This is a genomic window from Vibrio sp. TRT 17S01 (genome assembly GCF_050113695.1).
Lineage (GTDB): Bacteria > Pseudomonadota > Gammaproteobacteria > Enterobacterales > Vibrionaceae > Vibrio.
The window spans coordinates 57,672-115,342 of sequence record NZ_JBNJOG010000001.1; the positions used below are offsets into that span (position 1 = coordinate 57,672).

A 57,671-nucleotide genomic window follows, 5' to 3' on the forward strand; every position below is an offset into this window, starting at 1 on the left:
AACCTAAACCATTGTGCCTTAAACACTTAAGCTAACTTAAACTGAAATAGCTAAGCGTTGTGAATCCGCCTTGAACGCCTTGTTATATCACGCCTTAATTGGTACACCATTGCATTTCACAAGGCACCCCATCTCGATTTCCATCAATTTGTACATTTGGGCAGTTTGCTAAATAAAACTTCGCCTCATTGCAGGACGTCATTTGGCTACAATGAGTCTTACCCTGACACACAAATCCCATGTTTTCGTATTCTGGTGTAGTAAACAGTTTCTCGATAGCAAAGTAGCCGAAAACGCCGATAGCTAAACCAATGAAAACAACCGACACGATAGATGTCGATGATTTATCTTTGCGTAGTTTGACACCAACAAGCGAGACATTATAGGCATTGGTTTTTCCATTACTTACTTCAACTTGAAATTCAACCTCGTCACCCACTTGAGGGCGTCTATAGCCTTTTTTGAACTTCGATATATGGACAAAAACATCACCTTGGTAGTCATCAGAGTTGATGAAACCAAAACCACGATCATCAATCCATCTAACAATTTTACCCTTCATATTTATTGTTCCTTCGAAGTGATATTGCGCTTATTAGACCACAAATTGTCGTCTTTCATCTTTCGGTAATGCCATCATTTTCATATTGACTCAACTTGTAATCAATAAGTTATGGCACATGACGGGAAGTTAGGCTGCAAGATGTCGCCTAATGACGAGAATGAACAGTTATCAACTCAATCGAATAAGTTTTAGTAGGGTAAACGCACGTCCTCTCAATTGTGCAGAGTATTTAATCTAAATGTTTTTGGGGCAAAAACGAGTTTGCGAAAAGTGAGGGACGTCAGGCAAACTAGGCTTGCTATGAGAACATGTCCACCTGAAACTCAGCTTTTTTGTTATGAAGCCCACGGGCTTCCAACCAAGAGTAGAATCGACTTCGAGAAATAGATACACCACGTTCGTTTAGTTGCCTAAGAATTTCAGCTTTGGTGGTCTTAGTGTCGAGAAGGTTCAATATAAACGCTGTATGCTCATCAAGCCTTGATTTCACCTTCTGCCCCTTCTGACGGCCAGATGATAGCCCTTTGGCCTTTCGTTTAGCGTGGCCAGCTTTAGCTCGCTCAGAGCGATTCTGGGCTTCTACAGCGCTGGCAAAAGACTGCCCAATAACTGTAAAAATGATTTCGGCATTGTCAACGTTCTCTGAGTTTATGACGGTGTCGTTGTATGCTAAATGTAGCTCACCGTATGAGGCTATTTGACCAATGGCACCTATTAGCTCCATAACTTTATGGCGACCTAACCGAGTGATATCCGATACAATGATACTTTGTTGAGAGGTGATGAGAGAAAATAACTTCCGCTCACTCAACTTTGTCTTGGTGGCAGACTCGTGCTCTTCTATCCAATCCGTTATTTGTATGCCACGTTTAGCAGCGTACGCCTTGATAGCTTCTCTTTGTGATCCGCCATCGGCTCTTTGTGAATCTGATATTCGAATGTAGCCAATCATGCCTGCCCCCAAGTTAAGAGTTAATTGCTCATGGAAGCTTATTTGCTGTTTAGGTAGTCCAATACGACTTCATGGTGATCTTTGGTCTTGAACTTGTTAAATACATGCTCAAGGTTACCAGACTCATCAATCAGGAAGCTTGTTCGTACTACCCCCATATTTTCGCGGCCCATAAATTTCTTGAGTTGCCAAACATTGTACTTTTCACAAACTGTGTGGTCTTCATCGGCTAGCAAAGTGAAGTTAAGCTCTTGCTTGTTGATAAAGTTAGTTAATTTTTGCGGTGTGTCTGGACTGATACCAAGAACAACAACATTGTGGGCATCTAACTCAGCTTTAGTATCTCGTAACCCTTTAGCCTGAACTGTGCAGCCAGGTGTTGAAGCGCGTGGGTAGAAATAGAGCAGTACCTTTTTTCCCTGAAACTCAGATAGCGTCACTGGGTTATTGTCTTGGTTATTCAGGGTAAAATCTGGTGCGATTTGTCCAGCTTCGATTGCCATTGGTTTTGTCCTTACTTTCTCAATTAATGGTATTTGGCGTAGCGTTATTCGCTACGTCCTTTTTAGTGCATTTTTATTACGTTAGAGTGTACGTTTTTATCGTTAATTTAGTGTCCTGTCTAGTGTTCACACTAAACAGTACGTTTTTTAGTTGCAGCACTAAACGCTACTTTGGTTTTCTAAATTGGGGTGCAATAACATTGTCTAAACGAGACGATACGATTTTATCCATCGCTTTCTCTCGCTGACTTTCATGTAACATCTCCATTAGTTCTTGAACGACCTTAATATGAGTGGCTGCTTGAACAGCTAACGCCTCTTTATGGCCTTGAGCTTCGTCGTAATACTCTTTTTTCTTCTTATTTGCCTGTGCTCTTTCTCCTTTGATTGTCTTTATTTTTTTTTGAAGTACTTCAATAGGGGAGTCAGAGGTTTCATCCTGATCAACTTGTACTTCTAATGATTTATTTTCTATCATTAAAACGACGTCGTTATGCCTTCTGAGTGCGCCAGGGGAAAGACCCGCTTCTTTTTCAACATTGCTTTTGTTGATTTTGAGCTTGCCCTTTCGAGCTTTATTGCGCACCTCTCTCGATGTCAACTTCGCTACATCACCATCCAACAGTCTTTCCAATGCTTTGATTAGCTTATTTTTGGTTATCTGTGACATTATGAAATCACTCCGTATGGGATAAGTAAGTTCTTAACTTCATCAGGAAAAATGACAGGCTCATAGTCGATACCTAAATCACCCATAATGCGTTCAGCTGCTTGAACTTTTATGTAAGATTCAGAGGCGGTTTGAGGGGTGAGTTCGTTGTTTTCAATATCATAAAGCATGTGGATTTCGGCTTCTTTACGCTTTGCTTCAGCAAATACGGCATCAACGATGTAATCATTCTTGCAGTCTACACATTCCATTAGGTTAACGAGCGTTCTTAAACCACAGGTGGTCGAAGTACAGTATATCCCTGGCGCAACAGCATGAATGTGTCGGTTTTGCGTTCGAATTTGCTTTTTCCAATAGGTTAGAGATAACATCTCATTATCTACTTTATCCTTGAATAAATTTCGGTCTGTTTTCATCATGTTCTTAGCAAACTCTTTGCCTTTACCTCCGGCAACCCGCTCCTTGTTTGCCAGTTTCTGATAGATATTCAAGTAGATACGGGCTTTCTGGTCGATTCTTTCTTCATCAATGGCATTGGCAAGAGTCTTTTTCTTTTGTCTAATCTTTTGGAATTTACTGGCGTTCCTAGCGTAGTGCCGGGTCATTGCCATAGACACATGACTAAATTGCTGTTTCAGTTGCGGAAAGTTACAAAGCTCGTAACCAATTAAGTAGTAAGCAAAAGAGCGGCGAAGTTGATGTCCTGTAAATTTATAATCATCACCCACTTCAAACGATAAATTTGGGTCAGATGTTTTTAGGTCAATAATGTCTTCATTGGTTAGCGCAAGTTCTTCGCCCATAGCATTTTCAAACCAAGCTTGAGAATGTTTCCCTAGTTGAATCTTAGTTACTTCACTACAGTCCTCTTTTATTTTATGGAAAAAAGATTGTGAGTCAGGATGAAGTTTTCTTAGTGGTGCATGTAGCGCTTGAAGAACTTCATACGCTTTCATGCCGATTTCGGTAGTGACAAATTCATCTTGCTTTGATTGAGAGCCTTTAGTTGTCTTTGATAGGTTGGCATGGATAACGTGTATCTTCTGTCTTTTTATTATCTCAGTCGTGCAGCCCTGAACTGTGTTTAGGTCATACATCTCATCGGCTCTCATTCCTGTTCGAGCCATTAAACCCCATAGGCAGCCACCATTGAGCTTTGTAAAAAGCGATCGAGCTTCTGTAAGTCCCGTGATTGACCATTGCCCAATTGCTAGTTGGCGTTCGGTGTGGAACTTATCAATGTAGTCGTTCTTTATCTCTGGTTTATGAAGACGTATGAGAGTAAGTGTCTCTTCTTCATTTGGAGAATTAAGCGTTGCAAAGGCTTCTTGAAAAGCAAATGTGCGCTTTGTATTTATTTTGGACGATTTCCCTAAATACCATTGAATATTACCGTTTTTTAATCTGGCTTCATCACTGACAAGATACTTGGCATAACCCTCATAAGCCTTATCAAAGTAGGTGGCGATGTATTCTGCCAATTGCTCTAGCTCATCACGTAGGGCATAAGCTTCATTAATAAGGGCTTCTGACCTTTGAAGACCAAGATAGTAGAGCCTCTGAGGAATGACGGTAAATTGCTCAGCTTCTTTGATTACTAAACCAAAGTCAGAGGCGGTAAGCTTTTTGTTTAGGTTGACTTCAAACGGCAAACCTCTGGCTTCTTTGTAGAGGCGATTGAGTCCGGTGTAAATATCAGATCTTTCAAAGTCGATGCTGGTAAAACCCGTTAGCACCCAAGTTTCGAGTTGGTCAAAATTTAAAGCCGATAAGGTGTTATACCCTTCATTTAAAAGTGGGGTAATGACTTTCTTTAGGTCTACTAATGCTTCTTTAAGAGTCGAAAATGAATGGTTATGAGGTGATAGCCACATCATTTTTAGTAGGAGGGTCTTAAGCTGATTTTTTAGGTTACGTTCAATAACTTTACCATCGAGCGTAAAATCAATGGTTAAGGTTTGCTTTGCTCTTGGCTCAAAATAAGGCTGTAGGTTTCTCCAGGCTTCATCATCACCAATTTTACCTAATGATTTACCCTTAACAGTAAAACCAATCTCAAGGCTTTCGATCTCATCCCAATCACCACGCTCAATAGCTGGCTTTAAAACATCCATTAAATAATTTGCATGAGCACCAACATTTTCTTGTGCTTTAAGAAGCTTATTTTGATGCTCTAGGTCAGTGAGTTTTATCATTTTAGCCTCCGTCAGTATATGGATAAAAGAGCGTGATCGAGATAGACTCTTGGGTGACGACCTTGGGAATTAAATCGCTTCATAGCCTCGTCATACACATCGTCACTAGCCCCGTCTAGCGTATATTCAAACTGTTCAATTTTCTCATGAATATCACTTTTCGCATTAGGGTACATATCAAGTGTTTCTTTAAGAACATCTATGTATGAAATGAGCTTATAAACAGCTTCAACGTCATCTACCGCCTTGGCTGATTGGCACTTGTAACACATATCAAATTCAGCACAAGGTAAGCTTAGGCCTACAGCATAGTTTGTTTCTCGCTGCGTGTTTTTGCCATCACTAATGGCTTGTTGCCCATTACAAGTTAGACCATTGGGGTTGGTTTTAGCATTCCCTGCTGTGCGCTTTTTTTCCCACTCATCGTGTGACAACATCGGAATGCCACGCCTTTTCACCACAATATCTTTTGCTTGCTCTAAGCTCGTTTCATCATCGAGGTTTTCAATGACCTCTATACTCTGAGATAAGATGACTTTATTTAGTAATGGATGCCCGTTAAGGTAACTTCTCTCTAACGTTTTCTTCGCGTTTTGGAGTAAGCTTTGAGCGCCTTGAATTCCACCTTCGGCATAGGCTTGGTTACTGGTCATTTCTCGCCAGCGACTCGATTGAAGAGAGATATAATAATGGTTTGGCTCAACAGACCAAGTGCGCATTAAATGTGATGAAATAGGGCTGATACCTTCCCAGTCTTTAGGGGTATTACCAACATTTCGTGCTAAAAGCAGCCGTTCATATCTCTTTGGCTGCTTGTCTGCTCTCTCTTTAGAAGATTGCTCAATATCTTTGATTAAAGCTAAATCAGAAGCTGGTACTTTAAAGAAACCACCTATGCCATTTCTATAGTTAAAATAAACGGTGACATTGCCATCACTATCTCTTTCAGAGTACGTGAGTGGAAGTAAAATACCTTTGAGTGGCAAGTCTGTATAGCAAGACAAAATACAGTAGGCGCTATTGGTTGCCCCTTGCCCTGCCTTGGCTTTGTTAGTTGCTTGTGTTTCTTTATGAACAACAGTGCGACCCAGGTGATTATCGACTTTCTTTAACGTGATTGTTTGTTGGTTTCGGTAGGCGTAAAACAGCTCTTTAAACCAAGGTAGGTTGCCAGCCCGATACGGAGATAACAGTTGTAGTTGGTTAACGAGCTTTTTATTTATCTCTTTCAAATCAAAGGTATGATTCACATCAGCGTTGTTATTGAGGGTGAAAATTAACTCAGAGCCATCTTCACTATTGCCATACAGCTTAGATAGTCGTTCGAGTAATCGAATAAACTTCACACCATCACGCTTATCAACGTCAAATTGCTCACCTACCAATAGAGCATCGACCTCTTTGTCCGCTCTGGGCTTATAGCTTGAGATTTTCACAACTTGCAGGCTCTTATCTCGCTCTTCGGTATGAACTTTAATTGGGTGGGCAATATTTCGAATGTTGCTGTCGTTCAGTGAGGTGAAATAGCACATCAAATGATATGCAGCGCCCATCGTAAGATTAAAAGCTGCTCTAGCGTTAATGTTTGTACCATTTTCACTTGTTCCGCCCCATTTAGAATCCAATGATGTAGGGATTGAAACCACTTCTTCATGTTCGCCAAGGGCAATAATAATAGGAAGCGCTTCTGGCAAAGGTGTATTGTTTTCTTTGGCGGCAATAAGCTGTGGTGCGAGAGTGAAGAATAAATGACTCAAACGTGTCACAAGAAGCTCTTCTTCTTCCTCTGAATATCCCTTATGTGACGTTTTTTCTCCTGCAAACCCCCGATGATGCAAAGCCCATGAAGATGCTGGTAAGCCACACCAATCGAGCGCATTACGAAGGGATGAGAGTGTAGCCGGAGCTGAAGATTCTTTAATACCTAGCTCATCACCATGATTGTATTCCCATAGGTGTTTTGAAGGACTAAACATCTTGATACGATGCCTTAATTCACCATCATTGCCAGCAAACTTCAAATACCCACTTTCGGTAAATGGCTCAACATTTACCGCATCACAAAAAGCAAGATAGGAACGCAAGTTATCGTAGAATCTAGTGGCGGTTCTTGCTGATTTACCATTATCGACATGTTGGTTGGCTTTCTCGCAAAACCGCCTAATAAATACTGCTCGGCTGTTTATTTTCTCATTTTCTTTGTTACACCCTAAATGCAATAAGTGAGAAACATCGAACTGCTTTGGTTTACTTAACGTCGTATTTTTATAAGGAATCGTCAGATTCAAAGGCACAACATTTTGACTATTGCGCACACGTTTAACGGAATTGGTTTGTCTGGTAATTTTACTTTTCGCCATTACGCCCAGCCTCCGTTTATTTTACGGTTTTTCGCTTTAGCCATGTTGATTTGGTCGTCAAGTTTATTCATGAACTTAATGTATTTCTCAGTGGTTGCCGTGCTTGCGTGTCCCATTAATTCTGCTAGTTCATCCATCAGGAAGTCATAGCCAACGGCACGCTTTTGCGACTCCTGCCAAAGCCAATGAGTTGCAAAGGTAGAACGTAAATCATGAATACGGTAATACCAAGAAGAGTCTACTTCACGTATCTGTTTTCGAAGGTTTGAAAAGTGCGTTTCTAAAGTGTTGCCTGAGTAGGGAGTCCCTTTATTTGAAATAAAGAGGTATTCTACGGCATCTAACACCTCACCTGACTGAACAAGCTCATTGCGCTTGTTTAGGTTCGTAAGTCGTGCGTTACTTTCTTTATATATCTCAAGTTCTTCGTACAGTTCAATGGGAATTTCTACGGTACGTTCCTTACTACCTTTTGTGCGAGTAATTTTGACTGGTACTGCATCTAAATCACTGTAGTCAGCCTTTCCTATGTCGTGAGCGGGGAAGTGAATAGCTTCGTCAATTCTTAGCCCAGCCTCGACACATAGCCGAAAGATTAATCCTGTCGCCTTTGGGAGTGAAGTTACATGTTCATTAAATAAAGCCTTGTGCTCAGGGGGCATGGGCTTTAGCTTTTTATGGGCGGGAGTGTTTTGTTTTTTGGGAAACATCTTCATGAGATTAGACGTTTCATAAGTACGGTTAGAGCCTGACTTTGTATGAGCCAACATATCGTGCTGATTTAACTCTTGATGCACTGTTCCAGTTGTGTAGTGGGTAACAACATTCTTATCGTCATTTTTGATGTAGCCGTATTTTTGCATCCACTTATAGAATCCAATAACAGCACTCATATAACTTCTAGCGGTAGATAAACTAAAAGCTTCATCGCCATTTGCACCTTCAATATTATTGCAGTTAGCAAGTAGAAACTTTGCAAATCGCCAAGGTGCACCTTCTTCTTCATACTTCGATAGGGTTTTATAAGTTAGATATTCAGGTGGTATTTCATTACCATCTTCATCAACTTGAGAGTAGTGAGTGGAATCTAAATAACGAGTAAAAGCTAACAAGCCTTTTGCAATCGACCCAGTGTCTTTGACTTTCCCTTCACCACGTAATTTATACATGAGGTATAGGGCTTGTGGGTAAACAACCGTCCCATCAGGTGCAATGATGATATCTGTTTTCTTCAGGCTGAATTCCAGTTCGGAAGGGGAAAGGTTGGGAGAGTGTGTCACCTCTCCAGATTCAGTATCGATACTCGCTGAAATTTTTAGCTTTGCTAATGTATCTACCTCGATGGAAAGCAGTTGGTAGTCATCATAAATATCAGAATATTTGTCTTCATGCGTTTCTATCACGAAACAGCCCTCAATATGTTACCCACATATCAAAGATAGGTTTGTCATAAAAAATCATCAAGGTTTATTGTCATGAAAATTTTATAAGGGTAAATTTCTTCTCGCCCCACACACCGAACTGCTCAGCAACGGCATGGTCTTCATCAGACAGTAGAGTAAAGTTTAAGTTATCGCGCTCAATAAATTTACCTAAGCGTTTTACTGGGTCGATACTGACACCCAATACCACAACATTGTGCGCATCTAATTCAGCTTTCGTGTCACGCAGACCTTGAGCTTGCACAGTACAGCCGGGCGTCATTGCTTTAGGATAGAAGTAAAAAAGAACTTTTTTACCTGCAAAATCTGAAAGAGTGACGGTATTGCCGTCTTGATCAAGGAGTGAAAAAGCAGGTGCTTTTGCACCCGCAGTAAGCGTATTCATTCTTCTTCCTTTATTTTATTGGCTGCTTTGAAAAAAGTTTAAAGAACCATGCACACCAAGGGTGTGGCAAAGCTCATCAAATTCTTCTTGAAGTTGGACGAGATTGATCTCTGAATCGACAAACGCGGTAATTGCAATATGGAATTGGTCTTGTTGAGACTGAACTTTTTGTTTTTCGATGGTTTGAGCGCTGAGTGATGATAAGCCGATGTTTCTGTCAGCAAAAAACTGCGTGAATTTCTCGGTTAAACCGGGTTTGTCGTCAGACTCTACAAACACCTCAAGTGTATAAGCATTGTCGAGTGGTGCATGTTTCGCTGTACGCTTCATCATAGTGATCAAATCGTGTTCCTGCCCGAGCAGAGGCAGTGTCGTTTCAACACGAGTGATCGCGGCATTATTTCCTGAAAGTAGCATGAGCAGTGTGAACTCGTTACCGAATAGAGCAATTCGGCTATCCACAATGTTGCAACCCGATTGAGTTACAAGATGGACTACTTGGTTACATACACCCGGGCGGTCTGAACCTACCGCAGTGAGCACCAGATGCTGAATCATAATATCACTTTGGTCTTTGTTATCATTATTAATGCTAGCTTAGCATAGTTGGTGAAGATAAAAACAATCTATCGTGTCGCTTTCTAGAGTGAAAAACGCAATTTTGGCTAGTTTCCCAACGCATTTCCCATAATCCTCGTCAGCATCGTGGAAACCTTACTTCAACATGACAAATTTTGATGAAAAAGGCGTAATTTGCCGGATCTCTAACATCTGATAAATATTCACTCAATTAGGTGGTTTAAGCGGGTTTAATAGCTTGTCTTTTTCAATCGCCTTACAGTACCATGCAAAAAGAAACGAAATGAGGGAGAGAGACATGTTTTCAGGAAGTATAGTAGCGTTAATTACACCGTTTAATCACGATGGCGAAGTTGACTACGTAAGCCTTAAGAAGCTGGTTGAGTATCATGTCGCTGCGGGTACAGACGGTATTGTTGCCGTTGGTACGACTGGTGAATCATCTACGCTGACTGTAGAAGAGCATGTCAAGGTTGTCTTAAAAACGGTTGAATTTGCCGAAGGTCGTATTCCTGTGATCGCAGGAACTGGTGCAAATGCAACGCATGAGTCGGTCACCTTCAGCCGCTTATTAAACAACTCTGGCATTTCTGGTTGCCTGAGTGTGACACCGTACTACAACAAACCAACCCAAGAAGGTTTGTTCCAGCACTATAAAGCGATTGCAGAAGAGAGCGATGTGCCGCAAATTTTGTACAATGTACCAGGCCGTACAGCGGTAGACTTACAACCAGAGACGGTTGCTCGCCTTGCTGAGATCGACAGCATTGTTGCGCTGAAAGATGCAACTGGCGATCTAGAAAGAATTGCAATTCACCGTGAACTTTGTGGCGAAGATTTTATCTTACTAAGTGGCGATGATTCGACAGGCTTGGAATTTGTAAAACGTGGCGGCCAAGGTGTTATCTCGGTAACGAATAATATTGCGGCAGAAGATATGGCGAAAATGATGCATTTGGCATTGGAAGGTAAGTTTGAAGAAGCAGAAATCATTAATCAGAGATTAATGGCGCTGCACAAGAACTTATTCGTCGAATCAAGCCCAATTCCAGCTAAGTGGGCAGCCCATAAAATGGGATTAATTGCACATGGTGGCCTACGTCTGCCTCTTACTGAATTGTCTGAAGGCGCTCGACCACTTGTCGCTCAAGCGATGACAGAAGCTTGTATCTACTAAATTATATGGATTGCCGAGGCTAAGCTTCGGCATTTAATTGTCCGGGAGTATCAATGAAATATTCACACCAGCTAGTTTTGAGTTCACTAGCTGTTTTTGTTTTAACGGCTTGTTCTGGTGGTGCATCTCAGCGTCGTCAGGCGAAAGATGACTTTGAATACTTAGACACACCATCACTATCTGAGTGGCAGGTTCCTGCTGGCTCTAAGCGCCAGTACTACACCAACTATCAGATCCCTAAAGGGGATTTTGCTGGTGGCATCGGTAAAGAAGTCGATATTCGACCACCGCAGCAAGTTCTGGAGTTGATCCCGGGTGCTCGTGCTGAACACCGAGATGGTGAAGTGACACTTTGGCTGCTACGTGAAGATGAAGCACAAAAAGTGTGGCTAACGGCTGAGAAAATGCTCGCGGAGCAAAACATCGCGATTCGTTCCCAAACTGATAAACGCATTGAAACCGAATGGGTGAGTTGGCAGTCTGAAGATGAAGACATGGAAGTGGGTAGCCGTTATGAAATTACACGCGTTGAAGCGAATAATCGTCACGGGTTCAAAATTTCTCTGATTGACTGGCGTGAAGGCGGTAAGCAAATGCCTGTTTCTGCCACCAATAAAGAACGTTACAACGCGCTAATGACGAACTTAGTGACCGCTCGTTACGATCGTGATTTACGCGAAGAAGCGGCGCGTCGAGCACAGGAATTAGTGAAGCAAATTCCAATATCACTGGGTACCGACCGTAGTGGCTTCCCAGTTATTATTGCACGCACACCATACAACGTTTTATGGCAACGTGCGCCATCGTTACTGCCAGCAATGGGCTTTACATTGGAAGAGCGCAACCAATCTCAAGGAACCATCAAGGCTAAGTATGCTGAGCCGGATGATGCGTTTTGGCAAGAAGTTGGTCTGAAACCGATTGGTCTCAAGTCAGGTACGTACACATTCTTGTTGGGTGATTTGGGTAACCGAACCTCTATCAACGTGACAGACTCTGCTGGTAAGCCAGTGGAAGAAGCATTACTGAAAGATATGGTGCCAGTGCTATCAGCGGTTGCAGATAAGCAAGCGAAATAATTTCAGCGCTCGATATAAAATCCAACGCCCGATGAACATCATCGGGCGTTTTGCTTTTAATTCGGTTGGAATGGTAGAGCTAGACAGCAAGCTTCCTGTTATTGCTATCGGCTAGAAGGGAGAAAGAAAAAGAGCGCCATGTAGGCGCTCTTTTTGTATCCGTTAAGATCAAGCGGTTTGTTTTTGAAGTTCTTGCTCTTCAACTTCTTCATCGACCACTGCTTGTGGCTCGCACTTGTCGACAAACCAGCCCATGTACGACGTTAAGATTGTGACAATGATACAGACAAAGCTTAACCACATGAATGGCGCATAAGAGAGAGTAGCGACCCCTAAAATGCTCGCCATATAAATGCCGTTATCACTCCATGGCACCATACCGGAAGTCAGTGTGCCACCAAATTCCGCATTACGTGATAGGTTTTTGCGTTTATAGCCTAAACGGTCATAGTTCTTCGCGCAGATCTTCGGGGTAAGAATAAGAGAAACGTACATTGCAGAACCAAAGACGTTACCCATAAAGGCTGTTGCGATGGTGCTGGTTGCTAATGAACCAGAGCTATTAACGCGTTTTTCAAACAGTTTGGCGATAGTTTCTAATACGCCCACTTTATCTAATAAGCCACCAAAACCAAGGCCAAAGACAATCACAGCGACCGAACCGAGCATGGATGACATACCCCCACGGTTAAGGATTGAATCAATAAATGGCACGCCAGATTCGATATGGTATGGCGCCCAAGCCGTGTTGAAAGCTTGTAGGAAGTCGACATCTTGGATCATCACTGCCCAGACGATACCAAGCAAAGAACCAAAGCTGATCACTGGGAATGATGGCATACGCATAGCCAATAAACCCAGAACGATGAGGACTGGGACAAAAGAGTATGGGGTAATATAGAACTGCTGTTCCATGGCCTTGATGACAGACTGCACCTGAGACATGTCGACATTACCAGCGTAGTGGAAGCCAAATGCGGTAAACATAACGCCAGTGATGATGTAGCTAATGAGTGCGATTGGCAGCATGCCCTTGATGTGTTCCATGACTTCGACATTCGACATGGAAGATGCAAGGATCACCGAATCAGATAAAGGAGACATCTTATCGCCAAAATAACAGCCAGACAGGATTGCCCCTGCGGTCACTGGTGCTGGAACACCTAAGCCTTGTCCAATCCCCATCATTGCGATTCCGGCGGTACCTGCCGCACCCCAAGAGGTACCGGTTGCCAGTGCGGTTAATGAACAAATGATCATAGTGGCAAGAAGGAAGATAGAAGGGTGGATCGCTTTCAAGCCGTAATAAATAATCGTGGGTACAATGCCGCCTGAAATCCATGTTCCAACCAATGCCCCAACAGCTAATAGGATCAGCACAGCTCCTAGGCCATTTGAAATACCATTGAGCGCCGCTTTTTCCAATGCTTTGTACTTGTGGCCTAGGCGAACACCCAGCGCAATGATCACAAACCATCCAATATACAAAGCTAACTGAATCGGCAAGTTAAGCTTTGCTGTAAAAGAAAATGCTAACAGCAGGAAAAATCCTAGCGAAAGGGTTACCTGCAATAAGCTAGGTAAACGAGGAGAGTTCTGCGTCATTAAGAGCCTCTGTCTGATTAAAGAGCTAATAAATGGTTAACTCGTTTTTATAATGACGCGTACTTTACAATGAACGGAGTTATATTTCGAATTAATGTCGTATTGATGTGATATAAATCTGTGATGGTTAAATTGTATAGTTATAAATGCTAAAAATGGTTAATTTTAATGATCTGAAATGTTTTGTAATGTGAGATTGTTGTGTTACATCATGTAATCGTTATATGAAATCTGAATGCTTTTTGTTCATGTGTGGGAATTGGAGAATGAAAAGATGCCAAAATTCACTTTCCACAGAAAAATTTAGCCAAGTGAAAGAAAAGTTACGTAAAGAGGCATTTTTTTCTTGAGATTTTTATTCGAAAATTGAACTATTGAGACATCACCTTTTTAGATTTGATTACATGGAGAGTACATGATGAGAGTAGGTTTAGTTGGTTGGCGTGGCATGGTGGGTTCGGTATTAATGCAGCGCATGGTTGAAGAGAAGGATTTTGACCTTATTGAGCCCGTTTTTTACAGTACTTCTCAAGTGGGTATTCCTGCCCCTAACTTAGGTAAAGATGCAGGTATGCTTCAGGACGCTTTTGATATTGAAAGCCTAAAGCAGCTAGACGCTGTTATTACCTGTCAGGGTGGTAGTTACACAGAAAAAGTTTACCCAGCACTACGCCAAGCGGGTTGGAAAGGTTACTGGATTGATGCAGCCTCAACATTGCGTATGGCACAAGATTCAATCATCACACTGGATCCGGTGAACTTATCACAGATTCAGCAAGGCATTCATGGTGGTACCAACACGTTTGTTGGTGGTAACTGTACCGTTAGCCTTATGCTAATGGGTTTAGGTGGCCTATTTGAGAAAGGGCTAGTGGAGTGGACCAGTGCTATGACGTATCAAGCGGCATCTGGCGCAGGGGCGAAAAACATGCGCGAGTTGATTTCACAAATGGGTGTTATCAACGATGCAGTCAGCTCTGAGCTGGCAAACCCAGCAAGCTCTATTTTAGATATTGATAAGAAAGTTGCGGACACCATGCGTAGCGACTCATTCCCTACGGATCAGTTTGGCGTACCTCTGGCTGGTTCATTGATCCCTTGGATTGACGTTAAACGTGACAACGGCCAAAGCAAGGAAGAGTGGAAAGCGGGTGTTGAAGCAAACAAGATCTTAGGTTTCCAAGATGCACCAGTACCAATCGACGGTACCTGTGTACGGATCGGCGCAATGCGTTGTCACTCTCAGGCTCTAACAATCAAGCTTAAGCAGAATGTACCAATGGACGAGATTGAAGAGATGATCGCGACACACAATGATTGGGTGAAAGTGATTCCAAACGATCGTGACATAACGGCGCAAGAGCTAACACCAGCAAAAGTGACAGGCACATTATCGATTCCTGTTGGACGCCTGCGTAAGATGGCAATGGGAGACGACTTCCTGAACGCCTTTACTGTTGGTGATCAGCTGTTATGGGGTGCAGCAGAACCGCTACGTCGTACGCTGCGAATCATCCTTGCTGAAAAATAATAGAAAAACTGAACGAAAAAAGCGCCAATTGGCGCTTTTTTTATGTTTCCAGCGGCAGTGTCGTTAATTGTCTTGGTTGTCTTGACTGACAACGCGTTTATCTGGATCCGCGAGCTCGCTGCCACAGTGCTTACAGTGCATGGCATCTGAATCATGGCCGGAGCGATTGCAATTTGGGCACTTCACCAATTGTTTGTGCGCACTCATTTCATTACTGAGTTCAGCCGTGATGATCCCAGTCGGAACCGCGAGAATCGAGTAACCGAGTAACATTGTCAGCGATGCAATTGCTTTACCTAAGTGAGTTTGTGGCACCATATCACCGTAGCCGACGGTCGTGATGGTCACAATGGCCCAATAAATACTTTTTGGAATACTGGTAAAGCCATTGTGTGGGCCTTCAATGACAAAAATCAGTGCCCCAAAAATGGTGACAAGGATGCCTACTGTGCTGAAGAAAATGATGATCTTCCTACGAGCCATTAATAATGAGCGGAGCAAGATGTTGGAATCTTGCAGGTAACGGACGAGTTTAAGTATGCGGAAAATTCTCATGACCCGCAGCAAACGTACAACCCCCATAAACGAAGCGCCGGGGAAGAAAATAGCAAGATAGGTTGGCAAGATAGCTAACAGATCCACCACGCCATAAAAGCTAGTGGCGTAAGATTTCGGTTTTGGTGAACAGTAGAGCCGTAGCAGGTACTCAACTGTAAATAATGCCGTAAATGTGTACTCGATATAACGTAACTCTTGTGACCACTCAGTCATCACCGTTGGTAAGGACTCAAGGATGAGCACCAAGAGTGACGTGATAATCGCGATGATCAGCGCGATATCAAATGCACGGCCTGCCGGGGTGTGGGTCCCGAAAATGATAACGTAAAGGTGATGTTTGAGAGAGTGTCGAGGCATGATACTTAATGGCTTCCTGTGGTTAGCCATATCATACCTCTATTTATATAGTCAGGTAAGTTTTAGATAAACCTAGAGTATAGAAGAGCTCTTAGCCGTCGCTAGGCAAGGCCGGGGAACAGATTGCGTAATCCGTTTGCGATAAACTCGATCCCTAGTGCGCCAAGGATCAGGCCCATAATACGCGTAATAACGTTGATACCCGTTTGACCAAGGAAGCGGACAATCAAAGGCGCAGAGCGAAATAAAAGCCACGAACACAAGCAGAAAACAGCAACTGTAATACTGATCCCCACAGTGTCCAGAGCACTAGGGTAGCGGGCTCCGTAAACAATGGTCGAGCTGATAGCCCCCGGACCTGCCATTAAAGGCATTGCGAGTGGCACGACACCAATTTGCTCTCGGCTTACGTATTCTGATTTTTCTTGTTTGTTTTGTTTATCTTCACCCAGCTTACCGCTCATCATCGAAAAGGCGATGCTTAATAGCAATAGGCCACCAGCAACACGGAAAGAATCCAACGAGATGCTGAACATATCCAGCAGCATCTGACCTGCAAATAAAGAAACAATCAAAATAATGGCAACGGCAAAATTCGCGGTTGCCGCTGTTTTGTGCTTTTCCTCTAAGGTCATGTGGCCAGTTAAGGAAACAAAAACGGGCATAATGCCGACTGGGTTAACGGCTGCAACTAAACCAAGAAAAAACTGTAAAAAAATCGCTATCTCAAAAGTTTGCATAGAGACATCTCACACAAGGTCCCGAAGGAGAATAGAAAGGAATTATTATCTAACAGTGACGCACGAGGTAGATGAGAGAGTACAGGCGTGATTCGCGAGACTTCTTGCGTACACCTTAAAGGGTAACTGGCAGATATTGTTGAGTAATGTAAGCGAAAAAGCCCCATGGAGCGAATGAAAAAAACTAACGTGTAATCCTTTTCATAACTGAGAAATACTAATTTTTGAACAATAGGTGAAAACAAATAGCACAATTTGTTACATACAATATGGGCCTGAAGGCATAGAATTTTGTGCAACTGTTAACATTCGCACATTTTTAATAAAAAACTGTCCGAATGCTAGTGTGTATAACGAGCTCGGATATACTCCTAGTAGCACGTAAAAGCTCGTACACAAGTGCCTTTTTTGTCTAAAAATGAAACTTTTTTACAGGTTGATGTAGTTTTTTTATTTTTACTACTTCAATTGAAGTTTTTTTGAACATTGCTTGGGTTGAGGTTAAGTTGTTATTTATCAGTGTGTTATGGTTTGTTTTTGATGTTAATTACCACTAACGGGGTAATTAATTTTTCAGAACTGATCTGAGTCAATTTTTTTCACACACTGAAATATTATACTCAGACCTGAAAGCAATTTACTAAGAATGTTGTAAGTTAAGTCACTGAAGAAATGTGAGAACAAGCAGTCAGCAACCTTACTAAAAAGTTTTTAATATTTATTAATTTAGGAGATTCACTATGCCTGTTACTAATTTGGCTGAACTAGATGCAATGGTTGCACGCGTTAAGAAAGCGCAAGAAGAGTTTGCAACTTTCTCTCAAGAGAAAGTAGACGCAATCTTCCGTGCAGCATCTTTAGCGGCTAACCACGCTCGTATCCCGCTAGCACAACAAGCGGTTGAAGAGTCTGGTATGGGTATTGTTGAAGACAAAGTTATCAAAAACCACTTTGCTTCAGAATTCATCTACAACAAATACAAAGATGAAAAAACGTGTGGCATCCTTGAAGAGGATGACAACCTAGGCACGATGACTATCGCAGAACCTGTAGGTATCATCTGTGGTATCGTACCAACAACTAACCCTACTTCTACTGCAATCTTCAAATCTCTAATCTCTTTGAAGACTCGTAACGGTATCATCTTCTCGCCACACCCACGTGCGAAGAACTCTACTAACGACGCAGCGAAACTTGTTCTAGATGCAGCAGTAGCAGCGGGTGCTCCAAAAGACATCATCGGTTGGATCGACCAACCATCTGTAGAGCTTTCTAATGCTCTTATGAAGCACGAAGGCATCGCACTTATCCTTGCAACTGGTGGTCCAGGCATGGTTAAAGCAGCTTACTCTTCTGGTAAGCCAGCAATCGGTGTAGGTGCAGGTAACGTTCCTGTAGTTATCGATGAAACAGCTGACATCAAACGTGCTGTTGCTTCTATCCTAATGTCTAAAACTTTCGATAACGGCGTAGTATGTGCTTCTGAGCAGGCTGCAATCGTAGTTAGCGAAGTATACGACGAAGTAAAAGAGCGTTTCGCTTCTCACAAAGCTCACGTTCTATCTAAAGCTGACGCTGATAAAGTACGTAAAGTACTTCTTATCGACGGCGCGCTAAATGCGAAAATCGTAGGTCAACCTGCTCCAGCAATCGCTGAAATGGCTGGCGTTAAAGTTCCTGCTGACACTAAAGTTCTTGTAGGTGAAGGTCTAGGTAAAGTTTCTTACGATGATGAGTTCGCTCACGAGAAACTATCTCCAACTCTAGGTCTGTTCCGTGCTGACAACTTCGAAGACGCAGTTGCTCAAGCGGTAACAATGGTTGAAATCGGTGGTATCGGTCACACATCTGGTCTTTACACTAACCAAGACGTTAACGCAGACCGCATCCGTTACTTCGGTGACAAGATGAAGACTGCACGTATCCTTGTAAACATCCCAACTACTCACGGTGGTATCGGTGACCTTTACAACTTCAACGTAGCACCTTCTCTAACTCTAGGTTGTGGTTCATGGGGTGGTAACTCTATCTCTGAAAACGTTGGTCCTAAGCACCTTATCAACAAGAAAACTGTAGCTAAGCGAGCTGAAAACATGTTGTGGCACAAACTACCTAAGTCTATCTACTTCCGTCGTGGTAGCCTTCCAATCGCAATGAGCGACCTAGAAGGTAAGAAGCGCGCATTCCTAGTTACTGACCGTTTCCTATTCAACAACGGTTACGCTGATGAAGTAGTTAAACTGCTTAAAGAGCAAGGCATCGAAGTTCAAACATTCTTCGACGTAGAAGCGGATCCAACACTATCTGTTGTTGAGAAAGGTGCAGAAGCAATGAAGAGCTTCCAGCCTGACGTAATCCTAGCTCTAGGTGGTGGTTCTCCAATGGACGCTGCTAAGATCATGTGGGTAATGTACGAGCACCCAGAAACTCACTTCGAAGAACTAGCAATGCGCTTTATGGACATCCGTAAACGTATCTACAAGTTCCCTAAAATGGGTAAGAAAGCTGAGCTTGTATGTATCACTACAACTTCAGGTACGGGTTCAGAAGTTACGCCATTCGCTGTTGTTACAGATGACAAAACTGGTGCTAAGTACCCACTAGCTGACTACGAAATCACGCCAAACATGGCTATCGTTGATGCTAACCTAGTAATGAACATGCCTAAGTCTCTAACAGCATTCGGTGGTTACGATGCAGTAACTCACGCTCTAGAAGCTTACGTATCAGTTCTAGCGAACGAGTACTCAGACGGTCAAGCTCTACAAGCACTTAAGATGCTTAAAGAGTACCTACCATCAAGCTACGCGAACGGTGCAAACGACCCAATCGCTCGTGAGAAAGTACACAACGCAGCAACTATCGCTGGTGTAGCATTCGCGAACGCATTCCTAGGTGTTTGTCACTCTATGGCGCACAAGATTGGTGCTGAGTTCCACCTACCACACGGTCTGGCGAACGCACTACTAATCTCGAACGTTGTACGTTACAACGCGAACGACAACCCAACTAAACAAACTGCGTTCTCTCAATACGACCGTCCACAAGCACGTCGTCGTTACGCTGAAGTTGCTGACCACCTAGGCCTAAGCCAAGCTGGTGACCGCACTGCTCAGAAGATTGAACGTCTACTAGGTTGGTTGGAAGAGCTTAAACTGAACCTAGACATCCCAGCTTCTATCCAAGCTGCAGGTGTTGCTGAAGCAGACTTCACAGCGAAACTAGAAGAGCTAGCAGTTGAAGCGTTCGATGACCAATGTACTGGTGCGAACCCACGCTACCCTCTAATCAGCGAGCTAAAAGAAGTTCTACTAGCGTCTTACTACGGTAAAGCATTCGTTGAAGGTGAAACTTTCGAAGGCACAACTGTAATCAAGAAGAAAGCTGACCAAGAAGCACCAGCGGCTCCTAAAGCTAAGAAAGAAAAAGCTAAAGCTTAAGTAAGCATTTAGTTTTGAGAAAGGTTTTCGCTAGCACGAAACCTTAAATCGGGAAAAGGTTAAAGCCCCAGTCGAAAGACTGGGGCTTTTTTTATCTAATTCAAACTAAGATCCGTTTGTTGATGTGAAGAGCAGATTGAATGCCGTGAGCTGGTATTGCTTTGTGTGACTGAGAAGAAAACAGAAAGAGAAGAGGCTGGAGAGTGGATACAAAAAAGCCGATGAAGATGCATCGGCTTTTACTAGATTGCGAGTTCTATTTCTCTTCGTCTGGTAGCTTAACATTAAGTTCTAGCACTGAAATATCGTCGCCTTTGTGCTCTAAAGAAAGATCAACCATCGCTGGATCAATCGCAACGTATTTGCTGATGACTTTAAGAATGTCTTCTTTCAGTTGTGGCAAATAAGATGGCGCAGGATCATTTTGGCTGCGGCGTTCTGCAACAATGATTTGCAGGCGCTCTTTCGCCATACTGGCTGAGCTTTTTTTGCTTGGGCGGAAAAATTCTAGTAATGACATGCCAACGATCAGCCTCCGAATAGTCGTTTAAAGATTCCTTTCTTCTGCTCAGTTAGGAAGCGGAAGTCTACTTGCTGGCCAAGAAGGCGTTCAACAGTATCGTTGTAAGCCATACCAGCGTCAGTTTGTTCATCAAAAATGACTGGTACACCTTTGTTTGATGCATTCAGTACGGCTTGGCTTTCAGGGATAACACCCAGAAGTGAAATATGAAGAATATCTTCTACATCTTGAACACTTAGCATTTCGCCTTGTGCCACACGTGCTGGGTTATAACGTGTGAGTAGTAAATGTTGCTTCACTGGCTCTCGGCCCTCTTCAGAGCGGCGAGACTTAGAATCCAAAATTCCAAGGATACGGTCAGAGTCACGGACGGAAGATACTTCTGGGTTCGTTGTCACAATGGCCTCATCTGCAAAGTATAGCGCCATTAGCGCACCTTGCTCGATCCCAGCTGGTGAATCACAGATGATAAAGTCAAAACCCATCTCATCCATTTCATCAAGTACACGTCTAACACCTTCACGTGTTAGCGCGTCTTTGTCGCGAGTTTGTGAAGCAGGCAAAACGAAAAGGTTGTCTGTACGTTTGTCTTTGATAAGGGCTTGGTTTAGCGTTGCCTCACCGTTGATGACATTAACAAAATCGTAAACGACGCGGCGTTCACAGCCCATGATCAAATCTAGGTTACGTAGACCGATATCAAAATCGATTACTGCGGTTTTTTTGCCTTTAAGAGCAAGGCCAGATGCAATTGCTGCGCTAGATGTAGTTTTACCTACGCCGCCTTTACCTGACGTGACAACTATAATGCGTGCCATGACGTGTATTCCTTATTTTTTTAAATCGTGAGCAACTCAAGTTCAAGCGAGTCACTTTTTAAACTCATCATTACTTTTTGATCCCAGAGTGCTGGGTCGAATTGATCGGTTAACCAATAGTGTCCGGCAATTGACATCAACTCAGCGTTGAGTTTCTGACAAATAATGACAGCATCGGTGTTTCCGTTAGCCCCTGCAATGGCTTTGCCACGCAAAGTGCCATAAATGTGAATTGAGCCATCTGCGATGACTTCTGCCCCCTCGCTAACGTGATTGAGGATCACCAAATCGCCGTCTTTCGCGTAAATCTGCTGACCCGAACGTACAGGGGTACGAACCACTTTAGTCGGAACCATTTTTGCCGGCGCTTGAGAAGAAGAGCGACTGGCCGACATGATGGCAAACCCCGCTTCTGTTGCTAGCGATTGTGCGCGTTTATTTTTGCAGCCTGCGATACCAACAGGGATCAGCCCCGCGTCTAAAATGCCCTGTTTTAACTGGCCAAAGTCAATCTCGCTTTCAACCTTTGCTATGTTTATTACAACAGGTGCAGATGCAAAAAATGCACGGGCTTGTTTCACTCTTTCATTGAGGAAATGCATCGTTTTTTCGATATCATTGTCAGAAAGGTGTAAAACTGACAAAGTAAAACTACTACCTTTTAAATCTGGGGTACGTGACATCGTTTACTTTGGACCTCGATAACTCGTTGCCATTACTGAAATGGCGTTGCCTGAGACTAGGGGTGTCATGTTATATTCCCTGTTTAGGCACAGCAAGTTATCTTGCGCTCAATTATGCGTTTTGCTGATAATTTTAGCGAAACGTTGACGAAACTGAATTGAATTACCAAAAGGCTTTATATGCTTTGTGCGATATACAAAAGTTCCAAAAAGGAAGGAGCTTATCTTTATATTCAGAAGAAGGACGATTTTTCACAGGTTCCTGACACTCTGATGCAGATGTTTGGCAAACCTATCATGGTGATGATGGTGAACTTGGATGGTCGTCAACTTGCACAGGTTGATATTGAAAAAGTGAAACAATCTTTAAATGAAGATGGCTTTTTCTTGCAATTACCTCCGCCACCGAAGAATCTATTAGAAGAATATAAAGAACAAAAAGCTCGTCAAGCATCTGAGTGATCGGCTGTTAAAGAGCGGAAATTGCACAGGGGAAGCAATTTGAAAAAGTTATTGTCAGTATTGTTAGGATTAAGTCTTTCCGCTCCGGGGTTAGCGGCAGAAGTCAGCTTTGAACGCTATGTTGAAGGGCTCAAAGAAGAAGCGCGTGAAAATGGCATCTCTGAAACGATTATCGATCAGGCCTTTCAAAATGTAACGCACAAGCCACGAGCGGTAAAAGCCGATCGCAACCAACCAGAGAAAAAGCTCACTCTGGACGAATATATTCCACGTGCCGTCCCTGATTGGAAAGTGAAACAAGCTAGGCAACTATACAAAGAGCACTATACAGAGCTCAAACGTATCGGTGACGAGTTTGGCGTTCAGCCTCGCTTTATCGTTGCTTTGTGGGGAGTTGAAAGTAACTTCGGTAAGTTCACCGGTAATTACAGTGTGATCGATGCGCTTTCAACCATGGCTTACGACGGGCGTCGGGAAGCATTCTTCCGCAAAGAAACCATGGCTGCATTGAAGATCCTTGATGAAGGCCATATCACACCTGCAAACATGAAAGGTTCATGGGCAGGGGCGATGGGACAATGCCAATTTATGCCGAGCTCGTTTCTATCTTTCGCTGCGGATGGCGATGGTGATGGCAAAAAAGACATTTGGAATACCAAAGCAGATGTTTTTGCCTCCACAGCCAATTATCTTGGTCAATCTGGCTGGGATGACCAATACACTTGGGGACGTCAGGTAAAGCTACCTGAAGGTTTTGATACCAGTATTCAAGGGCGCGAAGAAAGTAAAGGTAAGTATTTGCAGCAATGGAGCAAGCTGGGCATCACCAAATATGATGGCAGTCCATTGCCTACGCTGGATAAAGATATTAAAGCGTGGTTGATTGCCCCAGATGACGAAAATGGTCGCATTTATCTGGTTTACAACAACTACAATGTATTGATGAAGTGGAACCGCTCTTATTACTTTGCTTTGGCTGTGAGCCATCTCGCTGATCGGATATAGTCTTCACGATATTAGTTTTAACGATAAGGGCTCTATTGAGCCCTTTATTTTTTCGAGGAAATTGTGCTTTCAGAACGCGCTGCTCAGATGGTGATTTTCACCACCTTAGTCAAACACCAAAACTTTACCAGCACCGCTAAGTCATTAGGTGTTTCGGTTTCTCATGTAAGTAAACAGTTGGCCCTACTTGAAGCTTCACTTGGCATTAAGTTAGTGCAGCGTACAACCCGTACTTTTACCCTGACAGAGGCGGGTGAACGTTTCAATCGGCATTGTGAAGAAGTGGTGCAGATCGTCTCCAATGCTCAATATGAGATGGAAAACCAGCGTGATGAAATTTCAGGGCTAGTCAAAATTGGCCTTTCTCAATCGTTTGGTACGCTGCATATTATTCCTGCGATTAACGAACTGCGTCAGCAGTATCCTCAGCTTCAAGTCGAAGTTCACTTGTTTGATTACAAAGTGGATATGTTATTAGAAGGGTTGGATGTTTGGATCACCAATAATGAACAACTTCCAGAAGGGTATATTGCACAGCGGTTGGCGGACTGTCAGTTTGTTGTCGTCGCCTCACCTGATTATTTACTCAGCCATGATACGCCGCGCCACCCTGATGATCTTAAGCAACATAATTGTCTAATTTATAGAAGTTGGGAGCGTGATTACCATACTTGGGCCTTTTGTCAGAAAGGAGATCAACTTGCCGTTAAAGTTTCTGGTAATTACTCCGTCGATCTGGCGGAAGCTGTGAGAGATGCGGCGATAGCAGGGTGGGGGATTGGTTACCTAGCGACTTACTTACTGGATGATGAATTTCGAAATGGCAAGCTCATTCAATTGTTACCCGAGTGGCGAGCGTGTCAAAAAATGCCGTTTTATGCTGTTTACCCAAGCCGAAAACACATGCCTAAAAAAGTGTCTGCGGTGATCGAGTTCATTCGCGATAAAATTGGTTCTCCATGTCACTGGGATCAAAAACTCGCACCATACATTTCAATGCCTGATTAGTTGTAAGATTAACGATTGATTATTTCCTGCCTCATAAACATCTTTTCTCAATAGAAATAGTAAAGTGAAGCAAACGTTTAAATGCATTAATTTCAATCAGTTAGTTTGGTGGTGAAACTTTAATCACTAGCAATGCTCACCCTGTTAACATTTGAAAGTTGCAACAATTTGTTGCGTCTATACAATCCGACGCCTTTCCTGTTTCCCCATTTTTTGGATTGTTTTTATGAACTCATTGTTAGGTGTTATCGCGATATTTGCTGTTGCGTGGCTGCTTTCTGCCAATAGAAAGAGCATTAACTATCGAACCGTTTCATTGGCCTTTGCTCTGCAAGTCTCTTTTGCATTGTTGGTTTTATATGTTCCTGCGGGCAAAGAAGCACTTAACAGTGTTACTGGCGCCGTATCGAATATGATCAACTACGGCCAAGAAGGGATCACTTTCTTATTTGGTGGCTTGGCGACAGGTGGCTTTACCTTTGCCATCAACGTACTAGGTATCATCATCTTTTTCTCTGCTCTGATTTCAGGTCTTTACCATATCGGACTGATGCCTAAAGTGATCAACTTGATTGGCGGCGCATTGCAACGTTTATTGGGTACTGGCCGCGCTGAGTCACTTTCGGCAACTGCGAATATCTTTGTCGGTATGATTGAAGCGCCTCTTGTGGTGAAACCTTACCTGAAACATATGAGCGACTCTCAGTTTTTCGCGGTCATGACTTGTGGTTTGGCTTCCGTTGCTGGTGGCACACTCGTTGGTTATGCATCACTAGGTGTGGACTTGAACTACTTGATCGCCGCTGCCTTTATGTCTGCGCCTGCCGGTTTATTAATGGCGAAAATTTTGATGCCAGAAATTGAGCCTGCGATTGAGCAGTCATCAATGGAAAATGTCGAGATCCCACGAGCAACCAACGTGGTTGAAGCGATGGCAGATGGTGCGATGTCTGGCCTTCGTATTGCAGTTGCCGTGGGCGCAACCTTACTGGCGTTTGTATCAGTGATTGCATTACTTAACGGCCTGTTAGGCTGGGTGGGAAGCTGGTTTGGTATTCAATTAAGCTTTGAGCTGATCTTAGGTTACTTGTTTGCACCAATCGCATGGTTACTCGGTATTCCATGGAATGAGGCCGTCACAGCTGGCTCTCTGATTGGTAACAAAATTGTGGTTAACGAGTTTGTTGCTTTCATTCAGCTGATGGACGTTAAATCGCAATTGAGTGCTCACTCTCAAGCGATTGTGACCTTTGCCCTTTGCGGTTTTGCGAACATTTCTACCATGGCGATGTTGATTGGTGGTCTAGGTAGTTTGGTGCCAGAAAAGCGTCCGTTCATCTCCAAATATGGCTTCAAAGCAATTTCAGCAGGTGTACTGGCGAACTTAATGAGTGCTTCAATTGCAGGTGTAATTTTAAGCCTGTAGCACGGTGTCATTCGTTAGAATTAAAAAAGGGTTGATGTTTCGCATCAACCCTTTTGTGTTTTTAAGGAATTACTTTTTGGTGTGGAATTGTTCACACGCCATCATGGTATTTTCAATTAGCGTTGCAACAGTCATTGGGCCGACACCACCAGGGACAGGGGTAATAAAGCTAGCGCGCTCTTTTGCATTGGCATAGTCAACATCACCAACAAGCTTGCCGCTTTCAAGGCGGTTAATGCCCACATCAACCACAATCGCGCCTTCTTTAATCCACTTTCCTGGAATGAAGTTGGGCTTACCAACGGCAACCACAACCACATCTGCTTGGCGCACATGGCTTTCGAGATCTTTAGTAAAGCGATGGCATGTCGTGGTTGTGCAACCTGCAAGTAGCAATTCTAATGTCATTGGACGACCAACGATATTGGATGCCCCAACAATCACCGCGTGTTTGCCTCTAAGCTCGATATTGTATCGATCAAGTAAAGTGATGATGCCTTTTGGTGTACATGAACGTAACTTAGGGATGCGTTGAGCTAAACGACCAACGTTGTATGGATGAAAGCCATCTACGTCTTTTTCAGGGATGATACGTTCAAGAACGTGTGTCGCGTCAATGCCTGCAGGCAGGGGAAGCTGAACCAGAATGCCATCAATTTCACTATCTTGGTTGAGCTCGTCAATCAGTGCCAACAATTCTTCTTCCGAAGTTGATGCAGGAAGATCAAAGGATTTAGAAACAAAGCCAACTTCATCACAAGCACGACGTTTACTACCAACGTAAACTTGAGAAGCCGGATCTTCACCGACTAAGACCACCGCAAGACCCGGTGCACGTAATCCTGCTTCGACGCGCGCTTTTACTCGCGCAGCAACTTCAGATCGAACAGTTTGAGAGATGAGAGTTCCATCAATGTTTTGAGCAGTCATGACTTTCCTTTGAAAAATAGAATAGCGGAATTTATTTGTCGCGCATTGTCGCAAAAAAATCAATGAACATCTATAAGCAAACGTTTGCTTTGAGTGTTTTTTGGACGCCTCAACGCTCCTTGCCCTTTTTTTAGGCATTCAGATCAGAATGTTAGATAAAGCGATTGATTTAACAAATTGAACTCGTATAATTCTGTCCCTGTAGCGCGCCCTTAGCTCAGCTGGATAGAGCACGTCCCTTCTAAGGATGTGGTCGTAGGTTCGAATCCTACAGGGCGTGCCATTTATTCTAAAGCCCCGATAGCTCAATGAGTCATCGGGGCTTTTACGTTTCTGGCGTTTAGCTCAGATTCAAAAAGAGCGCCTAAGTGGCGCTCTTTTCGTTTTGGTGTTTAGTTGGTCTGTGCTGCCGTTCTTCTCGCTGGGTGATTGATGAAAATCGCGACAATGGCGGCGATAGCCAGTGAGAAGCAATAGTAGGAGTTCGCTACGATCTCAATGGGTGATAGCTTGAATACGGAGCCGAGTAGCAATATTTGCGCACCGTAAGGTAACATTCCCTGCATCACACAAGAGAAGATATCCAACAAACTGGCGGAGCGTCTTGGCGTTACATTGTGTTCTTCAGCCAGTTGGCGCGCAACGCTGCCCGAAACGATAATCGCCACGGTATTATTTGCGGTGCATGCATTCACCATCGCAACCAAGCTCGCAATACCAACTTCACTCGCACGACCATTTGCTTTGGCAGAGTGTGTCGAACCAAAAACTCGGATCATGCGACCAACCAACTGAGTAAGAAAAGCCAGCCCACCTTGGCGACGCATCAGCTCACTTAAGCCACCAATCAACATTGAGAGCAAGAATATCTCTTGCATGCTGCCAAAGCCTTCATAGATGTCTTTACCAAAGTCAGTTAGCGCATAGCTTTCCGTGCTGATTAGGCTCACGCTACCTGCAAGCAGAATCCCGATGGTAAGCACGATAAACACATTGAGGCCAGAAACGGCGAGAATTAAAATCGTGATATACGGCAGCACTTTAAGCCACTCAATAGGCCCAGTTTCCGGTGTTTGGGTTGCCGTACTATTGAAGGCGAAGATAACCAGCGCAAACAGAGCAGCAGGAATGGCGATGCGGACATTCTCTTTAAACTTATCGCGCATTTCACAACCTTGGGAGCGGGTTGCTGCAATGGTGGTATCGGAAATAATGGAAAGATTATCACCAAACATTGCGCCACTTAACACCACTCCTGCTGTAAGAGGTAGGCTCATGCCTGCCGATTGAGCAATGCCTAAAGCGATAGGGGCAACAGCTGCGATGGTGCCCATTGAAGTGCCCATGGCGGTGGCAATAAAGGCTGAAATCAGGAAAATACCCGGTAGGATCATGGTCGCTGGAATAGCGGACAGACCAAGGTTAACCGTTGCATCAACACCGCCCGATGCTTTAGCTACAGCGGCAAAGGCGCCTGCCAACAGATAGATCATGCACATGGCGATGATGTCTGGGTGGCCAACGCCACGCATAAATTGTTCAATCGCGCGGTTAAGTGACTCTTTACTTAATACGATAGCCAGAATGATGGCGGGAAGTACGGCGATAGGTGCCGGTAACTGGTAGAAAGCAAATTCAACGCCCTGTAAAGATAGGTAGGTTCCAACGCCAATAAACAGTGCTAGGAACACCACTAAGGGCATGAGGGCTATCGCCGAGGGCGCAGCAGATTGAGTTGTGTTTTTTGAGCCAGACATTCAAATGCGCTAAATAAATGATAAGGGCGAGCAGACTAATCTGACTGGCGGATGTTGTCAACGTCTAGACGTCTAAATGTCTATATGCTTTTGGGTGAATACGAACGATCGATATCCGATTTGTCCGACATAAAACTTACGGCAGTTTGTGGCGATTTTTTATGCAGACTCTGCTAGTCTTATGCACATAATTCAATATAACGAAAATTAAACATGTATCTGAAATTATTACATGAATCAGATTGCGCATCGCTGCTGGATTTTGAAAGTGAAAACCGAAAATGGTTTGAGCAATTTATTCCGCCGAGAGAAGGGGGATTTTACTGTTTTGAAGGGGTGCGTAGCCATGTGCTCGACTTTCTTTCAGACTATCGACAACGTCAATGTTTACCCATGCTGGTGTGTGGTACTGAAGGTGAAGTGATAGGACGCGTGAATTTACACAGTTTGTGCATGGAAACGGCTTCTGCTTATTTAGGCTACCGTATCGGTGAGCAATACACGCGCCGTGGTGTGGCATCATTTGCGGTTAATGAAATTCTGCAACAAGCACGCCGAATTGGTCTTAAAAAAATCGTTGCTTTTGCGGCTACCGATAATATTGCCTCACAAAAAGTTCTCGCAAACAATCAATTCCTGAAAGGAGAGTGCGTAAAAAACTACGCGCGATTAAACGGGAAAGCGATTCATTGCTATAAATACACTCTCCAGTTATAAACGATTTATCTTGAATAAAAATGGAGTTTGGTGTGATGGAAACGGCACGTTTACGCTTGCGACAATGGAAAGCACAAGATCGCGAAGCTTTTCGTCTGATGGGCGCTGACCCACAGGTCATGCGTTATTTCCCAGCTTTGCTGAGTCATGATGAATCAGATGCGATGGTGCAGCGAATTTTTGACATTATTGATCAGAAAGGCTGGGGCTTTTGGGCCGTTGAACTGAAAGAAACGAGAGAGTTTATTGGCTTTGTCGGACTGCACCAACAAGCACAAGACAGCGGTATTCCCAACGCTCCTTTGGTTGAAATTGGTTGGCGCTTGGCTCAGCCTCATTGGGGAAAAGGTTACGCACCGGAAGCGGCTCAAGCAGCGCTCAAGTTTGCTTTCGAACAACTCAATCTTGATACCGTGTATGCTTTTACTGCGTTGCCTAATCAGCCTTCGCAACAGGTGATGATGAAACTGGGGGTGAAGAACCTACAACAAGATTTTAATCATCCTAAACTTCCGCAAGGCCATCCATTACAGCGACACTGTCTGTATGCCATCAAACGTAGCGATTGGCGTTAACCAGTAATCTACGATATAAAACGAGTCCAGAAAGGGCTCGTTTTTTTATGAGGTTTTCTTTTATAACAGGAGGTTAAAATGGACAAGGTTGTTGTGGTTACAGGAGCTAGCCGAGGGATCGGTGCGGCAACGGCGGTATTGTTGGCAAGTCAAGGTTACGCTGTTGTGGTGAATTATCTGCGTAATCAAAATGCTGCTGATGAGGTAGTGAAAAAGATACGCGCTCAAGGTGGACAGGCTATCTCGGTTCAAGCAGATGTGGCTGACGAACATCAAGTGACGGAGTTGTTTCAACAGGCAAATCAGGTGTTTGGTCCGGTGACCCATCTTGTCAATAATGCCGGAGTTTTATTTACCCAAGCGAAACTTACCGAGATCTCAGCAGAGCGCTTTCAAACCGTAATGAATACAAACGTTATGAGTTGTTTTCTGTGTTGTAAAGAAGCGCTGAAAACCATGTCGGCAGGCTCGGCTATTGTGAATGTTTCTTCAGCGGCATCACGAATCGGAGCGCCATTTGAATATGTCGATTATGCTGCTTCGAAAGGAGCAATGGACAGCTTAACCAAAGGTTTGTCGCTGGAAGTGGCCGAGCTTGGTATTCGGGTGAACGCGGTGCGCCCGGGGTGTATTTATACAGATATGCATGCCGATGGTGGTGAGCCGGATCGGGTGGATCGTCTTAGCGCTCACCTTCCATTAAAACGAGGAGGTACTCCTGAAGAAGTGGCCAACGCCATTGCGTGGTTGTTGTCTGATGAAGCTTCATACGCGACAGGCTCTTTTATTGATTTAGCGGGTGGAAGGTAAAAACTTTCAAAAAGGAATTTAGGATGATTCAGAAAGTAGGAAAGACCGAAATCAAACCGGAGCATAAAGCGAGTTGTCACTGCGGCGCTGTTGAACTGCTTTTGTCATTGCCCAACGGTCTTGAGAAGCCAAGGCGTTGCGATTGTTCCATTTGTCGCCGCAAAGGGGCGATAGTCGCTTCGGTTTCCCTAGATGGAATCGAGATAGTAAAGGGAAAAGATGCATTAAAGCTCTATCAGTTTAATACCAAAACGGCGAAGCATTATTTTTGTGTCCACTGTGGTATTTATACTCATCATCAACGGCGTTCCAACCCGAACGAATATGGCTTTAATGTCGGATGTTTAGAAGGGGTCAACCCTTATGAACTCGGAGAGGTAATTGTGAATGATGGTGTGAACCACCCAGCAGACCGCTAAGCCTGTTATCGATATTGCTCTGGGACCAGAAGATAGTAGCACACCAGTGTCGCAACAAACCCTAGAACGAGGGTCGCTGCTGTAGCAAGCCAATGTTGTCGCGTATTTAAAGCGGGTCGATTATAACTGTCTTTGTGGTAGTGACATAACGATAATGGGGCGGTATAGCGCCAGATCCAGACAAGGTAGCTGAGTAAAGGTAAGACGATGTAGTTATTTAAAGGATCGCCCCCTTTATTGCCCCCCGCATTGGGAACGCCAATGATATCTTCGTATAAGGTGATCAGAGACATGCCCCAAAGCGCAAACAAAATACCACTTAAAATGAAGAAAGTGCGCAGGGTTTGTGCCGGCGGTAAGCGCAGCGGAAAGGTTTTGCTCCATTTATCACCGTATTGCCAATAATCCTTATCTTTTTGTTCCATTGTTTTGATCTCTTAGGCCAGCACAGATGTGCTGGCCTATTAGTAAGTAGTAAACGTTACTCAGCCCCAAGTCGTCTTGGAATGCTCTTAGGTACCATAAATACGCTAGGAGCTGAAGGCTGTATCACTTTAAATGAGTATTGCTTAGGGGCAGATCCCGGAACTAAATCACTTCCTGATGTCGGTGCACCTGAAACATCGCTGACACCAGAAAACGAAATACTGTATGTGCCGATGCCATCCGGTGCATCAAGACCAGTTAAGGTCGCTGAATGTACCCCAGTTGGTAGCGTTATTGGGAAGGCAAAACAGTACTTGCTGTTACTGGTCGATGTTTGTCCCACACGTTGTCCATCTACATCCAGTGCAAAGTTATCATCTTTCAAACCGCCATTGTCACATACGGTAATAACAACATCCGCTTCAGCGATCTCTACTTCAAGTTCGTTAGACCATTTACTGTCATTGATGTCGAGACGTTTTGCTTTAATTGCATAGGTCCCTGGGTCAAGATCTTTTGGAATTCGGAAAGAGAGTTCCGTACTGCTTAGGCTTAAAATTGCGACCTGATATTGACCAAACATCACCATATTTTCTGAAGAGAACTTAGAAAATCCCGATCCTTTTACGGTGAGAATATCATTGGATGCAGCTTGAGTTTTGGATACGCTGCTGAGCACCAAATCAGCCTCTACGGTGATGGCTTCTTTTAACTCTTCTGCTGGCAGATCAAAAGCAGAGTGTTTCACTGATAGATCAAACACATCATCATCGGTATTAAACAAACTGGCACCTGCCATGATCCACATTTCTGTACCGTCATGGTTGATATAGTATGGCTTGTATTGGCGGGCTTCACCTGAAAGTGTGCTAGTGAGCGTGACCATTGGGTACTTTTTACTGCTCCAAAAATCAGGTTTGACAGGCTGGAAGCCACGTCCGCCAATGATGATTTGTTTTGGTTCTCCATCTGGCATGATCACCGCAGGTTCCACACTAGTGACTTCCAGTTCTACTTCCACTTGAAAATCTATCACAACGTCAACTGATGAAAGGTCAGTGAGTGTTTTGCCGATATCAACCCCCATTAAAGTGAAGTCTTTAACGATAAGCAGTTGTCCAATCACTGGGATGGCTTTTTTCACCGCTTTTGCTGCCAGTTTGGCTAAGGCTTCTGCGGTCAGGTTTTGCGCTGCGGCTTTAAAGATGGCTTGGGTAACTGGGCCATAACTTAAAAAGTCATTTTTTAGCTTAACTAAAACGTCGTATCGGAACTCTTCCAGTGATTGACCGCCTGTAGTGAATTCCATCACTTCAGTCATAAACCAAGGTGCTTCGGTTAAAAAGATGGTAGCAAGTTGGTTTTTATTGATGGTGAGCAGGCCAGCGTTGTCGAGGATGAACATTAGTTGAGGCAATACCACACCATCAATGATGGTTCTGCCGACAAGGTACTGGCGAACACTTTTTTCATGAGCGCTGATCTGCCCGGGCGTTAGCATCGCATCGTAGCTTGCGTCGGAACCCGCACTTAATACACGGACCGTTGAGTCTTGCACGACAGAACCACCACAAATCCCCGTTGAAGCGATATGCCACATGGTCTCTTGAGGGCCAACAAAATTGGAACTCCACATCCCAGAGCCATATTGGCAAATGCTCTTACCTTCACTACTCACCACTTGAAAAGCCAAATGCAATTTGGTGTCGTTTTCGATATTGAATTGATTGTCACCATCGATTTTTACGCCAATGTCGTCAATTTCCTGCTCGGGCGTGATCACGATAGGTGAGTTGGAGCGTCCTTGGCGTAGAGCATTGGGTTGAGCCACTAGACTGGCTTTGATGTCTGTTAGCGCTTGCTGGTACAACGGAGATAAATAGATTTCATCGGATAGCAAGTAATCAAGATCACTGGCTAACCCGTTGTAAATTAATTCACCCAGTTGCTGAACACTGTCTAAGGCGTAAATTGCTTGCAATTGTTGCTCTGCTGATGCGTTGCTCCAGTCGTTATTAATACTGTGCCACAAGTAACCAACTGCGGTGGTGGTGGCATTGATTTGTATTGAGCTTGAAGACGGCAGCACAGGAGCATAGCCTAGCGTGTGGATCTCCTCACCAATGTATTTTGATAGTGTCGCAATTTCAGGTTGTGAGACATCGATATCTAATGTGTTGCCATTAGGATTGAATGGCACTTCATTGTCTAGAGAGGTGGATAAATAAACATCTTCCGGTTGAATGCCTGTTGGCAGTTCAGCGGTAACATTGTGGCTAGTGGTTTGCTTATAGCTCACGTAGAAAGATTGAGTGCTGCCGTATGCATGATCCAGATAAATTTCACCAGAGACAAAGTTACTTGGCAAGGTGAACGTATAGCTTTGATCGGAATAGCGGTTGTCAACATCGAGGGTGCCTGCCGAATAATGCAGTACAAATGGCTGGTTTAAGTTAGTGCCGTGCAGAGTTAATTGATTACCGGATAAGGACACTTGGCTAAGTAGCAGCGCATTGTCTTGCAACACTTCAATCGGGTATTCCCCGGTGCGTGTTTCACCGTCAGTCACAAGCAGAAGATGATTCCCCATACCAAGTGTCTGACAATCAATTTGTAATGTGTCTTGCTCGACAGTATGTGGGATCACTGAACTTTCCCCTTGGCTGCGTACCACAGTTTTTAACCCTGAATAATGGTTAAAGTTCGATAGTGAAATGGATACGCTTTGGGAAAGTAAACATTGGAAGGTAATTTGGTTATGGCTGTCTGTCACTTGGGTGATTTCAAGTGGTTTGTTGTCGCGAGCAACCGAATTCAACATGGCAATATTTGGCTCAGAATCCAAGGTATCATCAACCATATCGTTATCGTTGTCGGCATCGACAAAGTCAAACAACTGGTCGCCATCAATGTTACTTGGCTCCATAAAGTTGAAACCCACCTCAACGCTATCCAATTGACCGTTATTGTCACTGTCTTCATCTTGGCTGTTGATTGCGCCGTCGTTATCGACATCTAAGGCGACATTGAGCATTTCTAATTGGTCTGCAATCAGGTCGTTATCGCTGTCGAGATCCCACCATGACGGTAGCCCGTCGCCATCCATATCAAGTGTTGGTGTCGCGCGACCATAGAATTCAATACCATCGCTAACACCATCAGCATCGCTATCTGCACTGAGAAAATTGCTGTCTAATGCTTGTTCCATTTCATCAGACAGACCATCTTGGTCAGAATCAAGATAAACCAAAGCTTGATAGTCTATGGTTTCGCTGATATTTGCTCCAAGCGCAAAGAAGTAGTTGCCGGAAGATGGGATCACCGCGCTGATAATCCGTTGTCCTGGTAATGTGTGTTCCATAAAGGCAACGGGGACACCTTGTGCATCAACTAAGGTGATAAAGCCAGCAAATGGCAGCGATGTCTTTAATTGGATAGAAACTCTGCCTTGTGGCAGTGTGAGGCGGTAGTAATCTTGGTCATAACCGCTATTGGTTTGAAGTGTTCCAGAGATAAATGAAGGGAAGGCCGTTACCGTCTCTGAAACAGCAATACCATCGTTGTTGACTGGGCTTTCAATGTGCTCAGGCCAGCTGTCTTTGGAAGCATCAAATGGGTAGCCATCAAGTTGGTCGACAACGCCATCACCATCTTCATCATGCTGGTGGTAGTTACTTACCCCATCGCCATCGCTGTCAGAGTGTGAAGCTTTGTCGAGCGGGAAGAGGTCATCATTTAAATAGCCATCACCGTCGGCGTCTAGGTCATCTGAATCGCTTAACCCATCCCCGTCAATATCATCAATCACGTTAATGGTGTAATGAGCAAATGCTGATAAATCTTGTTCGTTGTCTAGGACTAACTCTAGGCGGTATTCGCCAGATGTATCGGCAAAGAATCCAGTGCTGTGAGAATTAGGACTTGTCAGGGTGTATTGGCTATTTTCTGGTGACTCGATGACTTTCCAGATTGGGTTTAATCCTACCGAGCCATCACTGGTTAAGATAGACAAGTTAGGTTGATTTGCGATAGGCCAGTTTCTTACTTTGGCAATGGTGGCTTTACCCATGATGTTAGCAGACGGGATCGGGTTCGATTTGTCTGCATTGATATCAATCTCATCACTCACGGTGAACTCACCATCGCTCACGTTAACCTGTAATTTGAAGGTTTCCGTTGAGGCGACGTCTGGTAACACAACGGTAAGGTTGCCATGTTCATCAATATTACTTAAATCCAGTTCAGGTGTGCCTGACAATTGCTCCCAGTTAAATGAAAGTGCATCGCCATCTGGGTCATAAGCATTAACCTGAACTGAGATTTCTCTTAGTCCATATGTTTGGGTTTGTTCTGACACCAAAGTTACTGTGGGCGCGCTGTTTGTATCATTGTCGCTGTCCCAAAAGCAGCCGCTTAGCCCTAATGCACCTGCAAGAATGACACTAAGCTTCGTTTTCTTAGCCAACACGTTAAAAATCCTTTTCTTAAAAAATAGAATCTCATTCATCGCTCTTTTTAAGATGATGAAAAATATGCAAATAACCTATTTATGCTATCTCGTTCTGTAATCGTGTCTCTGTTTTGTTTTTGAGATCGTCTATTTTTTGGTCAAAAGGTTTAATGTATGAAATGGCCTAGCACCAAGGTGTTGCTTTTGTTTCAATCTTAAGTTTGGTGTGGTTTTGGTTAAGTTGCGATAGGGCAAGAAAAAATATGCAACAACGTGGTAAGGCGTTGGGAAAAAATGAAGATCTATCGAAAGGTGTAAACTTAGGTATTGCAGCCGCAGTGTCACAAAAAATTCATCGTCTTACATTGGCATCTTGGGTCAGAATTCATCATAGTGTCATTGTGGTGTCATAAAAATAGAACAAGGAGAAATGATGCAGCATCAAGAAATGATCCAACCTTCCCATTTCGGTGTCGTTAGCCGTACATGCCTGTTTTGCTTCGTTGGTCTTTTGAGTGTGTTTACGCTGATATAAACCGCGATTTTAAATCAAATATCTTAAGATTTATGGCTTAAGAATCCATATTAAGTTTGTGGTTACTATCGTGTAGTAGACTGCAATGCTTAGCCTCACTAGTTTGCTTTGTTAAGCTATGCTATTTTCGGTTTATCAACATATGAATGGATTCTTTATGTCTGACCTGAGCACGCTTAACTTATCTCACCGATTCTCCCAACTGCCCGCTGCGTTTTATCATAAGGTTGCCTTACAGCCTCTGACGAATACTCGTTGGGTCGCATGGAATGCACCATTTGCGATGGCGTTTGACTTACCGCAGCAAGCGGATGAAGCGCTTTTGCGTCAGTTTAGTGGTGAAGATGCGGTGGCTGAATTTAATCCTTTGGCGATGAAATACGCGGGTCATCAATTTGGTGTTTATAACCCAGATCTTGGTGATGGACGTGGTTTGCTCTTGGCTGAAATTGAAGATGATCAAGGAAAAGTGTTTGATATCCACGTTAAAGGGGCAGGGCTGACGCCATTTTCAAGAATGGGCGATGGTCGCGCTGTGCTACGTTCTACCATTCGTGAGTATTTGTGCAGTGAAGCGATGGCTGGGCTTGGTATCCCAACCACCCGAGCATTGGGAATGATGGTTAGTGATACGCCTGTATACCGAGAGAAAACGGAGCAAGGTGCACTGCTGATTCGAATGGCAGAGAGCCATATCCGATTTGGTCATTTTGAACATTTTTTCTATACCAATCAGCACGAGTATTTGCAGCTATTGGCCGATAAGGTCATTGAATGGTATTGGCCTGAGTATTGCAATGTGGCACTTCCTTATGTGGCGATGTTTGAACAGATTGTTGACCGAACCGCTTATATGATTGCTTGCTGGCAATCGGTGGGTTTTGCTCATGGTGTAATGAATACCGACAATATGTCTGTGCTGGGGCAAACGTTCGACTATGGTCCTTTTGCTTTTCTCGATGAGTATGATCCGAGCTATATCTGTAACCACTCAGACTACCAAGGGCGTTATGCGTTTGATCAACAGCCTCGTGTTGCGTTGTGGAATTTGTCTGCATTGGCCCATGCCCTTTCGCCACTGATTGAAAAGCCGGATCTAGAACGGCTCTTAGGGCAATATGAACACAAACTGAGCCTCTATTTTAGCCAACTAATGCGCAGCAAACTCGGATTACATTGTAAGCTGGACGGCGACGGTGAGTTGTTTGATGCCATGTTTGAGTTACTTCAGAAAAACCGCACTGACTACACCCGCTTTATGCGTCAACTATCGATGCTTGATTGCCAGCCGGAACAAGCCGTGTTGGATTTGTTTGTTGACCGTGACAGCGCAGCTTCATGGTTAACTGCGTATCTGGCCCGTTGTGAACTAGAGATAGCGAACGATGGGCAAGCTGTCACAGCTGAGCAGCGCTGCCACAAAATGCGCCAAGTAAATCCCAAATACATTTTGCGAAACTATCTTGCTCAAATTGCCATCGACAAAGCAGAACAGGGAGATTTTAGTGAAGTGAATCAGCTTGCTGAATTGCTCAGAAAACCGTTTGATGAGCAGCCCGACTTCAATGCTTATGCTAACCTGCCACCAGAATGGGGTAAGGGTATGGAGATCAGCTGCTCCTCATGATGCTTTCGAGTGCTTTTTGCCCCATTCCGACAGCTTTTTCTCCAGTAATTGCTTATTCACTGGTTTCGTAAGGAAGTCATCCATACCCGCTTCAATGCAGGCTTTGCGATCACTTTCCATTGCATTGGCGGTCATGGCTAAAATCGGAATGGTTTGAGCTTGGCTGCCAGCCTCGCCATTACGAATATTAATAGTGGCTTCATAGCCATCCATTTCTGGCATCTGGCAGTCCATCAACACCAGATCAAACGTATTGGATGCTTGGAGTTTCTCTAGAGCAATAAGACCGTTTGTTGCGATTTCGTAGCTGCATTTTAGCTGCTTTAAGAAACCAGTAATTACGATTTGATTCACGCGGTTATCTTCAACAACCAACACATGCAATGTACTTTCTAGCATTTCATCAACTGGTGCGCTATCGAGGCCAAGTAAGTAGTTGTGGGTAACAAGCGGTTGCCGCTCATCGAAGTCCTCACTCCCAATCACTCGAAGCGCTTGAAGTAAGTCTTTGGTGGTCGCAGGCTTAATGAAATAACCACTGAACCCTAGCTGTTTAAACTCATTCTGAGCACTGATGTTATCTAACGATGTCATCATAATGAGCTTAGTGCGTTGGGCATGGGGATGCTGGCGTAATTCTTGACTGAGTTCGATGCCATCTTGCAGCGGCATCAACATATCAAGAAATGCGATATCAAACTCTTTGCCATGTGTTTCAAACTGAAGTTGGCACTGCGCTTTAGCTTCTTCAGGGCCTTTCGCTTCAACGGCATTCGCCCCCCAACGTTGCAGTTGTTTTAGCAACACCTCTCGGTTAATGGCATTGTCATCAACAATGAGAATATCGAGTTCAGAAATATTGGTATCGGGTACGACAACGGTTGATGTCTCGGATTTTCCTACGAGGACATTAAAACTGAATGTTGTGCCTTTGCCTACTTCACTGGTGACAGAGACATCGCCGTCCATCAACTGACACAACTTTCTTACGATCGCTAGCCCTAGTCCGGTGCCGCCATATCGACGGGTAGTGGATGCATCAACCTGACTGAACTTATCGAACAAGCTATCGACTCTGTCGGCTGGAATTCCTATGCCTGTATCCGAAATATAAGCATCGAGACGCCAGTGATTTTTATCATGTTCGTTGAGTTCAGCGTGGATCAGAATTTCACCTTTTTCGGTAAATTTCATCGCATTACCGACTAAGTTAGCAAAGATTTGTCGGATGCGGGAACTGTCACCCACCACACGGCTTTGCTCAATATCAATGGTATCTAAAATCAGTTCGATATCAGGGTTCGTTAGGGTGGCTGCCATACTTTCACTGAATTCACCGAGTAAGCTACGCAGATCAAAATCGTGTTTTTCAAACTCTAACTTATTGGCTTCAATTTTAGAGAAATCAAGAATGTCGTTGAGCAAACTCAGTAAAGATAAAGCACTACTGTGCGCGAGGTAGGCTTGGTGTTGTTGTGAGTGATTGAGGTTATTAGACATTAGCAAATCCAGCATACCGATAACCCCGTTCATCGGTGTACGGATCTCATGGCTCATAACAGCCAAGAATTCACTTTTGGCTTTTACTGCCAGCTCTGCGTTCTCCTTAGCTTTAATAAGCGCATCCTGTGATGCTTTTAATGGACCAATATCTCGCACCATGCCAGAGAAGAACATGCCTTCTTCTGTTTCTATTGGAGCAATGGAAAGCTGTATTGGAAACTGTTCCCCCGATTTTCGCTGGGCAATGACCTCGCGCCCTAATTGCCCAAGGGTGTCTCTGATGCCAATGATTTTAGCTTCTTTTGTGGCGCGATAGCGGTCGATATAGCCTTGATGGTGGGCTTTGTATTGATTAGGCATCAGCATTTCGACGGGTTGGCCAACCACTTCATTTTCGGAGTAACCAAAAATCATTTGTGCAGATTGGTTGAAGGTTAAGATAGTCCCTTGACTGTCGATGGTGATGATGCCATCAGCAGCAGTATCGAGCACTGCGGCAAGGCGTTGTTTTGTTTCTTGTTGCTGGCTCATTAGTCCACTTTTAGCTTTTACTGCTCGTTCTGCATTCTCCTTAGCTTTAATCAATGCATCCTGTGATGCTTTTAATGGACCAATATCTCGCACCATGCCAGAGAAAAACATGCCTTCTTCTGTTTCTATTGGAGCAATGGAAAGCTGTATTGGAAACTGTTCCCCCGATTTTCGCTGGGCAATGACCTCGCGCCCTAATTGCCCAAGGGTGTCTCTGATACCAATGATTTTGGCTTCTTTCGTGGTGCGATAGCGGTCGATATAGCCTTGGTGGTGGGCTTTGTATTGATTGGGCATCAGCATTTCGACGGGTTGGCCAACCACTTCATTTTCGGAGTAACCAAAAATCATTTGTGCAGATTGGTTAAAGGTTAAGATGGTCCCTTGACTGTCGATGGTAATGATGCCGTCAGCAGCGGTATCAAGCACCGCTTCGAGCCGTTGCTTTGTTTCTTGCTGCTGGCTCATTAGGCGCTCTTTTTCCTTTACCTCTAAATCCAGCCGTTTTAATGAGGTGGTATTTTGCTCGATTTTTCCCGTTAACGTATTGATGGACTGGGCAATGGAGTCGATAGCGCGAATGTTAAAGCGTGGCAGGCGATAACCAAGGCCATTGTTTCCGAGTAAGTTGATTTGCTCAATGAGATGAGTGATGGGATGGATCAGGAGCTGTTGCAAACTCATGAACAGCGTTACTGATAGTACAACAGCAGAAAGGACTAATATCAGTGTGGCAATGTCACGAATGCGAATGAAAGCGGCGAATACGGCTTGATGGTCAAAGTGAATCTTCAATTGGTATTGTGCCATACCAACCGCGACATCATGTTCTTTGGTGATCACGGCTGAAATTGATTCATGGTTACTGACTTGAATTTTTTGTTTTGAGTCGGCAAAGCTTAATTCGATGGCTTGAATCGGATAATACGCATGTCTTAGCTTTTCGTAAGTTGCAGAAAGTAAAGAGAAGTAGCGCTTTTCCCAGTCGAGTGAGATCATCACCCAACCGACCAATTGATTTCGTAGGTAAATCGGACTGGCCACCCATTGAGACAAGGTGTTTTTGTCATCGGATGAAATCAACGGGTCTGTCGATGGAGGGCTTAGGAGTGCTCTGTCTGTCATCAGGCTAGAGAAAACATCAAACTTTTCCACATTGGTTAATAACCAGGGTTCACTGTTGAATCGTTGGTTATTGCTGGTGATGGTCGATGCTGCGAATACGGTCCCGTCGTAATCAACAATGATGATGTAGTTAATGAAGTCGTGTGTTTTGACCACATCATTGAGTGACTGAGCAATGCCTCGATTAATGCCAGTATCAATTGCCTTTTTAATGTTCCGGTTTTGGGCGTTGAGTTCCGCGATGGATAAAGTGGCGGTATTGTTTTCTTCGATGATGCCACTGACGAGTTCAAGCGTACCGGAAAGTTGTTGATTTACACTACGCTCAAACGCTTGCTCAGCGATTTTATACATTATGATGGCTGTGATCAGAATGATGAATGACGTGATCCCAACAATTAGTGCAGTCAGTTTTTTTGCCAGCCCCATCATCTCTACCTATTTCCGTGTGTATTGATTTAAGGACTTAATGCGAGCAGAAGTAGAGGTAGTGATATCTAGGCTCAACATGACACCAGTAATATCAGCAAGTAATTTCATTATTATTCATGCCTAAGTTTGACGTTCTTTAAGCTAAAGCTTAGACATAAAGTGTCGTTTTTGGAGAGGGAATTGCTTTAATGTCTTTTTTGTTAAAAAGATGTGATGTAAATCTGCTATCTGTTCAAATTCTTCAAACTTATCAATAAGAATGCGAGAGGCAACTATCTAAACTACCCTTAATTTCAGTAGTAGCGAGCGGTCTGAGCAATGAACGCGAAAATACTTGTTGTCGATGATGATCAAGAAATTAGGGAATTGTTAGACGAATACCTAACAAAAACTGGCTATCAGGTGATGGCGGTTGCCGATGGGGAACAGTTGAGAGAACACCTGAACAATCACGGCTTTCCTGATTTGATCCTGTTGGATGTCATGCTTCCGGGTGATGACGGCTTTACGCTGTGCCAACAGGTGCGGCGAGAGTCAAGTGTCCCGATTATTATGTTAACGGCGGTCTCGGACGATACCGATCAAATTATTGGCTTAGAAATTGGTGCTGATGATTACATTGCCAAACCATTCAACCCACGTCATTTAACGGCTCGGATTAAAGCGGTGCTAAGACGAGTTCAATTACCAGAAGAGAAGCCAAGCGACAGTTTACCCAAGCAAATCACCTTTGGTGACTGGCAATTGGATACTTTGGCTCATCGAATTACTCACCTTGAGAATCAGCAAACCCATGACTTATCTGGCAGTGATTTTGCGTTGCTTATGTTGTTCTTAAATCGTCCAAATGAAGTGTTGGATCGCGATACCATTTCTTTTGCAACGCGAGGGCGCGAAGCCTTGCCATTTGAGCGCGGGATTGATGTGCAGTTAAGCCGTTTGCGCCAGCGATTGGGCGACAGTGGCAAGTACCCGCAATACATAAAAACCATGCGTGGGAATGGGTACATTTTGGCAGTGCCGGTCAGCTATGAACATTAATCCATGGCGCTGGTTGAAAAGCTTGAAGCCCAACTCTTTGGTGTCAAGAACGTTGGGGCTGACCTTGTTGGCTGTATTATTGGCGCAAGGGATAGCAACAGCGATTTGGTATAGCGAATCAAAACAAAAAGAGCTGGCAGGTATTCGTGATGCATCTGAAAGCATGGCCAATATGTTTGCCTCCACCGTGACCTTTTTCCAATCTCTGCCGGTGCGCTATCGCCATATTGTGCTCGACCAAATCCGTAATATGGGCGGGACGCGCTTTTTCGTTTCTTTTAATAAAGCTCAGTTGGTTGTAGAACCGATTGCTGACACTCAATTAAAAATGGCCTCGATAGCCGCCATTGAACAGGTCTTGAACAATAAACTTCCCAAGGCCTCTGCCATCTCAGTGGACTTTTCTCATCCAGATAATTTGCGTTTGCTGAAAAACGACATTTACTTGCATGATCTCCCTAAATCTTGGGCACATCATACGCTTACCTTGTCACCGATTGACCCACCAGTCTTGGTGGTGCAAATCGAAATCGCGCCGTCGGAGTGGGTTTATATTGCCGCGCTTTTGCCAGCGCCATACGTCACGCTTGATGACACTTTGATTGACAGGGAACAGATAGTGTTTTTGTTCCTCTCGACTACGATTTTGCTCATTCTTACCTATTTATTGGTGCGCCGTCAGGTGAAACCGCTTAAGCGTTTAGCCAAAGCAGCAAATGAAATGAGCATGGATATTGACCAGCCCCCAATCCAAGAAGACGGGGCCAGTGAGTTGGTGACGGCAACCCGGGCGTTTAACCGGATGCAGCAGCGGATCCGTCGTTATGTCGCTGACAGAGAACACTTGTTTTCTTCCATTTCTCACGACTTAAAAACTCCAATCACTCGGCTGCGCTTGCGAGCAGAACTGTTAGAAAGTGATGTGAAACGCAGCAAGTTTAACAAAGACTTAGATGAGTTAGAGATGATGGTGAAAGGGGCATTGCAGTGCGTTAAAGATACGGATATGCATGAAAATAACGCCTACATTGATCTTAATGACATGATCGATTCGGTCATCGAGCAGCATAACCAAGCACAAGAGTGGGTGCACTTTACGCCAGTCAATATAGGGTCAGTGGTAGCAAAGCCACTGGCGATAAAGCGTGTGCTGAGTAATCTTATTGAAAATGCGGTTAAGTACGGTGGTGAAACCGAGGTGACGATTTCACGTTCTGAAGAGTGGATCACTGTAACGATAACTGATCAAGGACAAGGGATCCCAGAAGACAAATTAGAAGCGGTGTTCGAGCCGTATTTTCGCTTAGCCAGAGATGATAAAGGCCACGGTTTAGGGCTGGGAATTTGCCGCAATATCCTTCATGGACATGGCGGAGATCTCATTATTGATAACTTGCCAAATAGTGGTCTTCGGGCGCAAGTCTTTATTCCACCGGGGTTAGAGGTGTAGTGTAACAAACGTGTTACATTGGCATTACGGTTTGTTTCAATCAAAAAATTCTATTTGGATAGACTGGTTTTTGTACAAGCAAGAATGCTTGGGGTCAGAGAGCTGTCGGCCCAGTGTCTAATCCAATACATGGAAGATAACAATGAAAATGAACAAAACCCTACTTACTCTTTCGCTGATGTCTGCCGCCAGCTTTGCTCAAGCTGGTGAGGTCGAAGTACTACACTGGTGGACTGCTGGTGGTGAAGCGAAATCGGCTGCGGTACTCAAACAAATGCTCGAACAGCAAGGCCACACATGGAAAGATTTTGCGGTCGCTGGCGGTGGCGGTGAATCGGCCATGACGGTACTTAAAACACGCGCCGTATCAGGCAACCCACCATCAGCTGCGCAAATCAAAGGCCACGATATTCAAGAGTGGGGTGGTTTAGGCTTTCTCACTTCGCTTGATGCCACGGCAAAACAAGAAAATTGGGATGGCATTCTTCCATCGGTGGTAACCAAAGTGATGAAGTTTGATGGTGAGTACGTTGCAGTGCCAGTCAATGTTCACCGTGTAAACTGGATTTGGGCCAACCCAGAAGTATTGAAAAAGTCGGGTGTTAGCCTACCGACCACAATGGATGAGTTCTTTGTCGCGGCAGAAAAAATCAAAGCAGCAGGGTTTGTACCATTGGCTCATGGCGGCCAACCTTGGCAAGACGCTACGGTTTTTGAAGCGGTCGCGTTAGACGTTTTAGGTAGCGAAGACTACAACAAAGCCTTTGTTGACCTCGACATGGACGTCCTTTCTGGCGACAAAATGGTGGAAGTCTTCACTAAGTTCAAAAAAATCCGTGATTACATTGATGCCAATTCACCGGGACGTGATTGGAACGTCGCGACCTCGATGGTGATCAATGGTGAAGCGGCTATGCAAATCATGGGCGACTGGGCCAAAGGTGAGTTCAGTGCTGCCGGGAAAGTACCGGGTAAAGATTACATTTGTGCGCCAGCTCCGGGGACGGATGGTCAGTTCACATTTAACATCGATAGCTTTGCTTTCTTTGAGCTAAGCGATAAAGACAATCAAAAAGCGCAGCAAGATTTGGCGCGTACTATTCTGACGAAAGATTTCCAGGAAGTTTTTAACCTCAACAAGGGTTCTATCCCGGTTCGTTTGGATATGGACATGGCGAAATTTGACCAATGTGCCCTCGATTCAATGGCGACCTTTAAAGCCAGCGCGAAATCAGGTGACTTGGTGCCAAGTATGGCGCATGGCCTATCGACCACCAGTTACGCACAAGGTGCGATTTTTGATGTGGTGACGAACTTTTTCAACGATCCAAAAGCGGATCCAAAACAAGCGGCACAAAAGCTGGCTAAAGCGGTTAAAGCAGCCATTTAATTAGCCTGAACCACCGTACACCCCCAAGGGCGGTCAGGCTTGTGGGGAGCCTGTCTCGCCCTTTCCTTATCTGAGCCGGAACAATGCTCAGCATTAAAACGTAAGGATTCGTTATGGAGCATGTATTGAATCGGTCTGGCAAGAAGTCAGCACCGAAGCTCAGTTTTGCCGATAAGTTGCAACATTGGTTACCAAAAATCGTATTAGCACCTACGGTATTGGTCACTATTGTCTGCATCTATGGCTACATATTCTGGACAGCGGCGCTGTCGATGACCAACTCGCGCTTTTTACCAAGTTTCAACTTCATCGGTTTCGATCAGTATGAAAAGTTGATGGACAATGATCGCTGGATCACGTCGATCACCAACCTTGGTATTTTTGGATTGTTGTTCATGCTGGTCGCCATTGGACTGGGTGTGGGGCTCGCGATTTTGCTGGACCAAAACATTCGTCAGGAAGGCGCGATTCGCACAATTTATCTCTACCCGATGGCGCTGTCGTTTATTGTGACCGGTACAGCGTGGAAATGGATTCTCAACCCGGGTCTTGGCATTGAAAAATTGATGCAAGATTGGGGATTCAGTGACTTTTCTTTTAACTGGCTGGTGGATTCCGAGATGTCGGTCTACACGCTGGTGATTGCGGCGGTGTGGCAGTCTTCCGGTTTTGTGATGGCCATGTTTTTGGCTGGGCTGCGTGGCATTGATTCTTCCATCATCAAAGCGGCGCAAATCGATGGGGCGAGCCTACCCACCATTTATGGGCGCATTATCTTACCTTGCCTGCGTCCTGTATTTTTCAGTGCGGTGATCATCACCTCTCACATTGCGATTAAGAGTTTTGATTTAGTGACGGCAATGACCGCTGGCGGACCGGGCTATTCATCGGATTTACCTGCGTTATTTATGTACGCCCACTCATTTACTCGTGGTCAGATAGGTCTTGGTGCAGCGAGTGCCATGATGATGCTTGCTGGCATTCTGGCGATTCTAGTGCCGTACCTCTATTCCGAATTGAGGGAGAAAAAATCATGAGTAGTCAGATCAATTTTGCACGGCTGTTTATCTACAGCGCGTTAACCTTTTTCTGCTTAGTGTACCTGATGCCTCTGTTTGTCATGGTGATCACCTCGTTTAAAACCTTGCCAGATATTAAAGCGGGTAACTTGATGAGTTTGCCAAAAGAGTGGGTATTTGATGCTTGGTATAAGGCTTGGGATAGCGCGTGTACCGGCGTGAAATGTGAAGGGGTTAAAGGGTATTTCTGGAATTCATTTCAAATGGTGATCCCAGCGGTGGCGATTTCAACCCTATTGGGGGCATTTAATGGTTACGTTGTGACCAAATGGCAATTTCGTGGCTCAAACCTGTTTTTCAGCTTGTTGCTGTTTGGGTGCTTTATCCCGTTTCAAGTTATCTTATTACCGATGGCAGCCGTGCTCGGGAAGCTGGGTTTAGCCAATACCACCACCGGGCTTGTTCTGGTACATGTGATATACGGCATGGCTTTTACCACCTTGTTCTTCCGCAATTTCTATATCGGGGTCCCTGATGAACTGATCAAAGCCGCGAAGTTGGATGGTGCGGGTTTCTTCACCATCTTTTTCAAAATTCTGCTGCCGATCTCGACTCCGATCATCATGGTGACGGTGATCTGGCAGTTTACCGCGATTTGGAATGATTTCTTATTTGGTGTGGTGTATTCCGGCTCAGAAACCCAGCCAATTACCGTCGCGCTGAATAACTTGGTGAACACCAGTACCGGGGTTAAGGAATATAACGTTGATATGGCGGCCGCCATCATCGCCGCACTGCCGACGTTGTTGGTTTATGTTTTAGCAGGGAAATACTTTGTCCGTGGATTAACAGCGGGATCAGTAAAAGGATAATTAACATGGCAACACTTGAACTTAAACAGATCCGCAAAACCTATCCAAAAGCGGATCAAGAGACTTTAAAAGGGATTGATATCAGCATCGACTCGGGAGAGTTTCTGATTTTGGTTGGCCCGTCGGGATGTGGTAAATCCACCCTAATGAACACCATTGCTGGGCTTGAAAATATTAGCTCTGGTGAGATTGTTATCGATGGCTTAGATGTGTCTCAAATTGAACCGAAAGATCGTGATATCGCCATGGTGTTTCAGTCTTACGCGCTGTATCCGAATATGACGGTGCGTGGCAACATCGAGTTTGGGCTAAAAATTCGCAAAATGCCGCAAGCGAAAATCGATGCAGAAGTACAGCGCGTGGCGAAAATGCTGCAAATTGACCACTTACTGGATCGTAAACCTTCCCAATTGTCGGGTGGTCAGCGTCAGCGAGTCGCAATGGGTCGAGCGCTGGCTCGTAAACCTAAATTGTATTTATTTGATGAGCCGCTTTCGAACCTTGATGCCAAGCTTCGTGTGGAAATGCGTCATCAGATCAAACGCTTGCATCAGCAGCTCAACACCACCATTGTTTACGTCACGCACGATCAAATTGAAGCCATGACGTTAGCCGATCGTATCGCGGTGATGAAAGATGGCGTTTTACAACAGCTAGGGACGCCTCACGAGATATATACCAAACCAAACAATATGTTTGTTGCTGGTTTTATGGGGTCACCGTCAATGAACTTCATTAAAACCATGGTGGATTTGGATCAGCAAGAGCAGCCAATAATTAAAGTGAAGGGCAGTAACGACCAAGAGCATCACATTAAGCTGCCAGCGTCTATGCGTGAGCAAGATGGCAAAGAGATCGTGATTGGACTTCGCCCTGAGCACATTACCGAAAAGCAAAATCCTGAATCACAAGCGACCACTCAACTTGATATTCAATTAGAGGTTCTGGAACCCACGGGGCCAGACACTATTGCGATGATTAAAGTCAATGATCAAGAAGTGGCGTGTCGCTTATCGCCAGAGTTTGATGTCCAAGTGGGGCAATTGGCAGGGCTGCATTTTGACTTAGATAAAGCCGTTTATTTTGACGCGCAAACAGAGCAACGCATCGACTTCTAATTCGAATTCGTACATCCTCAATCCGCGGCTTTGGCTGCGGTGCTTGCGGGGGATAAACTGGTGTTGCTTGCCACTAGGTTGAGGATGTACCCCTTTCATTTGATTGTGATTACAAATCTATCAATAGCGTCTATGCTTATACATAGTGGTACGAGAGGTTTTTGTATGGCTGCAAGGTTATCGGTTTATGTGGCACATCAACAGCGTACCTACTAATCTTAGATGGAGGAGAGGGCATGGTTTAGTCTCCTTCCACTTGCCCCTCTCCTCACATTTATGAACTCCTGCTCTGCGGGTGGGAATTGTGTTAATTCCCACCCGTTTCTTTTTTATCATGGGTCATTTCCCACCCAAAATAGATGATGTACTTGTCTAACATACCTCAATAAATCCCTTATTTTTCTTCTAACCAATTGAAAAACAAATAATGTTATAAAAATGTAAACTCTTGGTCTGTTCTTTGCTCTTTATTGATTATCAACACCCAAAGATGGGGTTGTTTCATTAACAAGGAGAATAACGATGTTTAAGCCTTTGACTCTACTGTCTGTATCTGCTGTCGTACTTACCAGTTTTAATGCTATGGCAAATTGTGATCCGGGTGAAACCGTCATTAAATTTAGCCATGTGACCAATACCGACAAACACCCAAAAGGCATTGCTGCTTCACTGCTGGAACAACGCGTGAATGAAGAGATGAATGGTAAGGTATGTATGCAGGTGTTCCCAAACTCGACGCTTTATGATGATGATAAAGTGCTAGAAGCGCTGCTAAATGGTGACGTGCAACTTGCTGCCCCTTCTCTTTCCAAGTTTGAAAAGTTCACGAAAAAATACCGTATCTTCGATCTGCCATTTTTGTTTGAAGACGTAGCAGCGGTAGACCGTTTCCAAAACTCAGAATCTGGTGAAAAACTGAAAAATGCAATGAAGCGCCGCGGTTTACAAGGTCTAGCATTTTGGCACAACGGCATGAAACAGATGTCGGCAAACATACCATTGCTTTCCCCAATGGATGCCAAAGGGCTGAAATTCCGTGTTCAAGCTTCGGATGTTTTAGTGGCTCAGTTTGAACAGCTTGGTGCCAACCCACAGAAGATGTCATTCAAAGAAGTCTATGGCGGTCTACAAACCAAAGTTATTGATGGTCAGGAAAATACTTGGTCGAACATCTACGGTAAAAAGTTCTTCGAGGTACAAGACGGGATCACAGAAACCAATCACGGCATTCTTGATTACTTAGTTGTGACATCGAATGACTTTTGGAAAGGGTTACCAGCTGATCAGCGTGAGCAGCTCAACACCATTATCCAAGAGGTTACTCAGCAGCGTAATGCGGAATCTACAGCCGTGAACTTAGCCAATAAGAACAACATCATTGAAGCGGGTGGTGAAGTGCGCGCGTTGACGCCAGAGCAACGCCAAGCTTGGGTAACGGCACTGCAGCCAGTATGGAAGAAGTTTGAAAAGGACATAGGTTCTGATCTGATTGAAGCGGCATTGGCTTCAAACAACTAAATCACCGAACAGGGGCTCTTCGTATCGGGAACGAGAGCTCCTGCTTTTCGGTGGCATGCAACATTATAATTAGAGCGAAGTAGTATATGGATCAGTCTATTTTTTCTAAGGTCGGAAAAGCAACCGATGCAATTGAGGAGAGCTTGATTGCATTCTTTCTTGGAGCGATGACGTTGCTGACATTTGCCAACGTGATTTTTCGCTACGTATTTAACGACAACATTCTTTGGGCATTAGAGCTTACGGTTTTCATGTTTGCTTGGATGGTGCTGGTTGGTGCGTCCTACGGCGTGAAAAAGCATTTCCACATTGGCGTCGATGTCATCATTAACCTTGCCCCAGATAACTTACGTAAAGTGTATGCGCTGTTGGCAGCGGCTTGCTGCTTAGCGTTTTCAATATTGTTGCTCATTGGTTCATGGAATTATTGGTATCCGTTTGCCACTGAACGTGCGTGGTATGAAACCGACGATATTCCGATGCCTGAAATGCTGCAGTTTCTTGCGGATTGGCTCAACGAAGGCGAACGCTACGAAAAGTTACCTCGTTTTATTCCTTACATGGCATTACCGATCGGCATGGCTTTGCTGACGTTTCGCTTTCTTCAAGCCACGATTCAAATCGCGACGGGTAAACTTGATCGCTTGATTGCAGGTCATGAAGCAGAAGAAGACTTAGAGGCGTTAAAAGCCGATATGGCACAAGCCGGCGAGGCGATGGCGCCAAAATCTGATAACAATCAAAATGGCAAGGAGCACTAAACCATGGATATTCTGATTTTATTCATAATGGTGATTGGCTTCATGCTTATTGGTGTGCCAATTGCTGTCTCATTGGGACTATCCAGTATCCTCTTTTTGATGATGCATTCTGATGCCTCGTTGGCTTCCGTTGCTCAAACACTGTTTAATGCTTTCGCTGGGCACTACACCTTATTGGCGATCCCGTTTTTCATTTTGGCCTCCAGTTTTATGTCGACCGGTGGCGTGGCGAAGCGGATCATCCGTTTTGCTATTGCGATGGTTGGTTGGTTCCGCGGCGGCTTAGCAATGGCGTCGGTCGTGGCATGTATGATGTTTGCTGCGCTTTCAGGTTCTTCGCCTGCAACGGTTGTGGCCATCGGTAGTATTGTTATTGCGGGGATGATCAAAAACGGCTACTCCAAAGAATTTGCCGCTGGGGTAATTTGTAACGCAGGTACACTGGGGATTTTGATCCCGCCATCAATCGTTATGGTGGTGTATGCCGCGGCGACTGATGTGTCAGTGGGCCGAATGTTCTTGGGTGGCGTGATCCCGGGCCTTTTAGCGGGTGTGATGTTGATGATCGCAATTTATATCGCAGCCAGAGTGAAGAACTTACCTAAACAGCCATTTGTTGGTTGGAAGGAAATGTTTGAGTCAGCTAAAGACGCCAGTTGGGGTTTATTGCTGGTGGTGATCATCCTAGGTGGGATTTACGGGGGTGTGTTTACCCCAACGGAAGCCGCTGCCGTGGCCGCGGTGTACTCTTTCTTGATTGCTAACTTTGTTTACAAAGACATGGGCCCGTTTGCTGATCAGCAGAACACCAAGCCGATGTTGGTGAAAGTGTTGCAAGCTTTTGTCCACAAAGACACCAAACACACGCTTTACGAGGCGGGTAAGCTCACCATTATGTTGCTGTTTATCATCGCCAATGCGCTGATCTTAAAGCACGTACTGACAGAAGAACGCATCCCTCAAATGATCACTGAATCGATGCTTTCTGCCGGGCTTGGACCAATCACCTTCTTGATTGTGGTGAATTTATTGCTGCTAATTGGTGGCCAATTTATGGAACCTTCAGGGCTATTGATCATCGTTGCCCCTTTGGTTTTCCCAATTGCGATCGCACTCGGTATTGATCCAATTCATCTTGGTATCATGATGGTGGTGAACATGGAAATCGGCATGATCACCCCGCCTGTTGGTCTCAACTTGTTTGTGACCGCCGGGGTCGCCAAAATGTCGATGATGCAAGTGGTGAAAGCCGCATTGCCATGGGTTGCGGTGATGTTCTTGTTCTTGATTATCGTGACGTATGTTCCTTGGGTGTCCACTTGGTTACCGACGACCTTGATGGGACCAGAGATCATCACTAAGTAGTCTCGTTTCACCTAAAAGCCCCGGTCATGTGACTGGGGCTTTTTGGTTGACGCTAAGAAGCAATGACGACGGGATGACCATATTCTGGGTGAGGTATCACCGCGACTCTGTGGTGATAGACCTGTTCAATGATATCTACCTGCAATGCTGATGCAGGTGGGGCATCGGCGACAATGTTCCCTTGATTCAAAATCACCAATCTGTCTGCGTATTGTGCTGCCAGATTCAAATCATGCAACACGGCAACAATCGTTGCACCTGCTTTGGATAAAGATTGTGCCAGAGCAAGTGTACTGTGCTGGTGGTGAATATCCAGTGCCGAGGTTGGTTCATCCAGTAGCAAGATTTTGTTACTGCCACTTTGATGCAACTGAGTCAGTACTCGGGCGAAATGAATGCGTTGTTTTTCACCACCCGAAAGAGTGGGATAGGCACGTAGAGCTAAGTGGAGCACGTCGGTTTGTGTCATGTTGTCTTGCACCACTTGAGCAAGTTCAGTGTTACTCATTGTGAGGCCAATCCCGCCAAGTGCCACTACTTCTCTGGCGGTAAAATTAAATGACAATGAACTGTTTTGAGGCAGTACCCCCAGATGTTTTGCCAATGTGCTCGTTGGCCAAGTATCACGCGGTTGGCCAAACACCTCGAACTGCCCCTGTGCTGCAAGCTCTCCAGTTAATGCTTTCAGCAAAGTGCTTTTACCTGTGCCATTTGGGCCGAGCAATGCAGTAAATTCGCCGCGGTTTAGGGTAAGGTCGATATCTTGTAAAACATCTCGGCCACCCAAAGTCACCGAGAGTTGCTGAATCGCTACGGTTTGTTGGCCTTGGTATAAAATCTCTTGTTCAGGTTGATTTTGCTTGGTCTGATTAAATACGGCAAACATTAGAGGCGTCCTTTTTGTTTGATCAGCAACCAGACGAAAAATGGCGCGCCGAGTAAGGCGGTGACGATACCCACTGGCATATCCAATGGGGCAACCACAGTCCGAGCCATCATATCGGCGATCAAAAGCAGTAGTGCACCCATCAGCAAAGTCACGGGCAACAGCGATTTATAATTTGGCCCAATCATCATGCGTGCCAAGTGAGGCACGATCAAACCAATAAAACCAATCATGCCACTTAGCGCGACGGTGACCCCAACACCTGCGGCTGCAAGGATAATGAGCCTACGTTTTAGTGCTTGAACATTAATACCCATATGACGAGCTTCGGCTTCGCCAAGTAGCATGGCATTGAGCTTATTGGCATCGCAGTAATACACCACAAATAATATCAGTAAAGTGCTAAACGCAAGCCATAAGCTTTTGGGATTGGCGCCTGCCAATGATCCCATAGTCCATAAAGAGAGATCGCGCAGTGCTTGGTCATCGGCAAAGTAATTGAGTAGGCCCAAGGCAGCGCCTGCTAATGCTGAGATCGCTACGCCAGCAAGCAGCATCATGGTAACGGAGGTGCCCGTGCTTCCAGTGCCAAGTCGGTAGACGATAAAGGTAGTTAATGCGCCGCCAATACAGGCGAACATAGGGACAGTTCCAAACAGTAAGAGGTTAGGGTATTGAGCGGCAAGCTCGCCAAACAGAACAATGGCAATCGCAGCGCCTAATGCCGCCCCGGAAGACACACCAATAATGCCCGGATCAGCCAAAGGATTGCGAAATAGCCCCTGCATCACCGCTCCACTGATTGCAAGAATCCCACCCACAGCAATGGCAAGCAACGTTCGCGGCAGGCGCACTTGTTGCACGATCATGGTGATATGGGCAGGCAATCCGTCACTGCTGGCAGGGATCAGTGATTTCATGCTATCCCAAAAACTGATGTTCATCGGTCCGACACTGATGGAAGCAACCATGGCAAGGTATAAAGCTATGGCGGCAACAATACACAGTGATTTGGCTGAAAGCATACGCGCGTCAGTCATCTTAGAGCCTGTCTATTGGGCTGATGTTTGAGCAAAGCTCTGAAAGAGCTCATCGACTAACTCCAAACTCTCAAGCCCCAAGCCACCAATGATGGCACTGCCATTGACGGCGACAATACGGTTTTGGCTGGCGGCTGGTGTGGCTGCTAAAAGTGGGAATTCTTTGAGAATGCCTTCCTTACCTCCAAGTGCATTCCAAGCTCGCTTGGTGACCAGTAGATAGTCGGGCTGCATCTCCACGATGGCTTCTTGCGAAACCGGTTTGTAGGAACGCATTTCGGTTCTAGCCGGGTTGTTGCCACCGGCGAGACTGATGATGGTATCAATGGTGGTTTCGTCACCGGCAATGGTTGCTGGTCGTCCTTTAGTCAGCATGGCAAACATGACCTTGGGTGCTTGTTCAATATGACGTGACTGCACGGTTGTCAGCTTTTGATGTATCGTGCTTTTGAGCGCCTTCGCTTTGGCTTCTGTACCTGTGATCTGCGCAATCTTATCAATGCGAGCAAACAGATCTTGTTCGGTGTCGCCTGATGGCACAGTAACAACGTTAATGCCGCCGTTCTTAAGCAAAGTTAATGTGCTTTCTGGCCCCATTTCATGCGAGCCGATAAGGTGTGTTGGAGCGAGTGCCATGAGCCCTTCAGCGGATAATTGGCGGTGATAACCCACTTGAGGCAGTTGACCATCGACATTGTACTTTTTACTGGTGACATCAACCGCAACGAGTTGGTCTTTGGCGCCAAGTGCCACGAGTAGTTCCGTGATACTAGAGCCAGCGCTGATAATGCGGTTCTGATGTGTTGCTTCATGATGAGCAAGCACTGTTGTCGATGAGAGGAGTAGGCTAAGTGCCCAAATAAGCGTTTTCATCGTTGTTCTTCCATAACAATATTGGTGGCGGAAATTTGGTGTTTCTGCATAAAGGCTAGTAAGTTGAGCATGGACTCCACATCGGCTTTTTTATCTGCTGCGATCACAAACGGTTTATCTGATGCTTCATTACGAGCTTTTAAAAGTGCTTGAGTAAAGGCATCCCAGTGACTGAAACGCTGACCGTCGAGTGCCCATTTCTGTTCCTCGCCGTGCAGGATCCCAATTGAAATCACGGGTTTGTCTGGTCTGGATAATTGAGTGACTTCTTCCGTTTTGGGAATGTCGATATTGAGCGTTTGAACGCTGACGTTTGCAGTGAGCAGTAGAAAGACCATGACGATAAAGATGATGTCGATCATTGGTGTGAGATCGGGTTTAAATTCTTCATCGTTGAAACGAGAGTGTGATTGAATCATTACACCACCTCGTCGGTGATCACGCGATGCGTGCTTGGATTGCCAGCAAAGGGATCGATAGAGATCCCTTCAATATGTAAATTGCTGTGGTTTAAAGTGTATTCAATCTTCGCCAGCGTTTTCTCAACCCACATACTGAGCAATTGCGCTCCGGTAATGGCTGGAAGTGCGATGATAAGGCCAGCAGCAGTAGTGGTCATGGCAAGGCCAAGCCCATCAGCCAAGGTGGCTGGAGAAATAGCACCAGCCGTTGAAGTGATGCCTTTAAACATTTCCATTAAGCCCAAAACAGTCCCGAGTAAGCCTATTAACGGGCTGATCACCCCGATCATTGAAAGCAGGCGGATACCAGAGCGAAACTGTTGTCGTTTTTTAAATAGCCAGATCCCAACGGCTTCTTCTCGCAAAGGCTTGGTAAAGTGACGGTGGCTGAGCAACATACGCATTGATTGAAAGATCAGTTGCTTTCCTTGAAGTTTCTGTTCGATAAAAGCATCGACGTGGTTCGGATTGGAAAAATCAAGCTGATGTACTCGTTTTAGGATTTCTGTTGTGTGAGTACGGCTATTGAGCAGCATATAGATGGTGCGCTCAATCAGGATAACCATGGTTAAAAACGACATGATGATCAAAGGCCATGTCATCATGCCCAGTTGGTTTTGAATAGTGCTCAAAGTTTGCATGGTAGTAACTACTGTAATTGGAAATTAATTGGAATATGTACGCGATGGGCAATGGCTTGCCCTTGTTCAATCTGCCGAGAGAACTGCCATTGCTTGATGGTTTTTAGTGCGCGCTCATCGAGTACGCGATGCCCACTGGATTGAAGAATTCTGCGTTTTATCTGCTTTCCGTCTTTATCTAACCAGACTTCTATCATTGTTCTTCCTTCGAGCCCTTGTTTGCGTGCCAGCTTGGGATACGTCACCGGTGTTGGGCGGGCGCTGAATTTTGGCTTGTTAATCAATACGGGGGCTCGGCTCTCCGCTGCGGCTTGTGTCGGAGTTTCAGTTTTCGGTTTAGGTGGTTTTTTTTCAGTGATTGGCGACGGTTTTTCTGGCGCCGTGTTAGCGACCTTTTGCACGGTAGCCTTGGGTTTAGTTGGGACGACCTTAGGTTTTGTGGGCAAAGGTTTAACCTTCTTTACCGCCGCTTTGTTCTTATTAAGTGTTTTTGCATTCTGCGTTGTTTTTGATATTGGTTTTGTAACCACGGGTTCGGTGGGTGCTTTTTGGGGTTCCGGTTTATCAACGGCGGTTTTTTCTACACTCGGTTCACGGATAACGCGCGTCATTAATTGAATTTGTAATGATTGATTACCTTGCTCGGTGGACACCTTTATGGCTTTTTTTTCTGGCGTATAAGAGAGTGCAATGCCATGAATAAGGCATGCAATCAAGCCAGCAATAAGATACCGAAACTTTGCCATTTTTGGTTACCGTGTTGAGGAAGTCATAGAGCAAATAATACTTATTATCTATTAAATAAAAATGAGATCAAATATCATTTGCATTATCATTAACGATCGGTATTATAGCGAACAATATTCTTATTAACAATTTTATAAACGTATGCTTTTTTTAATTTTTATTGCTTGAGCTTATTTAAAAAGCCAAGCCTAAAGTTAAGAGCATAAGGCGGTAGTTATGAAGCCAATGATTTTTGATGTATCAGATGAGCAGATAGTGGGGAGAGACTCTCCTGATCCGCTGCGTTTTGCGTTTTCTGCTAAAACAGGGCCACATGCTGGTGGTGCTATGGTGCCGATATCGCCTGAAAAAACGCAAGTGGCTATAGACGCTGCTCTGCACAGCCGTGGTCAGTCAGGGAGTCGTTGTCTTTATATTCATATTCCGTTTTGCCGCGTACGTTGTACCTACTGTAATTTCTTCCAATACGCCTCAAGTGGCAAACTGATCGCCGATTACTTTCAAGCATTGGTTGCAGAGATCAAGAGAAAATCTGCTTATCCATGGACGCAGAGTCATCCATTTCAAGCGGTGTATGTCGGTGGGGGAA

General features: G+C 44.6%; 50 protein-coding genes, 1 tRNA gene and 1 pseudogene (2 of these 52 cut by a window edge). 25 read left to right on the top strand and 27 right to left on the bottom strand.

Annotated elements, in window-relative coordinates; all coding sequences use genetic code 11:
• The 10 genes and pseudogenes from ACQEXS_RS00225 to ACQEXS_RS00270 form a co-directional block, all read right to left on the bottom strand.
• Window positions 1–26, bottom strand: the beginning of a protein-coding gene (locus ACQEXS_RS00225) for a hypothetical protein (protein ID WP_427012434.1). 430 nt of this gene lie to the left of the window's left edge; the window shows 26 of its 456 coding nt (coding positions 1–26); its start codon is at window positions 24–26; its stop codon lies beyond the left edge, outside the window.
• A 68-nt stretch (window positions 27–94) separates the two neighbouring features.
• Window positions 95–562 carry a cold shock domain-containing protein gene (locus ACQEXS_RS00230; protein ID WP_427012435.1) on the bottom strand — a complete coding sequence of 156 codons (468 nt, stop codon included), beginning with the start codon at window positions 560–562 and terminating at the stop codon, window positions 95–97.
• A 301-nt stretch (window positions 563–863) separates the two neighbouring features.
• On the bottom strand, window positions 864–1,517 hold the full coding sequence (locus ACQEXS_RS00235) for a recombinase family protein (RefSeq protein ID WP_427012436.1): 654 nt from the start codon (window positions 1,515–1,517) through the stop codon (window positions 864–866).
• A gap of 38 nt (window positions 1,518–1,555) precedes the next feature.
• Entirely contained in the window at window positions 1,556–2,020 is a 465-nt protein-coding gene (gene bcp, locus ACQEXS_RS00240; RefSeq protein ID WP_045625667.1) for a thioredoxin-dependent thiol peroxidase, read from the bottom strand.
• A gap of 166 nt (window positions 2,021–2,186) precedes the next feature.
• Window positions 2,187–2,690 carry a bacterioferritin comigratory protein gene (locus ACQEXS_RS00245; RefSeq protein WP_427012437.1) on the bottom strand — a complete coding sequence of 168 codons (504 nt, stop codon included), beginning with the start codon at window positions 2,688–2,690 and terminating at the stop codon, window positions 2,187–2,189.
• The gene (locus ACQEXS_RS00250; RefSeq protein ID WP_427012438.1) at window positions 2,690–4,885 is read right to left on the bottom strand and encodes a site-specific integrase; all 2,196 of its coding nucleotides are present in this window, start codon (window positions 4,883–4,885) and stop codon (window positions 2,690–2,692) included. Before ACQEXS_RS00250 ends, ACQEXS_RS00245 begins: the two co-directional genes overlap by 1 nt.
• 11 nt (window positions 4,886–4,896) lie before the next feature.
• Window positions 4,897–7,245 (bottom strand): hypothetical protein, encoded by a 2,349-nt coding sequence (locus ACQEXS_RS00255; protein WP_427012439.1) that lies wholly within the window; start codon window positions 7,243–7,245, stop codon window positions 4,897–4,899.
• Window positions 7,245–8,648 (bottom strand): tyrosine-type recombinase/integrase, encoded by a 1,404-nt coding sequence (locus ACQEXS_RS00260; protein ID WP_427012440.1) that lies wholly within the window; start codon window positions 8,646–8,648, stop codon window positions 7,245–7,247. The genes ACQEXS_RS00255 and ACQEXS_RS00260 overlap by 1 nt, the downstream gene beginning before the upstream one ends.
• Window positions 8,649–8,739: 91 nt before the next feature.
• Window positions 8,740–9,072: pseudogene (gene bcp / locus ACQEXS_RS00265) on the bottom strand (thioredoxin-dependent thiol peroxidase); the annotation flags it as partial.
• Between the two features lie 15 nt (window positions 9,073–9,087).
• Entirely contained in the window at window positions 9,088–9,630 is a 543-nt protein-coding gene (locus tag ACQEXS_RS00270; protein WP_427012441.1) for a glycine cleavage system protein R, read from the bottom strand.
• Window positions 9,631–9,949: 319 nt separating this feature from the next.
• Here ACQEXS_RS00270 and dapA point away from each other — a divergent pair, with 319 nt between their 5' ends.
• Window positions 9,950–10,828, top strand: a complete 879-nt coding sequence (gene dapA / locus ACQEXS_RS00275) for a 4-hydroxy-tetrahydrodipicolinate synthase (RefSeq protein ID WP_367988501.1) — start codon at window positions 9,950–9,952, stop codon at window positions 10,826–10,828.
• 53 nt (window positions 10,829–10,881) lie between these two features.
• Window positions 10,882–11,907: an outer membrane protein assembly factor BamC gene (gene bamC, locus ACQEXS_RS00280; protein WP_427012442.1), complete on the top strand. Its 1,026-nt coding sequence runs from the start codon at window positions 10,882–10,884 to the stop codon at window positions 11,905–11,907.
• A gap of 168 nt (window positions 11,908–12,075) precedes the next feature.
• Here the strand turns inward: bamC and nhaC are convergent, their stop codons facing one another.
• Complete coding sequence (gene nhaC / locus ACQEXS_RS00285) at window positions 12,076–13,512, bottom strand: Na+/H+ antiporter NhaC (protein WP_427012443.1); 1,437 nt, start codon at window positions 13,510–13,512, stop codon at window positions 12,076–12,078.
• Between the two features lie 418 nt (window positions 13,513–13,930).
• On the opposite strand from nhaC, the gene asd reads away from it, so the two are divergent.
• Entirely contained in the window at window positions 13,931–15,043 is a 1,113-nt protein-coding gene (gene asd / locus ACQEXS_RS00290) for an aspartate-semialdehyde dehydrogenase (RefSeq protein WP_427012810.1), read from the top strand.
• Window positions 15,044–15,106: 63 nt separating this feature from the next.
• Here asd and ACQEXS_RS00295 read toward each other — a convergent pair whose 3' ends face one another.
• On the bottom strand, window positions 15,107–15,958 hold the full coding sequence (locus ACQEXS_RS00295; protein ID WP_367989147.1) for an ion transporter: 852 nt from the start codon (window positions 15,956–15,958) through the stop codon (window positions 15,107–15,109).
• Between the two features lie 101 nt (window positions 15,959–16,059).
• Entirely contained in the window at window positions 16,060–16,698 is a 639-nt protein-coding gene (locus ACQEXS_RS00300) for a YchE family NAAT transporter (RefSeq protein WP_367988504.1), read from the bottom strand.
• A 740-nt stretch (window positions 16,699–17,438) separates the two neighbouring features.
• Here ACQEXS_RS00300 and adhE point away from each other — a divergent pair.
• Entirely contained in the window at window positions 17,439–20,138 is a 2,700-nt protein-coding gene (adhE, locus tag ACQEXS_RS00305; RefSeq protein WP_367988505.1) for a bifunctional acetaldehyde-CoA/alcohol dehydrogenase, read from the top strand.
• Between the two features lie 256 nt (window positions 20,139–20,394).
• Here adhE and minE read toward each other — a convergent pair whose 3' ends face one another.
• The 3 genes from minE to minC are packed head-to-tail and all read right to left on the bottom strand — an operon-like array spanning window position 20,395 to window position 22,162.
• Complete coding sequence (gene minE, locus ACQEXS_RS00310; protein ID WP_367988506.1) at window positions 20,395–20,658, bottom strand: cell division topological specificity factor MinE; 264 nt, start codon at window positions 20,656–20,658, stop codon at window positions 20,395–20,397.
• A gap of 8 nt (window positions 20,659–20,666) precedes the next feature.
• On the bottom strand, window positions 20,667–21,479 hold the full coding sequence (minD, locus tag ACQEXS_RS00315; RefSeq protein WP_427012444.1) for a septum site-determining protein MinD: 813 nt from the start codon (window positions 21,477–21,479) through the stop codon (window positions 20,667–20,669).
• A gap of 20 nt (window positions 21,480–21,499) precedes the next feature.
• Complete coding sequence (minC, locus tag ACQEXS_RS00320; RefSeq protein WP_367988508.1) at window positions 21,500–22,162, bottom strand: septum site-determining protein MinC; 663 nt, start codon at window positions 22,160–22,162, stop codon at window positions 21,500–21,502.
• Between the two features lie 180 nt (window positions 22,163–22,342).
• On the opposite strand from minC, the gene ACQEXS_RS00325 reads away from it, so the two are divergent.
• The 4 genes from ACQEXS_RS00325 (at window position 22,343) to ACQEXS_RS00340 (ending at window position 26,063) form a co-directional block, all read left to right on the top strand.
• The gene (locus tag ACQEXS_RS00325; protein WP_367988509.1) at window positions 22,343–22,624 is read left to right on the top strand and encodes a YcgL domain-containing protein; all 282 of its coding nucleotides are present in this window, start codon (window positions 22,343–22,345) and stop codon (window positions 22,622–22,624) included.
• Between the two features lie 39 nt (window positions 22,625–22,663).
• On the top strand, window positions 22,664–23,629 hold the full coding sequence (locus ACQEXS_RS00330) for a lytic murein transglycosylase (protein WP_367988510.1): 966 nt from the start codon (window positions 22,664–22,666) through the stop codon (window positions 23,627–23,629).
• A gap of 63 nt (window positions 23,630–23,692) precedes the next feature.
• Window positions 23,693–24,637, top strand: a complete 945-nt coding sequence (locus ACQEXS_RS00335; protein WP_367988511.1) for a LysR family transcriptional regulator — start codon at window positions 23,693–23,695, stop codon at window positions 24,635–24,637.
• Window positions 24,638–24,863: 226 nt separating this feature from the next.
• The gene (locus ACQEXS_RS00340; RefSeq protein WP_367988512.1) at window positions 24,864–26,063 is read left to right on the top strand and encodes a NupC/NupG family nucleoside CNT transporter; all 1,200 of its coding nucleotides are present in this window, start codon (window positions 24,864–24,866) and stop codon (window positions 26,061–26,063) included.
• Window positions 26,064–26,132: 69 nt separating this feature from the next.
• On the opposite strand, the gene folD is transcribed toward ACQEXS_RS00340, so the two are convergent.
• Complete coding sequence (gene folD, locus ACQEXS_RS00345; protein WP_427012445.1) at window positions 26,133–26,993, bottom strand: bifunctional methylenetetrahydrofolate dehydrogenase/methenyltetrahydrofolate cyclohydrolase FolD; 861 nt, start codon at window positions 26,991–26,993, stop codon at window positions 26,133–26,135.
• 206 nt (window positions 26,994–27,199) lie between these two features.
• Here folD and ACQEXS_RS00350 point away from each other — a divergent pair.
• Window positions 27,200–27,276, top strand: a tRNA-Arg gene (locus ACQEXS_RS00350).
• A 109-nt stretch (window positions 27,277–27,385) separates the two neighbouring features.
• On the opposite strand, the gene ACQEXS_RS00355 is transcribed toward ACQEXS_RS00350, so the two are convergent.
• The gene (locus ACQEXS_RS00355; protein WP_427012446.1) at window positions 27,386–28,750 is read right to left on the bottom strand and encodes a Na+/H+ antiporter NhaC family protein; all 1,365 of its coding nucleotides are present in this window, start codon (window positions 28,748–28,750) and stop codon (window positions 27,386–27,388) included.
• A 213-nt stretch (window positions 28,751–28,963) separates the two neighbouring features.
• On the opposite strand from ACQEXS_RS00355, the gene ACQEXS_RS00360 reads away from it, so the two are divergent.
• From ACQEXS_RS00360 to ACQEXS_RS00375, 4 genes are all read left to right on the top strand, one after another.
• Window positions 28,964–29,467 carry a GNAT family N-acetyltransferase gene (locus tag ACQEXS_RS00360; protein WP_367988515.1) on the top strand — a complete coding sequence of 168 codons (504 nt, stop codon included), beginning with the start codon at window positions 28,964–28,966 and terminating at the stop codon, window positions 29,465–29,467.
• Between the two features lie 35 nt (window positions 29,468–29,502).
• Window positions 29,503–30,042 (top strand): GNAT family N-acetyltransferase, encoded by a 540-nt coding sequence (locus ACQEXS_RS00365; protein ID WP_427012447.1) that lies wholly within the window; start codon window positions 29,503–29,505, stop codon window positions 30,040–30,042.
• A 78-nt stretch (window positions 30,043–30,120) separates the two neighbouring features.
• The gene (locus ACQEXS_RS00370; protein ID WP_427012448.1) at window positions 30,121–30,852 is read left to right on the top strand and encodes an SDR family oxidoreductase; all 732 of its coding nucleotides are present in this window, start codon (window positions 30,121–30,123) and stop codon (window positions 30,850–30,852) included.
• Between the two features lie 23 nt (window positions 30,853–30,875).
• A complete protein-coding gene (locus tag ACQEXS_RS00375) occupies window positions 30,876–31,271 on the top strand; it encodes a GFA family protein (protein WP_427012449.1) in 396 nt (131 codons plus the stop codon).
• Between the two features lie 5 nt (window positions 31,272–31,276).
• Here ACQEXS_RS00375 and ACQEXS_RS00380 read toward each other — a convergent pair whose 3' ends face one another.
• On the bottom strand, window positions 31,277–31,696 hold the full coding sequence (locus ACQEXS_RS00380; protein WP_427012450.1) for a hypothetical protein: 420 nt from the start codon (window positions 31,694–31,696) through the stop codon (window positions 31,277–31,279).
• Window positions 31,697–31,752: 56 nt separating this feature from the next.
• Window positions 31,753–36,165 (bottom strand): IPT/TIG domain-containing protein, encoded by a 4,413-nt coding sequence (locus ACQEXS_RS00385; RefSeq protein ID WP_427012451.1) that lies wholly within the window; start codon window positions 36,163–36,165, stop codon window positions 31,753–31,755.
• Between the two features lie 245 nt (window positions 36,166–36,410).
• Between ACQEXS_RS00385 and ACQEXS_RS00390 the strand changes: the two genes are divergently transcribed.
• Together ACQEXS_RS00390 and ACQEXS_RS00395 are read left to right on the top strand one after the other, a co-directional pair.
• Window positions 36,411–36,560, top strand: a complete 150-nt coding sequence (locus ACQEXS_RS00390) for a hypothetical protein (RefSeq protein ID WP_427010979.1) — start codon at window positions 36,411–36,413, stop codon at window positions 36,558–36,560.
• A 279-nt stretch (window positions 36,561–36,839) separates the two neighbouring features.
• Window positions 36,840–38,309, top strand: a complete 1,470-nt coding sequence (locus ACQEXS_RS00395) for a protein adenylyltransferase SelO (protein WP_427012452.1) — start codon at window positions 36,840–36,842, stop codon at window positions 38,307–38,309.
• Here ACQEXS_RS00395 and ACQEXS_RS00400 read toward each other — a convergent pair.
• Window positions 38,304–41,897: a PAS domain S-box protein gene (locus ACQEXS_RS00400; RefSeq protein WP_427012453.1), complete on the bottom strand. Its 3,594-nt coding sequence runs from the start codon at window positions 41,895–41,897 to the stop codon at window positions 38,304–38,306. The genes ACQEXS_RS00395 and ACQEXS_RS00400 overlap by 6 nt on opposite strands.
• Before the next feature lie 321 nt (window positions 41,898–42,218).
• On the opposite strand from ACQEXS_RS00400, the gene ACQEXS_RS00405 reads away from it, so the two are divergent.
• The 9 genes from ACQEXS_RS00405 to ACQEXS_RS00445 all read left to right on the top strand — a co-directional run bounded on the left by ACQEXS_RS00405 (window position 42,219) and on the right by ACQEXS_RS00445 (window position 52,434).
• The gene (locus ACQEXS_RS00405; RefSeq protein WP_427012454.1) at window positions 42,219–42,941 is read left to right on the top strand and encodes a response regulator; all 723 of its coding nucleotides are present in this window, start codon (window positions 42,219–42,221) and stop codon (window positions 42,939–42,941) included.
• Entirely contained in the window at window positions 42,931–44,391 is a 1,461-nt protein-coding gene (locus ACQEXS_RS00410) for an ATP-binding protein (RefSeq protein WP_427012455.1), read from the top strand. The genes ACQEXS_RS00405 and ACQEXS_RS00410 overlap by 11 nt, the downstream gene beginning before the upstream one ends.
• Before the next feature lie 142 nt (window positions 44,392–44,533).
• Entirely contained in the window at window positions 44,534–45,781 is a 1,248-nt protein-coding gene (locus ACQEXS_RS00415) for an ABC transporter substrate-binding protein (protein ID WP_427012456.1), read from the top strand.
• A gap of 113 nt (window positions 45,782–45,894) precedes the next feature.
• Complete coding sequence (locus ACQEXS_RS00420) at window positions 45,895–46,818, top strand: carbohydrate ABC transporter permease (RefSeq protein ID WP_427012457.1); 924 nt, start codon at window positions 45,895–45,897, stop codon at window positions 46,816–46,818.
• Window positions 46,815–47,672, top strand: a complete 858-nt coding sequence (locus ACQEXS_RS00425) for a carbohydrate ABC transporter permease (protein ID WP_367988527.1) — start codon at window positions 46,815–46,817, stop codon at window positions 47,670–47,672. Before ACQEXS_RS00420 ends, ACQEXS_RS00425 begins: the two co-directional genes overlap by 4 nt.
• Before the next feature lie 5 nt (window positions 47,673–47,677).
• Window positions 47,678–48,790 carry an ABC transporter ATP-binding protein gene (locus ACQEXS_RS00430; RefSeq protein ID WP_427012458.1) on the top strand — a complete coding sequence of 371 codons (1,113 nt, stop codon included), beginning with the start codon at window positions 47,678–47,680 and terminating at the stop codon, window positions 48,788–48,790.
• A 522-nt stretch (window positions 48,791–49,312) separates the two neighbouring features.
• On the top strand, window positions 49,313–50,308 hold the full coding sequence (locus tag ACQEXS_RS00435) for a TRAP transporter substrate-binding protein (RefSeq protein ID WP_427012459.1): 996 nt from the start codon (window positions 49,313–49,315) through the stop codon (window positions 50,306–50,308).
• A gap of 86 nt (window positions 50,309–50,394) precedes the next feature.
• Window positions 50,395–51,069, top strand: coding sequence for a TRAP transporter small permease (locus tag ACQEXS_RS00440; RefSeq protein ID WP_427012460.1), 675 nt, complete (start codon window positions 50,395–50,397; stop codon window positions 51,067–51,069).
• Between the two features lie 3 nt (window positions 51,070–51,072).
• Window positions 51,073–52,434, top strand: coding sequence for a TRAP transporter large permease (locus tag ACQEXS_RS00445; protein WP_427012461.1), 1,362 nt, complete (start codon window positions 51,073–51,075; stop codon window positions 52,432–52,434).
• A gap of 52 nt (window positions 52,435–52,486) precedes the next feature.
• Here ACQEXS_RS00445 and ACQEXS_RS00450 read toward each other — a convergent pair whose 3' ends face one another.
• The 6 genes from ACQEXS_RS00450 to ACQEXS_RS00475 are packed head-to-tail and all read right to left on the bottom strand — an operon-like array spanning window position 52,487 to window position 57,081.
• On the bottom strand, window positions 52,487–53,320 hold the full coding sequence (locus tag ACQEXS_RS00450) for a heme ABC transporter ATP-binding protein (protein ID WP_427012462.1): 834 nt from the start codon (window positions 53,318–53,320) through the stop codon (window positions 52,487–52,489).
• Complete coding sequence (locus tag ACQEXS_RS00455; RefSeq protein ID WP_427012463.1) at window positions 53,320–54,360, bottom strand: FecCD family ABC transporter permease; 1,041 nt, start codon at window positions 54,358–54,360, stop codon at window positions 53,320–53,322. Before ACQEXS_RS00455 ends, ACQEXS_RS00450 begins: the two co-directional genes overlap by 1 nt.
• Window positions 54,361–54,372: 12 nt before the next feature.
• Window positions 54,373–55,233 carry a heme/hemin ABC transporter substrate-binding protein gene (locus ACQEXS_RS00460; RefSeq protein ID WP_427012464.1) on the bottom strand — a complete coding sequence of 287 codons (861 nt, stop codon included), beginning with the start codon at window positions 55,231–55,233 and terminating at the stop codon, window positions 54,373–54,375.
• Window positions 55,230–55,652, bottom strand: coding sequence for an ExbD/TolR family protein (locus ACQEXS_RS00465; protein ID WP_427012465.1), 423 nt, complete (start codon window positions 55,650–55,652; stop codon window positions 55,230–55,232). Before ACQEXS_RS00465 ends, ACQEXS_RS00460 begins: the two co-directional genes overlap by 4 nt.
• Window positions 55,652–56,335: a MotA/TolQ/ExbB proton channel family protein gene (locus ACQEXS_RS00470; protein ID WP_367988537.1), complete on the bottom strand. Its 684-nt coding sequence runs from the start codon at window positions 56,333–56,335 to the stop codon at window positions 55,652–55,654. Before ACQEXS_RS00470 ends, ACQEXS_RS00465 begins: the two co-directional genes overlap by 1 nt.
• An 8-nt stretch (window positions 56,336–56,343) precedes the next feature.
• A complete protein-coding gene (locus ACQEXS_RS00475; RefSeq protein WP_427012466.1) occupies window positions 56,344–57,081 on the bottom strand; it encodes a TonB family protein in 738 nt (245 codons plus the stop codon).
• 226 nt (window positions 57,082–57,307) lie between these two features.
• Here ACQEXS_RS00475 and hutW point away from each other — a divergent pair, with 226 nt between their 5' ends.
• Window positions 57,308–57,671 carry the start of a heme anaerobic degradation radical SAM methyltransferase ChuW/HutW gene (gene hutW / locus ACQEXS_RS00480; RefSeq protein WP_427012811.1) on the top strand. 974 nt of this gene lie beyond the right edge of the window, so only the first 364 of its 1,338 coding nucleotides appear in the window; it begins with the start codon at window positions 57,308–57,310; the stop codon falls past the right edge of the window.

Coding starts and splice junctions, on each gene's coding strand:
- ACQEXS_RS00230 (WP_427012435.1), bottom strand. CDS start 562: ATGAAGGGTAAAATTGTTAGATGGATTGATGATCGTGGTTTTGGTTTC.
- ACQEXS_RS00235 (WP_427012436.1), bottom strand. CDS start 1,517: ATGATTGGCTACATTCGAATATCAGATTCACAAAGAGCCGATGGCGGA.
- bcp (WP_045625667.1), bottom strand. CDS start 2,020: ATGGCAATCGAAGCTGGACAAATCGCACCAGATTTTACCCTGAATAAC.
- ACQEXS_RS00245 (WP_427012437.1), bottom strand. CDS start 2,690: ATGTCACAGATAACCAAAAATAAGCTAATCAAAGCATTGGAAAGACTG.
- ACQEXS_RS00250 (WP_427012438.1), bottom strand. CDS start 4,885: ATGATAAAACTCACTGACCTAGAGCATCAAAATAAGCTTCTTAAAGCA.
- ACQEXS_RS00255 (WP_427012439.1), bottom strand. CDS start 7,245: ATGGCGAAAAGTAAAATTACCAGACAAACCAATTCCGTTAAACGTGTG.
- ACQEXS_RS00270 (WP_427012441.1), bottom strand. CDS start 9,630: ATGATTCAGCATCTGGTGCTCACTGCGGTAGGTTCAGACCGCCCGGGT.
- dapA (WP_367988501.1), top strand. CDS start 9,950: ATGTTTTCAGGAAGTATAGTAGCGTTAATTACACCGTTTAATCACGAT.
- bamC (WP_427012442.1), top strand. CDS start 10,882: ATGAAATATTCACACCAGCTAGTTTTGAGTTCACTAGCTGTTTTTGTT.
- nhaC (WP_427012443.1), bottom strand. CDS start 13,512: ATGACGCAGAACTCTCCTCGTTTACCTAGCTTATTGCAGGTAACCCTT.
- asd (WP_427012810.1), top strand. CDS start 13,931: ATGAGAGTAGGTTTAGTTGGTTGGCGTGGCATGGTGGGTTCGGTATTA.
- ACQEXS_RS00295 (WP_367989147.1), bottom strand. CDS start 15,958: ATGCCTCGACACTCTCTCAAACATCACCTTTACGTTATCATTTTCGGG.
- ACQEXS_RS00300 (WP_367988504.1), bottom strand. CDS start 16,698: ATGCAAACTTTTGAGATAGCGATTTTTTTACAGTTTTTTCTTGGTTTA.
- adhE (WP_367988505.1), top strand. CDS start 17,439: ATGCCTGTTACTAATTTGGCTGAACTAGATGCAATGGTTGCACGCGTT.
- minE (WP_367988506.1), bottom strand. CDS start 20,658: ATGTCATTACTAGAATTTTTCCGCCCAAGCAAAAAAAGCTCAGCCAGT.
- minD (WP_427012444.1), bottom strand. CDS start 21,479: ATGGCACGCATTATAGTTGTCACGTCAGGTAAAGGCGGCGTAGGTAAA.
- minC (WP_367988508.1), bottom strand. CDS start 22,162: ATGTCACGTACCCCAGATTTAAAAGGTAGTAGTTTTACTTTGTCAGTT.
- ACQEXS_RS00325 (WP_367988509.1), top strand. CDS start 22,343: ATGCTTTGTGCGATATACAAAAGTTCCAAAAAGGAAGGAGCTTATCTT.
- ACQEXS_RS00340 (WP_367988512.1), top strand. CDS start 24,864: ATGAACTCATTGTTAGGTGTTATCGCGATATTTGCTGTTGCGTGGCTG.
- folD (WP_427012445.1), bottom strand. CDS start 26,993: ATGACTGCTCAAAACATTGATGGAACTCTCATCTCTCAAACTGTTCGA.
- ACQEXS_RS00355 (WP_427012446.1), bottom strand. CDS start 28,750: ATGTCTGGCTCAAAAAACACAACTCAATCTGCTGCGCCCTCGGCGATA.
- ACQEXS_RS00360 (WP_367988515.1), top strand. CDS start 28,964: ATGTATCTGAAATTATTACATGAATCAGATTGCGCATCGCTGCTGGAT.
- ACQEXS_RS00365 (WP_427012447.1), top strand. CDS start 29,503: ATGGAAACGGCACGTTTACGCTTGCGACAATGGAAAGCACAAGATCGC.
- ACQEXS_RS00370 (WP_427012448.1), top strand. CDS start 30,121: ATGGACAAGGTTGTTGTGGTTACAGGAGCTAGCCGAGGGATCGGTGCG.
- ACQEXS_RS00375 (WP_427012449.1), top strand. CDS start 30,876: ATGATTCAGAAAGTAGGAAAGACCGAAATCAAACCGGAGCATAAAGCG.
- ACQEXS_RS00380 (WP_427012450.1), bottom strand. CDS start 31,696: ATGGAACAAAAAGATAAGGATTATTGGCAATACGGTGATAAATGGAGC.
- ACQEXS_RS00390 (WP_427010979.1), top strand. CDS start 36,411: ATGCAACAACGTGGTAAGGCGTTGGGAAAAAATGAAGATCTATCGAAA.
- ACQEXS_RS00395 (WP_427012452.1), top strand. CDS start 36,840: ATGTCTGACCTGAGCACGCTTAACTTATCTCACCGATTCTCCCAACTG.
- ACQEXS_RS00400 (WP_427012453.1), bottom strand. CDS start 41,897: ATGGGGCTGGCAAAAAAACTGACTGCACTAATTGTTGGGATCACGTCA.
- ACQEXS_RS00405 (WP_427012454.1), top strand. CDS start 42,219: ATGAACGCGAAAATACTTGTTGTCGATGATGATCAAGAAATTAGGGAA.
- ACQEXS_RS00410 (WP_427012455.1), top strand. CDS start 42,931: ATGAACATTAATCCATGGCGCTGGTTGAAAAGCTTGAAGCCCAACTCT.
- ACQEXS_RS00415 (WP_427012456.1), top strand. CDS start 44,534: ATGAAAATGAACAAAACCCTACTTACTCTTTCGCTGATGTCTGCCGCC.
- ACQEXS_RS00420 (WP_427012457.1), top strand. CDS start 45,895: ATGGAGCATGTATTGAATCGGTCTGGCAAGAAGTCAGCACCGAAGCTC.
- ACQEXS_RS00425 (WP_367988527.1), top strand. CDS start 46,815: ATGAGTAGTCAGATCAATTTTGCACGGCTGTTTATCTACAGCGCGTTA.
- ACQEXS_RS00430 (WP_427012458.1), top strand. CDS start 47,678: ATGGCAACACTTGAACTTAAACAGATCCGCAAAACCTATCCAAAAGCG.
- ACQEXS_RS00435 (WP_427012459.1), top strand. CDS start 49,313: ATGTTTAAGCCTTTGACTCTACTGTCTGTATCTGCTGTCGTACTTACC.
- ACQEXS_RS00440 (WP_427012460.1), top strand. CDS start 50,395: ATGGATCAGTCTATTTTTTCTAAGGTCGGAAAAGCAACCGATGCAATT.
- ACQEXS_RS00445 (WP_427012461.1), top strand. CDS start 51,073: ATGGATATTCTGATTTTATTCATAATGGTGATTGGCTTCATGCTTATT.
- ACQEXS_RS00450 (WP_427012462.1), bottom strand. CDS start 53,320: ATGTTTGCCGTATTTAATCAGACCAAGCAAAATCAACCTGAACAAGAG.
- ACQEXS_RS00455 (WP_427012463.1), bottom strand. CDS start 54,360: ATGACTGACGCGCGTATGCTTTCAGCCAAATCACTGTGTATTGTTGCC.
- ACQEXS_RS00460 (WP_427012464.1), bottom strand. CDS start 55,233: ATGAAAACGCTTATTTGGGCACTTAGCCTACTCCTCTCATCGACAACA.
- ACQEXS_RS00465 (WP_427012465.1), bottom strand. CDS start 55,652: ATGATTCAATCACACTCTCGTTTCAACGATGAAGAATTTAAACCCGAT.
- ACQEXS_RS00470 (WP_367988537.1), bottom strand. CDS start 56,335: ATGCAAACTTTGAGCACTATTCAAAACCAACTGGGCATGATGACATGG.
- ACQEXS_RS00475 (WP_427012466.1), bottom strand. CDS start 57,081: ATGGCAAAGTTTCGGTATCTTATTGCTGGCTTGATTGCATGCCTTATT.